At 46.3% G+C, this 48,179-nt stretch carries 46 protein-coding genes and 2 tRNA genes; 22 read left to right on the top strand and 26 right to left on the bottom strand.

Annotated elements, in window-relative coordinates; translation table 11 throughout:
• Positions 1 to 124 precede the first annotated feature (124 nt).
• Both DKW60_RS09355 and DKW60_RS09360 read left to right on the top strand, forming a co-directional pair.
• The gene (locus tag DKW60_RS09355; protein WP_109837394.1) at positions 125 to 592 is read left to right on the top strand and encodes a (2Fe-2S)-binding protein; all 468 of its coding nucleotides are present in this window, start codon (positions 125 to 127) and stop codon (positions 590 to 592) included.
• A complete protein-coding gene (locus tag DKW60_RS09360) occupies positions 589 to 2,784 on the top strand; it encodes a xanthine dehydrogenase family protein molybdopterin-binding subunit (protein ID WP_109837395.1) in 2,196 nt (731 codons plus the stop codon). The genes DKW60_RS09355 and DKW60_RS09360 overlap by 4 nt, the downstream gene beginning before the upstream one ends.
• A gap of 137 nt (positions 2,785 to 2,921) precedes the next feature.
• Here the strand turns inward: DKW60_RS09360 and dinB are convergent, their stop codons facing one another.
• On the bottom strand, positions 2,922 to 3,977 hold the full coding sequence (gene dinB / locus DKW60_RS09365; protein WP_109837396.1) for a DNA polymerase IV: 1,056 nt from the start codon (positions 3,975 to 3,977) through the stop codon (positions 2,922 to 2,924).
• A 188-nt stretch (positions 3,978 to 4,165) separates the two neighbouring features.
• On the opposite strand from dinB, the gene DKW60_RS09370 reads away from it, so the two are divergent.
• Entirely contained in the window at positions 4,166 to 4,834 is a 669-nt protein-coding gene (locus DKW60_RS09370) for a hypothetical protein (RefSeq protein WP_109837397.1), read from the top strand.
• A gap of 34 nt (positions 4,835 to 4,868) precedes the next feature.
• A complete protein-coding gene (locus tag DKW60_RS09375; RefSeq protein WP_109837398.1) occupies positions 4,869 to 6,203 on the top strand; it encodes a FimV/HubP family polar landmark protein in 1,335 nt (444 codons plus the stop codon).
• A 151-nt stretch (positions 6,204 to 6,354) separates the two neighbouring features.
• Here DKW60_RS09375 and DKW60_RS09380 read toward each other — a convergent pair whose 3' ends face one another.
• Positions 6,355 to 8,013, bottom strand: a complete 1,659-nt coding sequence (locus DKW60_RS09380) for an electron transfer flavoprotein-ubiquinone oxidoreductase (RefSeq protein WP_245929664.1) — start codon at positions 8,011 to 8,013, stop codon at positions 6,355 to 6,357.
• Between the two features lie 155 nt (positions 8,014 to 8,168).
• Between DKW60_RS09380 and DKW60_RS09385 the strand changes: the two genes are divergently transcribed.
• The gene (locus DKW60_RS09385; RefSeq protein ID WP_109837434.1) at positions 8,169 to 8,597 is read left to right on the top strand and encodes a PaaI family thioesterase; all 429 of its coding nucleotides are present in this window, start codon (positions 8,169 to 8,171) and stop codon (positions 8,595 to 8,597) included.
• Positions 8,598 to 8,681: 84 nt separating this feature from the next.
• Here DKW60_RS09385 and DKW60_RS09390 read toward each other — a convergent pair whose 3' ends face one another.
• From DKW60_RS09390 to epmB, 10 genes are all read right to left on the bottom strand, one after another.
• Complete coding sequence (locus DKW60_RS09390; RefSeq protein WP_109837399.1) at positions 8,682 to 10,007, bottom strand: uracil-xanthine permease family protein; 1,326 nt, start codon at positions 10,005 to 10,007, stop codon at positions 8,682 to 8,684.
• Between the two features lie 52 nt (positions 10,008 to 10,059).
• Positions 10,060 to 10,557: a 2-oxo-4-hydroxy-4-carboxy-5-ureidoimidazoline decarboxylase gene (uraD, locus tag DKW60_RS09395; RefSeq protein ID WP_109837400.1), complete on the bottom strand. Its 498-nt coding sequence runs from the start codon at positions 10,555 to 10,557 to the stop codon at positions 10,060 to 10,062.
• A 311-nt stretch (positions 10,558 to 10,868) separates the two neighbouring features.
• On the bottom strand, positions 10,869 to 11,369 hold the full coding sequence (locus DKW60_RS09400; RefSeq protein WP_109837401.1) for a hypothetical protein: 501 nt from the start codon (positions 11,367 to 11,369) through the stop codon (positions 10,869 to 10,871).
• A gap of 11 nt (positions 11,370 to 11,380) precedes the next feature.
• Positions 11,381 to 13,486, bottom strand: coding sequence for an LruC domain-containing protein (locus DKW60_RS09405; RefSeq protein WP_109837402.1), 2,106 nt, complete (start codon positions 13,484 to 13,486; stop codon positions 11,381 to 11,383).
• A 94-nt stretch (positions 13,487 to 13,580) separates the two neighbouring features.
• Positions 13,581 to 14,318: a dolichyl-phosphate beta-glucosyltransferase gene (locus tag DKW60_RS09410; RefSeq protein ID WP_109837403.1), complete on the bottom strand. Its 738-nt coding sequence runs from the start codon at positions 14,316 to 14,318 to the stop codon at positions 13,581 to 13,583.
• Positions 14,311 to 14,715 (bottom strand): DMT family transporter, encoded by a 405-nt coding sequence (locus tag DKW60_RS09415; protein WP_109837404.1) that lies wholly within the window; start codon positions 14,713 to 14,715, stop codon positions 14,311 to 14,313. The genes DKW60_RS09410 and DKW60_RS09415 overlap by 8 nt, the downstream gene beginning before the upstream one ends.
• A complete protein-coding gene (locus DKW60_RS09420; protein WP_219988697.1) occupies positions 14,715 to 15,083 on the bottom strand; it encodes an EamA family transporter in 369 nt (122 codons plus the stop codon). The genes DKW60_RS09415 and DKW60_RS09420 overlap by 1 nt, the downstream gene beginning before the upstream one ends.
• Positions 15,076 to 16,629: a phospholipid carrier-dependent glycosyltransferase gene (locus DKW60_RS09425; protein WP_109837405.1), complete on the bottom strand. Its 1,554-nt coding sequence runs from the start codon at positions 16,627 to 16,629 to the stop codon at positions 15,076 to 15,078. Before DKW60_RS09425 ends, DKW60_RS09420 begins: the two co-directional genes overlap by 8 nt.
• Before the next feature lie 70 nt (positions 16,630 to 16,699).
• Entirely contained in the window at positions 16,700 to 17,128 is a 429-nt protein-coding gene (locus tag DKW60_RS09430; RefSeq protein WP_219988698.1) for an acyl-CoA thioesterase, read from the bottom strand.
• Between the two features lie 15 nt (positions 17,129 to 17,143).
• Positions 17,144 to 18,211 (bottom strand): EF-P beta-lysylation protein EpmB, encoded by a 1,068-nt coding sequence (epmB, locus tag DKW60_RS09435; protein WP_245929666.1) that lies wholly within the window; start codon positions 18,209 to 18,211, stop codon positions 17,144 to 17,146.
• A 125-nt stretch (positions 18,212 to 18,336) separates the two neighbouring features.
• Between epmB and DKW60_RS09440 the strand changes: the two genes are divergently transcribed.
• From DKW60_RS09440 to DKW60_RS09455, 4 genes are all read left to right on the top strand, one after another.
• A complete protein-coding gene (locus DKW60_RS09440) occupies positions 18,337 to 19,053 on the top strand; it encodes a hypothetical protein (protein WP_109837406.1) in 717 nt (238 codons plus the stop codon).
• A 76-nt stretch (positions 19,054 to 19,129) separates the two neighbouring features.
• Complete coding sequence (locus DKW60_RS09445; protein ID WP_109837407.1) at positions 19,130 to 19,723, top strand: HupE/UreJ family protein; 594 nt, start codon at positions 19,130 to 19,132, stop codon at positions 19,721 to 19,723.
• Positions 19,720 to 20,325 carry a HupE/UreJ family protein gene (locus DKW60_RS09450; RefSeq protein ID WP_109837408.1) on the top strand — a complete coding sequence of 202 codons (606 nt, stop codon included), beginning with the start codon at positions 19,720 to 19,722 and terminating at the stop codon, positions 20,323 to 20,325. Before DKW60_RS09445 ends, DKW60_RS09450 begins: the two co-directional genes overlap by 4 nt.
• Positions 20,326 to 20,353: 28 nt before the next feature.
• On the top strand, positions 20,354 to 20,968 hold the full coding sequence (locus DKW60_RS09455; RefSeq protein ID WP_109837409.1) for a DUF1007 family protein: 615 nt from the start codon (positions 20,354 to 20,356) through the stop codon (positions 20,966 to 20,968).
• Positions 20,969 to 20,996: 28 nt separating this feature from the next.
• Here DKW60_RS09455 and DKW60_RS09460 read toward each other — a convergent pair whose 3' ends face one another.
• Positions 20,997 to 21,431 carry a hypothetical protein gene (locus tag DKW60_RS09460; protein WP_146203461.1) on the bottom strand — a complete coding sequence of 145 codons (435 nt, stop codon included), beginning with the start codon at positions 21,429 to 21,431 and terminating at the stop codon, positions 20,997 to 20,999.
• 158 nt (positions 21,432 to 21,589) lie between these two features.
• Between DKW60_RS09460 and DKW60_RS09465 the strand changes: the two genes are divergently transcribed.
• Positions 21,590 to 22,198 carry a TRADD-N-associated membrane domain-containing protein gene (locus DKW60_RS09465; protein ID WP_109837411.1) on the top strand — a complete coding sequence of 203 codons (609 nt, stop codon included), beginning with the start codon at positions 21,590 to 21,592 and terminating at the stop codon, positions 22,196 to 22,198.
• A 103-nt stretch (positions 22,199 to 22,301) separates the two neighbouring features.
• On the opposite strand, the gene DKW60_RS09470 is transcribed toward DKW60_RS09465, so the two are convergent.
• Together DKW60_RS09470 and DKW60_RS09475 are read right to left on the bottom strand one after the other, a co-directional pair.
• A complete protein-coding gene (locus DKW60_RS09470; protein ID WP_109837412.1) occupies positions 22,302 to 22,697 on the bottom strand; it encodes a MerR family transcriptional regulator in 396 nt (131 codons plus the stop codon).
• 164 nt (positions 22,698 to 22,861) lie between these two features.
• Positions 22,862 to 24,766 carry a polysaccharide lyase family 7 protein gene (locus DKW60_RS09475; RefSeq protein WP_109837413.1) on the bottom strand — a complete coding sequence of 635 codons (1,905 nt, stop codon included), beginning with the start codon at positions 24,764 to 24,766 and terminating at the stop codon, positions 22,862 to 22,864.
• Positions 24,767 to 25,046: 280 nt separating this feature from the next.
• Here DKW60_RS09475 and DKW60_RS09480 point away from each other — a divergent pair, with 280 nt between their 5' ends.
• Positions 25,047 to 26,432, top strand: coding sequence for a ribonuclease J (locus tag DKW60_RS09480; RefSeq protein WP_109837414.1), 1,386 nt, complete (start codon positions 25,047 to 25,049; stop codon positions 26,430 to 26,432).
• 4 nt (positions 26,433 to 26,436) lie between these two features.
• Here DKW60_RS09480 and DKW60_RS09485 read toward each other — a convergent pair whose 3' ends face one another.
• Positions 26,437 to 28,095, bottom strand: a complete 1,659-nt coding sequence (locus DKW60_RS09485) for a sensor domain-containing diguanylate cyclase (protein WP_109837415.1) — start codon at positions 28,093 to 28,095, stop codon at positions 26,437 to 26,439.
• A 205-nt stretch (positions 28,096 to 28,300) separates the two neighbouring features.
• Between DKW60_RS09485 and DKW60_RS09490 the strand changes: the two genes are divergently transcribed.
• Both DKW60_RS09490 and DKW60_RS09495 read left to right on the top strand, forming a co-directional pair.
• Positions 28,301 to 29,368, top strand: a complete 1,068-nt coding sequence (locus tag DKW60_RS09490) for a c-type cytochrome (RefSeq protein WP_109837416.1) — start codon at positions 28,301 to 28,303, stop codon at positions 29,366 to 29,368.
• An 11-nt stretch (positions 29,369 to 29,379) separates the two neighbouring features.
• Positions 29,380 to 29,844 carry a DUF302 domain-containing protein gene (locus tag DKW60_RS09495; protein ID WP_219988699.1) on the top strand — a complete coding sequence of 155 codons (465 nt, stop codon included), beginning with the start codon at positions 29,380 to 29,382 and terminating at the stop codon, positions 29,842 to 29,844.
• A gap of 2 nt (positions 29,845 to 29,846) precedes the next feature.
• On the opposite strand, the gene DKW60_RS09500 is transcribed toward DKW60_RS09495, so the two are convergent.
• The 3 genes from DKW60_RS09500 to DKW60_RS09510 all read right to left on the bottom strand — a co-directional run bounded on the left by DKW60_RS09500 (position 29,847) and on the right by DKW60_RS09510 (position 32,367).
• A complete protein-coding gene (locus DKW60_RS09500; RefSeq protein WP_109837418.1) occupies positions 29,847 to 30,605 on the bottom strand; it encodes a phytanoyl-CoA dioxygenase family protein in 759 nt (252 codons plus the stop codon).
• A 77-nt stretch (positions 30,606 to 30,682) separates the two neighbouring features.
• On the bottom strand, positions 30,683 to 31,444 hold the full coding sequence (locus DKW60_RS09505) for an ABC transporter permease (protein WP_109837419.1): 762 nt from the start codon (positions 31,442 to 31,444) through the stop codon (positions 30,683 to 30,685).
• Entirely contained in the window at positions 31,441 to 32,367 is a 927-nt protein-coding gene (locus DKW60_RS09510; RefSeq protein WP_109837420.1) for an ABC transporter ATP-binding protein, read from the bottom strand. Before DKW60_RS09510 ends, DKW60_RS09505 begins: the two co-directional genes overlap by 4 nt.
• 237 nt (positions 32,368 to 32,604) lie before the next feature.
• Here DKW60_RS09510 and DKW60_RS09515 point away from each other — a divergent pair, with 237 nt between their 5' ends.
• Both DKW60_RS09515 and DKW60_RS23660 read left to right on the top strand, forming a co-directional pair.
• On the top strand, positions 32,605 to 36,060 hold the full coding sequence (locus tag DKW60_RS09515; protein WP_109837421.1) for an acyl-[ACP]--phospholipid O-acyltransferase: 3,456 nt from the start codon (positions 32,605 to 32,607) through the stop codon (positions 36,058 to 36,060).
• 162 nt (positions 36,061 to 36,222) lie between these two features.
• Positions 36,223 to 36,399 (top strand): hypothetical protein, encoded by a 177-nt coding sequence (locus DKW60_RS23660; protein WP_181389643.1) that lies wholly within the window; start codon positions 36,223 to 36,225, stop codon positions 36,397 to 36,399.
• A gap of 15 nt (positions 36,400 to 36,414) precedes the next feature.
• On the opposite strand, the gene DKW60_RS09520 is transcribed toward DKW60_RS23660, so the two are convergent.
• From DKW60_RS09520 to DKW60_RS09540, 5 genes are all read right to left on the bottom strand, one after another.
• Positions 36,415 to 36,491 (bottom strand) — tRNA-Arg (locus DKW60_RS09520).
• A gap of 34 nt (positions 36,492 to 36,525) precedes the next feature.
• Positions 36,526 to 37,449 (bottom strand): agmatinase, encoded by a 924-nt coding sequence (gene speB / locus DKW60_RS09525; RefSeq protein WP_109837422.1) that lies wholly within the window; start codon positions 37,447 to 37,449, stop codon positions 36,526 to 36,528.
• A gap of 1 nt (position 37,450) precedes the next feature.
• Positions 37,451 to 38,689, bottom strand: a complete 1,239-nt coding sequence (locus DKW60_RS09530; protein WP_109837423.1) for an EAL domain-containing protein — start codon at positions 38,687 to 38,689, stop codon at positions 37,451 to 37,453.
• 158 nt (positions 38,690 to 38,847) lie between these two features.
• The gene (locus DKW60_RS09535) at positions 38,848 to 39,642 is read right to left on the bottom strand and encodes a hypothetical protein (RefSeq protein ID WP_109837424.1); all 795 of its coding nucleotides are present in this window, start codon (positions 39,640 to 39,642) and stop codon (positions 38,848 to 38,850) included.
• 131 nt (positions 39,643 to 39,773) lie between these two features.
• Positions 39,774 to 40,724: a YheT family hydrolase gene (locus tag DKW60_RS09540; RefSeq protein ID WP_109837425.1), complete on the bottom strand. Its 951-nt coding sequence runs from the start codon at positions 40,722 to 40,724 to the stop codon at positions 39,774 to 39,776.
• 102 nt (positions 40,725 to 40,826) lie between these two features.
• Here DKW60_RS09540 and msrB point away from each other — a divergent pair, with 102 nt between their 5' ends.
• Positions 40,827 to 41,270: a peptide-methionine (R)-S-oxide reductase MsrB gene (gene msrB / locus DKW60_RS09545; RefSeq protein WP_109837426.1), complete on the top strand. Its 444-nt coding sequence runs from the start codon at positions 40,827 to 40,829 to the stop codon at positions 41,268 to 41,270.
• An 18-nt stretch (positions 41,271 to 41,288) separates the two neighbouring features.
• Here msrB and DKW60_RS09550 read toward each other — a convergent pair.
• A tRNA-OTHER gene (locus tag DKW60_RS09550) sits at positions 41,289 to 41,359 on the bottom strand.
• A 365-nt stretch (positions 41,360 to 41,724) separates the two neighbouring features.
• Here DKW60_RS09550 and DKW60_RS09555 point away from each other — a divergent pair.
• From DKW60_RS09555 to DKW60_RS09580, 6 genes are all read left to right on the top strand, one after another.
• The gene (locus DKW60_RS09555) at positions 41,725 to 43,500 is read left to right on the top strand and encodes a sensor domain-containing diguanylate cyclase (protein WP_109837427.1); all 1,776 of its coding nucleotides are present in this window, start codon (positions 41,725 to 41,727) and stop codon (positions 43,498 to 43,500) included.
• 126 nt (positions 43,501 to 43,626) lie between these two features.
• The gene (locus DKW60_RS09560) at positions 43,627 to 44,370 is read left to right on the top strand and encodes a helix-turn-helix domain-containing protein (RefSeq protein ID WP_109837428.1); all 744 of its coding nucleotides are present in this window, start codon (positions 43,627 to 43,629) and stop codon (positions 44,368 to 44,370) included.
• A 221-nt stretch (positions 44,371 to 44,591) separates the two neighbouring features.
• Positions 44,592 to 44,864, top strand: coding sequence for a YiaA/YiaB family inner membrane protein (locus DKW60_RS09565; protein ID WP_109837429.1), 273 nt, complete (start codon positions 44,592 to 44,594; stop codon positions 44,862 to 44,864).
• A 9-nt stretch (positions 44,865 to 44,873) separates the two neighbouring features.
• A complete protein-coding gene (locus DKW60_RS09570) occupies positions 44,874 to 45,536 on the top strand; it encodes a PspA/IM30 family protein (protein ID WP_109837430.1) in 663 nt (220 codons plus the stop codon).
• A 125-nt stretch (positions 45,537 to 45,661) separates the two neighbouring features.
• A complete protein-coding gene (locus DKW60_RS09575) occupies positions 45,662 to 46,237 on the top strand; it encodes an NUDIX domain-containing protein (protein WP_109837431.1) in 576 nt (191 codons plus the stop codon).
• Positions 46,238 to 46,421: 184 nt separating this feature from the next.
• Positions 46,422 to 47,741, top strand: coding sequence for a DEAD/DEAH box helicase (locus DKW60_RS09580; RefSeq protein ID WP_109837432.1), 1,320 nt, complete (start codon positions 46,422 to 46,424; stop codon positions 47,739 to 47,741).
• 257 nt (positions 47,742 to 47,998) lie between these two features.
• Here DKW60_RS09580 and DKW60_RS09585 read toward each other — a convergent pair.
• Positions 47,999 to 48,179, bottom strand: a 181-nt coding sequence (locus DKW60_RS09585) for a transposase domain-containing protein (protein WP_146203462.1), incomplete at its 5' end; no start/stop codon positions are given.

The following is a 48,179-nucleotide window of genomic DNA, read 5'->3' on the forward strand; positions in this document are numbered from 1 at the left end:
ATGCGTTCATATCATTCTCCTGAGTAAGCCATTGCTTTGTTGACTGTAACTTGCCATCGGTGAGTTTTAAAGAGTAATCTGTTTACTGTCGAACAAACACGACCTATCTGGAGAAAATAATCTTATGGCTACTACATTAAAAATTAATGGTGAGGTGCGAGAGATCAATGCCGACGCCGATACGCCGCTTCTATGGGTCATTCGTGATGAATTAGACCTGACCGGGACCAAGTTTGGTTGCGGGGTGGCGTCCTGCGGTTCTTGTACCGTGCATATCAACGGTCAACCTCAACGCTCTTGTATTTACCCGATTAGTGCGGTGGGTGACAGCGAAGTCACAACGATCGAGTCACTGGACTCGCCGGAAGCAAAAGCCGTACAGGCAGCCTGGCAGGAACTGGATGTCGTGCAATGCGGCTATTGCCAGTCCGGTCAGATCATGTCTGCTGTGGGTCTGCTCACTCAAAACACCAAACCAACGGATGAAGACATCGATAGCTACATGAATGGTAACGCTTGCCGCTGTGCGACGTATGTGCGGATTCGCGCAGCTATCCATCACGCAGCTGACCTACTGGAGGCTAAAGCATGAGTACTTCAATGAATCGTCGTAGTTTTCTAAAAGGTGTCGGCGCTCTGGGGGCTACATTAGTGGTCGGATTTAATAGCAGTGGCTTGCTGGCTGCGGGTCATAGCGAAGCGGCATCCGTCGCTGCTGACTTAAATCCCTTTGTCAGAATCGATGCTGACGGCACAGTTACTGTCATCGCCAAGCACTTTGAAATGGGTCAAGGCACCTCTACCGGTTTAGCCACGCTAGTTGCGGAAGAGCTGGATGTAGACTGGGATCAGGTCAACGTTGAATTTGCCCCGTCTGATAATGCGAAATACAAAAACCTCGCCTTTGGTGGACAAGGCACCGGAGGCTCCACCGCAATTGCCAACTCCTTTATGCAATATCGCCAAGCCGGAGCAGCTGCGCGGGATATGATTATTCGGGCCGCCGCTGAAGCGTGGGGTGTTGATGCCAGCGATATCTCGTTGAAAGGCGGCATGTTGAGCACGCAGGACCGCGTATCCGGTATTGGCCGTTTTGTTGAAGCAGCCTCTAAATTAACCGCAGCAGAAGAGCCAACACTGAAAGATCCGGCTGACTTCAGCTTGATTGGTAACAACAAACTACACCGCAAAGACAATACTGATAAAACTAATGGCAGCGCCATGTTCTCAATGGATGTCAAAGTCCCGAATATGGTTTATGTCACTATTCTGCGCTCACCGAAATTTGGCGGTAAGCTCAAAAGCTTTGAAGCCGGTGATGTCAAGTCGATCACGGGATTTGTAGATGCTAAAGCCTTACCGAATATGGCGGGTGTTGCGGTGTATGCAGAATCAACGTGGGGAGCGATTAAAGCCCGACGCTCGATTAAAGCGGTATGGGATGACAGTAATGCCGATAGCCGTGGCAGTGAAGAGCGCTTGTCAGAATACCTCGCCAAGCTCGATGCTGATCCAAGCTATGATGTCACCGGTAATGCTGATCTGGCGGACATGGAGGCTAAAGCCAAAGCGTCAGAGAAACAGGTCTCAGCAGACTTTATCTTCCCATTACTCGCGCATGCACCGATGGAGCCATTGAATTGCGTGATCGAGCCAACAGAAAACGGTGGCATTCGGGTGCATGATGGTTGTCAGTTCCCAATGATTACGCACCCGACCATTGCGGCAATTAGCAAACTGCCGATGGAGAAGGTTGAGATCAAAACCTATTACGCAGGTGGCTCATTTGGTCGTCGCGCCAATACTGCCTCGGATTATCATGTCGAAGCCGTGCTTGCTTATCTGGCCCTAGGCGGCAAAAATGCTGTCAAACTGGTGTGGACGCGTGAGGATGATTTAGCCGGTGGATTCTATCGTCCGATGTTTGCCCAGCGTGCATCTATTGGCATAGGCGAAGACGGCAAAGTCAGTGCCTGGGCACAGCGCACGGTTGCTCAGTCCATCTTTAAAGGTGGCCCGATGGAGAAAATGGTAGTTCACGGTGGTGTTGACCATGCCTCTGTGGAAGGCGTCAGCGACACGCCCTACCAACTTCCAATGTCACTGGGGCTGACTGATTTTGAGTCCCCTATTCCGGTTTTGTGGTGGCGCTCGGTGGGTCATAGCCAATCGGCCTACACCATGGAGGTGTTGATGGATATGGCGGCTGAAGCTGCGGGTAAAGACCCTGTCGAATTCCGTTTAGCACACCTAGATGAAAGTGACGAGAGTCAGGGAAGATTGGCTGCTGTGCTAAAGCTAGCGGCGGATAAAGCGGACTGGGGCAAAGCAATGCCAGAAGGTCAGGGACAAGGAATTGCCGTCCATAAGTCATTTAACAGCTATGTGGCTGAGGTCACTGAGGTGTCTACCAATGAAAAAGGTGCCGTCTCCATTAATAAAATCACTTGCGTTGTGGACTGTGGTATCGCAGTAAATCCTGATGTGATCCGCGCACAAATCGAGGGCGGTATTGGATATGGCTTGGGTGCAGTGATGCGCAATGAGGTCACGCTAAAAGATGGTGTGGTTGTACAAGCCAACTTCCCACAATACGAACCGCTTCGCATGACGGATATGCCAGACATTGAGGTCCACATCATGCCTTCAGATAAACCACCGACCGGCGTTGGTGAACCGGGACTACCACCTGCCGGGCCGTCACTGGCTAATGCGATTTATGCGGCGACAGGTAAGCGTGTGACCAAGCTACCGATGAAAGCGAATGGGATTACCTTTGCCTGACATGTAGAGTCAACTTGGCTTGGCTCGGCTCGGCTCGGCTCGGCTCGGCTCGGCTATCAAAGCCTGTGTCATTTTAGCGTTAAGGTATAGAGGTCGTAACGGATAGTTGCGACCTCTTACTTTAGGTAGATTCAAATTTAAAAAGGCAACTCCAGCTGTTCCGGAATTCCTAACGGTGAAAACTGTACACCTAACCCAATCAATCTCACGGGTCTTTTACCACGCTGCCAAGCCTGCTCTATCAAATGCGCAAAGCCCTGCTCTGTTGGTATCGTGCCTGCCATTTGTATGGTGGTTGTTTCAAAGTCATCAAATCGCAGTTTCACAAATAAGGTTCTGGGTCGTAAGCTCATACGTTTTTGAGTACGCACTAAACGTCTTGTAAACTCTTCAAACAGAATCGGGATCTCCAGTAAACACCGCGCCAAATCCGGTAAGTCTTCACTGTAAGTTTCTTCCACGCTTAATGATTTAGGCGTGCGATTAGTCGATACCGGACGCTCGTCTATACCCCGCGCCAATTCATACAAACGTGTACCAAACACACCGAAATGTTCTTTCAAACGCTCCTGTGAAAACGACTGTAAATCCTCACAACGCTCTACCCCCAGATTTGCCAGACGTTGGCCTGTCACCTTACCAACACCAAAGATTTTCGTAACCGGCAACTGCTTTACAAAGTCATCAACGTCCTCTGGTCTTACCACCCATTGACCATTCGGCTTATTCCAGTCGCTAGCCACTTTCGCCAAAAACTTATTGGGCGCAACACCCGCAGAGGCGGTAATTCGCTCCGTTGAAAATATGCGGTGACGGATTTCCTCCGCCATTAACGTGGCACTACCCCGACAATGTTCACTATCACTGACATCCAGAAAGGCCTCATCCAATGACAATGGCTCAACCAAATCAGTGTATTGATAAAATAAGGCCTGAATGCGCGCAGAAACTTCTTTGTACAGTGACATTTGCACTGGAAGCAAAATAAGCTGTGGACACAAACGCAAGGCACGCGCTGTCGGCATGGCAGAATGCACACCGTATTTACGTGCTTCATAGGAACAGGTTGCGATGACACCTCGCGTAACACCTGAGCCTCCTACGGCGATTGGTTTGCCTCTGAGTGATGGGTTTTCGCGCACTTCCACCGCTGCGTAGAAACAGTCCATATCAATATGAATAATTTTTCTCAAAAATCAAACCTTTTCCGCGTTTTCAGTCACCTATACTTTAAGTTAATATACACCCCCTGATAAGTCACAAACAAACGCGCTCTTATCTGTTAAATGATGCCTCAGAGTGATGAAATGCGTGTTTGTTTGTACCTTTAGACCCTTACTCCGTATAATTGAAGCCTGCCGCTTTACACAAGGATGCGAATGTGACGAACTCCCGAAACAAACCAGATGCTACCGCGACAACACAAGATGTGGACACAGCCAAGCTCATGAATGAATGGCGTCGCCTCAATCTCAGCATCAAGGGCCAACCGGATAATTACCAAAAACAGAGCCAGCGAATTTTGTTTGCTCTGGAATCTAAACTCCATCACTTTTTACCAGGAGCGCTTCAGGATCTGTTTATCGCTCTGGGTGAAAAGGGCCGCCCACTTCGCGAACGTATGTACAGCCTTGTACTTCCGCTGCTAGACCAAAATGACCGTGAATACTTTCATGAGTGGCTGGCGCACGATTCTGACAAAACACTCTATTGCCACCGCTTTCCCGGCTCTGTGCTCACCAGCACAACCTGCATTGGCACAGAGAGCGAATCTGATCCTTATGTCGCTAAAGCATCCGGCAGCCTGATTGAAAAGAGCCGTCACGCGATCACCTATGGTCGTGTCGAAACCGCTCAGTCTATGCTGGAAAACGCTTATACCAATACAACGACTAAGCCGGAGAACAGCATGGTTGAAGAGTTACTCAGCCTGTATGCCGCGACTCGCCAAAAGAACAGATTGATCAATTTTGCGGATAGCTTACAGCATCGGAAATTCAAACTCTCAAATCACTGGAAACAAGTTCTGCAATCCGCCAAGGAATGGTAGTATCGCCACCCAGACGGGAAGGAACCCTGATTCAATGAGAAAAATTCACGCACCGGACAATACTCGCATGCCAGTTATTACTAAGCCTCATCATTCTGTTAAACGTATTGGACTTGCCCTGACTTTATGTCTGGCCAGTTCACTAAGCAATTTCGCGCTTGCCGAGAGCCATGTGGAGCGCACGGTTAAAGCGACGGGCACGCTGACTGCTATCGTTAATAAGAACTACATTGATGCGGGCGTATCGCGCAATCAGATCATGGTGGCAATTCTTGCTGCTAATCCGCATGCCTTCAAAGGTGGCAATATCAACTACATGTTAGGAGGTGTTGATCTTCGCCTGCCAACAGTGGAGAGCATTAAGAATATCTCACAGGCAGATGCCAGCAACTTGCTAAGTGAACACTACCGCTACTTCCGCAGAGGTCAGACAGGAAACTTGCCGGCACCGACTTTTATTACCTTAGCTAGTTCGGATCAGGTTGATGCGCTTGTTAAAGAGAAGGAGCAACAGTCTGAAAAGCTGGATACGCTGACGGATGAGCGTAGCAAGCTTAGCGATATGGTTAAGCGCCTGGAGGAAGAGAAAGCGACCAGAGACCGTGAGCTAAAAGCACTGGAAGAACGCATACAAACACTTCAAGCCTCCTCCACCTCACTAGGTAACACTACAGCTGATCTTAAATTAAAGCTGAATAACGGCGAACTCACCGGTGAAGGTGCAAAGCTGTTAGAAAGTCTGCAAGACAGAAACGAAAGCCTGAATGCACAACTACAAAGTGCTCGTAGTGAGATGGCAGAAAGCACGCGCATGGAAATCTCTCTGGAACGTCGCATGAGTGACATTCAGGAAGAAAACGCAGCAATGGCAGAAGCACTGAAGAAGCAAGGGATTTCACCCGTCGAAATTCTGGAAAAAACTCAGCAAGAGGGCGCTAAAGACAGCACTCAAGATGCCGCGCCTGTTACCACTACCACGGACGCTACAACCACTCCTGTCGACAACTCTGCGGCACTTGATTCTGGCATTATGAGCAAGATCAATTGGATTTGGTTGCTGCCTGCTCTGGGTATCTTGTTGCTTGCTGGACTACTGTGGAAACTGCTAAGCAAGCCAAAGAACCGGCGTCAAAAAGCAGCAGCACAGACCCCAACTCCGGCATTCGTTGATTACAACCAAGCGATTGATCCTGCCGCTGAAATTGAGCAAGAGCCACCATTAGAAGTGAGCATCAAGCTTGATGTTGCTCGTGCTTATATCGAAGCCGGTGACCACAACGCAGCACGTGAAATGCTCAACGAAGTCATGGATGAAGGAAATACTCAGCAGCAGTTAGAAGCTCAGGGAATTCTGGAGACGATTGCTTAACTTAAAAAGCATAAAGGTTAGGTACTGAAACACAAGTAGCGCGCTTGTTGAATAGAGAACTAACCTGATTCGATTAGACGTTTGGAAGATAGATAAACAGCCTGTCGCAACCACTGCGGCAGGTTTCCCTACCGCAGCATCGCAATATGACTTACATATTTGGATAGCTCGGTCCGCCACCACCTTCAGGTGTAACCCAAGTAATATTCTGGCTTGGATCTTTAATATCACAGGTTTTGCAGTGTATACAGTTCTGACTATTGATCTGTAACTCTGGCTCACCTTTTTCTTCAATGATCTCGTACACACCCGCTGGACAATAGCGTTGCTCAGGCGCGTCATAGATTGGAAGATTCTTAGCAACCGGAATACTGGGATCAGTTAGTCTGAGGTGACAAGGTTGGTTTTCTTCGTGGAAGGTATTAGTGAGAAATACCGATGACAGCTTGTCAAAGCTCAACTTACCATCAGGCTTGGGATACTCAATCGTACGGCAGTCTGCCGCAGGCTTCATCGCTGCATAATCCGGGGTAGTGTCATGCAGTGTAAACGACATCTTGCCCTTAAATAGCTTCTGATCCAGGTAGTTGAATGCACCACCAATCATCATGCCGTACTTATGCATCGCAGGACCGAAATTACGTGATTCATGCAATTCCTGACCTGCCCATGAATCCAAAAATGCCTGATCAAACTGAGTCAGATTTGCCGAACCAGCACCGTTATCTTTTAGCTGCTCAAATAGTACCTCAGCTGCAACCATGCCAGACTTCATGGCGGTATGGGTGCCTTTGATCTTTGCAAAGTTCAAAGTACCAGCATCACAACCGACCAATAAACCACCTGGCATACTCATCTTTGGCAAGGCATTTAGACCACCTTTTGCAATGGCACGTGCTCCGTAAGAAATGCGGCGGCCGCCCTCCAGTACTTTGGCAAATACCGGGTGGTGCTTCATGCGCTGGAACTCATCAAACGGACTGAGGTGTGGGTTTGTGTAATTCAGATCAACGATCAGGCCGACAACCACTTGGTTATTCTCAAGGTGGTAGAGGAATGAACCACCCGTTGCATCTTCTAATGGCCAACCAGAACCGTGAACCACCAAACCTTCTTCATGGTTCTCCGGCTTAATTTCCCATAATTCTTTCAGGCCGATGCCGTAGTGCTGTGCATCAGAGTCGGCATCCAGATTAAACTTGCTCAGTAGTTCTTTGCCTAACTGACCACGACAGCCTTCGGCAAACACGGTGTACTTGGCATGAAGCTCCATACCCGGCTCATAGCTGTCTTTTTTCTCACCATTCTCATCCAGTCCCATATCAGGCGTTGCAACACCTTTAATACTGCCATCTTCGTGATAGAGGATTTCAGCTGCAGGGAAACCCGGATATATTTCAACTTCTAACGCTTCTGCTTGTTCACCCAGCCAGCGCGAGACATTACCCAGACTAACGATGTAATTGCCTTCATTGTGCATGCTTGGTGGAATCATGAAATTAGCGAGCTTGACTGACTTTCGCTCAGTCGTGAACAAATGTACTTCGTCACGGGTCACCGCAGCGTTCAATGGCGCACCATCGGCTTTCCAGTCTGGTAGCAACTCATCCAGCGCACGCGTCTCCATCACCGCACCAGATAAGATATGCGCACCCACTTCTGAGCCCTTTTCCAGTAAACACACTGAAATTTCCTGATTTTTCTCTATCGCAAGCTGCTTTAAACGAATAGCGGTTGCCAAACCAGCGGGGCCACCACCAACCACCACCACATCATATTCCATACTTTCCCGTTCAGCACTCGTACTCATATCTTACCCTTGTATTTTTTCAACTATGTAAATTATTATGTAGCCTAACCTTTACGTAAAGGTCATGTGACATTGCAATCTATCACTAAGCGATTGTAAATGACAAATCTCCCGACGCGCAAAGTTTATTGATCAAACTATTAATGGGCATTGCCATGTCAAAAATTAGCGTAAAACACTTTAATGAAGCCATCCTCTCCGAGCTACCCTGGGGCAGTGACCTAGGCTTGCGCCTTGATGAAGTGAGTCATGGAAAAGCCGTCATGCGGCTGCCATATGATGATCGCTCCACACGTCCGGGCGGTACGATCTCAGGCCCACACATGATGTTACTGGCCGATGCATGCATGTTTGCGGTTGTGTTAACCATGATCGGCGATGTGCGGCTTGCAGTAACCACCAATCTCAATATCAATTTTCTGAGAAAGCCTAGCCAAAGCGACCTGATTGGTACCGGAAATATTATTAAGCTTGGGAAACGTCTCGCCGTTGTTGAGGTGGATGTGACAGAAGAGTCTACGGGCAAGCGCGTTGCCCATGTGACCGGTACCTACTCTATTCCGCCAGCAGCCGGGGAGTCATAAGGAGTGCATTGCTTCCCTTATTCAGAATCAAAAAAGCCGGCTAAGGTGTTAACCCAACCGGCTGTGTATTCCTGAAAAGACTGTTTAGTCGATTTCTGGTAATACCTTGTTCAGAAGGATAGCGATAAATGCAGCAGGAAGTAATCCTGAAGTCATCAAGACCTGAACCGTCTTAGGTGCATGTTGTAATGCCTCTGGCACCAGCTGAAGACCTAAGCCAATGGATAGTGAAATCGCAAAGATCAGCATGCTACGACGATTCCATTCAACCGCTGATAGCATGTTGACGCCTGCTGCAGCAACCATACCGAACATAACGATAACGCCGCCGCCCAATACTTCAATAGGGATTGTTGAGATAACTGCACCGACTTTTGGCACCAGACCACAAATGATCAGGAATACCGCACCGATCGCCACGACATAACGACTCATGACACCAGTCATTGCAATCAAGCCTACGTTTTGACTGAATGAGGTATTTGGCAATGCACCGAATGCACCAGCAATGGCTGTTCCCAGACCATCGGCATACGTTGCACCGGAAATCTCCTTATCAGTCGCTTCACGGCCTGCACCACCACGGGTAATACCAGAGACATCGCCTACGGTTTCGATGGCAGAGATAACACCCATCAGACAGAAACCAATAATCGCAGCGGCATTGAACTCAATCCCAAAGTGAAGTGGATTTGGCGCCATAAACCAGCTTGCTTTACCAACATTCGCGAAGCTAATTTCTCCCATCACCAAAGCAACCAAATAACCTGCCAGAATACCAAGGATCGCAGCACTCATCGAGAGCATACCCTTAGTGAAAAACTTCAGGGCCAAGGTAACAACAATAACGACTAATGCCATGAACCAGTTACCCAGACTTCCAAATTCTGGCTTACCAATTGCAGGCACACCACCTGCCGCGTACTGAATACCGACTTTGATTAAGGCGAGTCCAATCATCAGAATGATCAAACCTGTCACCAGTGGCGGCAACCAGCTTCGTAGACGACTAATAAACGTACCGAGGAACATGTGGAAAATACCACCAGCCACGACGCCACCCATCAAGCCAGCCATAGCGCCAACACCCTGCCCTGCAACTAAAGGAATCATGACCGGTATAAACGCAAAACTGGTTCCTTGTACGATAGGCAGTTTTGCACCTATCGGGCCAAGTCCAATAGCCTGAATAAGGGTTGCAATACCAGCAAAGAACATGCACATCTGAATCAGGTAGATCATCTGCCCCATATCTGCTGTGCCAAAGCCAAACCCTGCGGCAATGGCTACGATAATTGCCGGGGTCACATTACTGACAAACATTGCCAGAACATGTTGAATGCCTAGTGGAACCGCCTGAGCTATCGGCGGCATGTAATTCGGATCTCGTAAATCTACGGGGGTGCTCATAGGGTAGTCTCTCCTTAATTATAGTCAGCTAACTCGTTGTTTATTAAATCGTTTAACTGTGTTCCTCCTCAAACCACGCTGCCAAACGAAATCCTGCGATTTTGTGCACCTCCTCCAGTGCAGTCTTAAACTCAACATCCCGACTATTTGTCAGACGCTTTTCAAACGCGGCTAAAATTAAATGCCGGTTAGCACCTTTCACAGCCATGATGAAGGGAAAATCAAATCGGGATAGGTAGGATTCGTTGAAGTGTTTAAAGCACTCGAGCTCTTCAGGTGTGCATTGATCCAGACCTGCTCCGGCTTGTTCGCTCGTACTGGCATCTGTAAGCTCACCTTGTAAGGCTGCTTTTCCGGCTAAATCCGGGTGGGCTCTAAGCAAAGCAAGCTGTTGCTCATGGCTGGCCGCATCCACTACGTCACGTAATGATTGCGTTAAAGAGTCAATATCATTTAAACCACTGCTTGCATGATCATAGGCTTGTTCAGCAACCCAGGCAGAATGCTCATAAATCCCACCGAAGTGTTTCACAAACTCATCTCGACTCATCTTATCTCCAAAGTACTTTTTTGCCAGCGTGATACCTAAGTTGCCATATAAATGCTATGGCAATCTTTTAAGGTAAACCAATACTAACTATTAAAAACAATAAAGTGCAAGCGATAATCGAAATCAGCATTTAGTTTAATCCTGCCACACATCACTGCGTTCACCATTAACGAATAACCCCAAGCAATATCTATACCAAGCGATTAATAATTGAGGACGTGACGGCTAGGTGTTGGTGATAACAGATAAAAAAAGGCCAGACAAAAGTCTGGCCGAATGCTTACATGAAACTGTCAATCAACTGCTAGCGATTACCGCCACACAATTGCTTGCGGGCCTGCACCACGTCGGGCCACTTTTGCACCAACTTCCAGCATGAACTCTTTGTAAACAGGTGCAATGTCGGGATCTTTAAACCAAACAACACCAATCACGCTATTTACATCATTGGTTACATCCATTTGTCCCGAGTAGACACCGTCAACCAGTGGCGACTGCACCGTACAACTGTCGTAGTCAATATCGTATGCGCCATCCGATTCTGTGTAGTTAGTACACAAAGACATTAACCCTTCTGACACCCTCGCCTGCTCTACATCAAAGTCGATTGCAATGGCTCGTGAGGTTGCAAAGTCAAAGTCAGCAGAGCTTTTCAAGTCAGCGGTATATTCCAGTGCCGGTGTTGTATCCGGCGTTTCAGCAACCGGTCCACCATCACTAGTGCCTGACGATGAGCCAGTCTCACTGAGTGGGCCGCCGCCACAAGCTGCCAGCAGCACTGCCATTGAAGCTAAAGTTATTAAGTTTTTCATTATTGTTATCCTCAATTTTTGAACAGAATGGATTCACCCGCATTAGAGAATGTGTACCAAGATGGATTCTCCTCGCCTTCACTTCTGACAAAGCTTGGGAATTTAGGATAGGCATGCGTTACATCACGATACTCTTTTGGATATTTCCATTCGTTACCAACTTCCATTGCCCAAGGCAGACCGTTAGTTGTCTGGAAGAAGTGTTTATTATCCGGGTTAGAAGCATCCTGACCCGAGCCATTCATAAATTTATAATTAAATGCTTCAGTCGCGTGATGATTCTTTAGGTGAATCTCGTAGCTACGTCCCGGTGGTGTATCAAAATGATCACCGTGCCAGGCACCTGGTGTTGCAAACAAGAATGGATCAAAGATACCTGAAATATCAGTCTCAATAGGCTCTTTAAACGGGATCGTCAGGTTAAAGCGCATCTGAACATCAGAGCCACAACCTTCTTCCGTGCGGTAGAACGTACAATCTTCACCAGCACTTACATAACTCCAGGTGTTATAAGCCAGAATAAAGATTGCTTCATAACGACCTGCTTCCAGCGGTGAGTAGTTCACAACTTTACGATCATTTATCGTGTAGTTGATTCCATCTTCATCAACCTGATCGCGCAGCACATCCGGTAGGCGAATACCAAAACCATTGTGGTAAGCCGCACCAACCGCCGTTAGCTGACCTGAAATGTTTACTAATGTAGCTTTTTTGTCAGTATAGAAAATTGATGTTTTCAGATTTACGACCAAATCATTCATGTCGTAGTCACCCTCGAAAGGCCAGTTGTCTTCAAACACAACCGTCGAGTAAGACTTGCTTGATGGATAGTAATTAACCGAAGCACCTTCTACGGTGATATTGACGCTATAGTCTTCAACCTCACCATCGCTTACGCCACCTGTTGGCTCCATACCGGCACTTGACGACAAACGGAAACGAGACCATGTAGAGCCTGGCTTAGCGTCAGCAGGCACATCGATATACACAGGTTGCTTGCCAGCGTTGACACTTAAGTCAGTCACAATTTGTTCATCAGCATCAAATGTGCCGTTTTGGTCAAAGTCGACCCAGGCACTCAACACGCCAGCTGCTGATGGCTCAACCATGACAACGGCTCTATCACCTGCCTGAAGGGTAGTCGCAAACTGCACACCGTCTTCATCGTCATTTCTGTCAGACACATCATCCGACAACGGCATTGGTTTACCATCACTTTCACCGTCCACACCGGCACCTAAATATAACGAGGTGTCACTGGTCAGACCATGACGTGCACCATTGTCTTTCAGGTATGTGCCGTAAGACTCCGGAGCATCACCAAAATCAATATCTACATTTGACACATCGATTACCGGTGCTAACGCACAACGAGCGCCATCATTGATACTGGATGATGGCCCTAATGCAAACAACTGCGCCGTATAGTCACCTGCACCAATCGCAATCTTGTACAACTTACCGTCGTTATTACTACTGATGTACAGATTTTCATCAACATCAAAATAAACTGCACCGAATGTGCCCGTCACACCAACATCAGCTAGTTGCTCAGACGTACCATTCTCAACATCAATCTTGTGCAACAGCCCGCTTCTGTCTACAGCGTAGGCATAACCATCGGTGGGGTGGAAAGCGAGATCAAATATCTTAAGTTTTAAAGTGCCGCCATCAACGACGCGAACCATTTTGTGGAAGTTTTCAGAGCTCCCGTCTAATGAAATAGCATACAAACCGTACCTTGAACCCGCTCTGTATACATAGTAGGTATTATTGGTCAGCGACACATCACCTACATAAAAGTTGATTCCTGCAATGTTGTCGACATCTAAGTATTCAACGGTAAAGTCATCGTGGATTCTGACTGGCTTAAACTTTTCATAGCCCCAGCCATAGAGATATTGGTCGTTTGGGTTAAAACCCGTAGCGTTTACCTTGCTTTTGGTTCCCATGTCATCCTGCACCAGGCCATAATCACCCGTTACCAGATTCACACCGTAAGTCTTTGCAACTGCATCTTGAGTCAAAAACGCCCTTGATGGACATTCAGTAAACGCATCAGCCAAAACAGACTGACTAGCGCACAAGAGTAAGCCGCTTAATAATAATCGACGCATTGAAAGCACCTTATTTTTATAATTTATAGAAGCGTTATGTATGACTAAATACTATGCCCCGATTAATACTTATTCAATGCCGTTTATCTGTTTTTTATAGCATACGATGAATCCAACGAATACGCAGAAGATCCAAGAACATCGTGATTGAATCCTTTAATGGATCAACGGTTGAGCCTTCTTTATGCCTCCACTCCACGGCAACCTCTTTGATTTTAAAGCCTGATTTTCTGGCAATGTAGAGATGCTCCACATCGAACCCAAAGCCGTAGATGCGCTGACGCATGGCTATTCTATGTGCAACTTCTCGCCGATATGCCTTAAAACCACATTGAGTATCATTGATTCCGCTGACAGAAATCAGACGAACGGCTGTATTGAACAATAAACTCATCGCATCACGATACCAGGGTTTCTTCTCCACCACAGATGCTTCCATATTGCGTGAACCGATAACAACGTCGTAACCTGCCTCAAATTCTGGTAGCAATTTCTCAATTTCAGAGATTGGTGTGGAAAGGTCTGCATCGGTAAACAGAATGATTTGGCCGGATGCCCGCATCATGCCCCGGGCAATTGAATACCCCTTACCAACATTTTTAAGATTTTCCATCAAGGTGCCTTCATCGTGTTCATTGACCTCCTTGCCATAGATATCAATAAATTTAACGATTTCAGTGGTGAGATCATTACTACCATCATCCACTACAATCATTTCACTGCGATAAGGCTGCTCTGACAGATAGTCCTTGATGGCATAGAGTGAGTCCGCAATTCTGCTCTGCTCATTGAAGGCGGGAATTATGACGGACAAATAAGGCTGCTTACTCATGTTGACGACTATCTCCGGAGTATCGTGTGATAATAATAACCCCAATGATTATTAAACACACACCCAGTGTTTTTTGTGGGCTAACCGCCTCGTTTACTGCTGGCCACCACACAGAGCCTACATAAACCACGACATAGCCAAGACTGAGTAAGGGATAAGCCATGTTTAATGGAAACACCTTCAGTACTTTGATCCATAACAGCACTGCGGCAAAGTAAGCACCTATCCCTGTGGCGATCCATGCCAGTCCGGCTATTGCAGGTAACTCAACACTGGTTCTGAAGTTTTCAAGGGCAAGACTTAATGGCCCCAGAGCCAATAACCCAGCCTTCATCATTAACTGCCCACAGGCACCTGCCAATATTGAAATAATCAGATAGACCGATACTATTCGCATTAGCCAATTCCCATCAGGCAACTGATTCCCAACATAATCAATGCCGCACCGAACCAACGCTGCCATGGAATATGTTCTTTAAATATCCAGCGAGCCAGCACCATCACAATAATGTAACTGAGGCTCAACATTGGATATGCCCGGCTTACCGGCATCGCACTTAGCACAACTAACCACAACAATAACGCTAAACCGAGGCATGCCAGACTAAGTAAGACAAGCAATCCCTGCGATTGTTTCCCGGAAGTAGCCGACTCCGTGGCGCTATTTGCCGCGAACTTCTGCAATATTTGCGCACTACTAGTCAAAATAATGGAAAAAAACAATGCCATATAAACCAGATTTGCACTCAAAGCATTGTCAGTCATCACGCCCTCTCGCCTCATAAACCTGCATTGCTTTGCCTCTACCGAATAAGTCATCCTCCAGCAGTGATAGTCGAGGTGCTTCGGTGCGTCGATACAGACTCATCGTGCCCGTGGTCTTGCGAGTCATTACATCCGACACCTCATACAACTCTGACCAGACAGGCTGATATTTTTTTAATGCCAGCAGTTTGCGCAATTTCACATTCAATGAAGGATGCAACTGATCATTCAGAAAAACGTAGGTGAATTTTGCATCCCAAACCGCTTCAATCACATCCTGAGTTTCGTGCTTGCCATCAAGGTTATTATCCAACCAACCGGACTCTTTGATCTGTACCTGCGGCACCACATCATTCGCTAAATAACGGAATAAATAGGGGTCTTCACTAAGGATGGTTGTTTGGTGATCGAGCTGTCCATCAATCAGTTCAAGGACAGGCGATACATCAGCATAGGCAACTTCCATTTCCTTGAGTTGCTGATAAGAAATGACTGAAAATCCAAGCACCAGCACGCTGGCAATGGATTGTTTGAGATAACGATAGTCTGACTCTTTAAGTACCATACCGATAAGCCAGGCCGCAGCCGGAATCAAAAAATACACGGCATAGACCAAGTGCTTAAACAAGGAAATCATGTTTAAAGCGTTGAGGTGGTAGGCAGCCATTGGCAGTGAAAATAAGCCCAACAACATCAACTGAATCCAGCGCGCATCACGCCAAAATCCTCTGCCACACTCCATGGCTCGCCAGATAACAGCCAGCAACCACATTAACAGCAACATCCACAGATACTTGATTTCACTCCAGATCAGGTACTCAAAGCTACCATTGCTATTGCCATGCACGCCTTTGATTTGAACTTGGTAGAGTTGCTGAAGTGGCTCCCAGTTCATAGCAACGTAAGCAAGTAGTGCCACCCCGACCAGCGCTCCAAAGGTAAAACCAAGCTTAGGCGCACGCAATAAAGCCAAGCCCGCAAGCAGTGGCATATACAAAATCACCACGTATTTACTGGTGATTGCCAGACTCATCAGTACAACCGATAACAAGAGGTAGAGGTAACGACTACGATCGGTTTTTTGACAGGCCAACACCAGCGGTGCAAGTGCCAGAGAGAAGCAGGCAAAACTAATAATGTCGTAGGTTGCAAACCGACTAATAAATAACTGAATAGACTGAAGTGCCAGTAAGCTGGTCGCGATAAAAGCAATTAGACGACTACACCACAGTACATAAGTAAACAGATACATGCCGAGTAGTGACAGTAAGCCAAAAGCGGCTGAGACTATCCGCGCACCAGTCAATCCACCCAATAACTGTTCGCCCAGTCCCAGTAAATACCAATTTAAGTCAGAACCAAATATATAACTATAGGATGGCCAACCTTGACCCGATAGCAGGCGTTGACCCACAAATAAGTAGTCATACTCGTCCATGTGTCCGGCATTAAAGTCGAACAGCAGACGTAAATACGCAGATACTGCTAGCAACAATGCCAGAACAGTGAGAAACAACAACGGCAAGCGCCGTGACAAGCCAGGCATGGCTTTTAAACCCCATTAAAATATTTTTTATTATGGGGCGACCATACAAAAAAGACTCTGACGTCGCAAGCTAATCCCGCTGAAGTGCTTTGATCTTAGAGGCAATCTCCTCCGGAATCTCAACACTTCTGCCAGAGGCAAAATCAAAATACACCATCAGCCCTTCCCCATCAGCAACAATCTTTTGCTGTTGCTCACTATAGACCACGTACTCCATTGACACGCGCTTAGCTTGCAGATCAAAAGTTCGGGTGGCGATGTGCAAGGTGTCAGGATACAGCACGGGTGCTTTAAAGTTGCAGCTGGTTGATGCCAGTACCGGCCCGGACTTGTGCTGCTTCATATAATCCAGCGAGCCGATCTCCTGTAAATAAGCTAAACGTACATCCTCAAAATACCGGAAGTACACTTTATTATTCACATGCTGAAATGCATCCATGTCTCCCCAGTGAACATCCTGAGTGATGACGACGGGGTATTTCTCTTGCCAGTTATTCATTAATTAGTCGCTCATTTATTCCATTCGGGATTTGCTGCGCTCATTCGCCTGTTCACGCACAAATTTCGGGACCAGATAGCCAGCAACGCGAGCGCTCAATGCCTCACGAAGTTGCTGAGCCTCCTCTTCCGGCACATCAAAATGAGCAGCACCTTGCACTTTATCCAATAAGTGCATGTAGTAAGGTAGGACTCGGCATTCAAATAAACGCTGGCTTAAATGCTCAAGCACTTCAACGTTATCATTAATTCCCCTGAGCAATACACTTTGATTCAGCAAGGTTACACCGACATTCGCTAAATCATTCAGCGCAGATTCGACCTCTGCATCGATTTCCTGCGCATGATTACAATGAATCACCATGACTATTTGCAAACGACTCTGCTGCATCCAGCGCAGGCAATGCTCATCAATTCGCTGCGGAATCATAATCGGCAAGCGGCTGTGTAATCGCAGCGTCTTAACATGAGGAATCGAGGCTATGTCATCGCATCGTTGAGATAGGACTTTGTCATTCATTGTGAGCGGGTCTCCACCGCTAAGAATCACCTCAGTAATGCTGTTATCAGCAGCAATATACTGCAATATCTCCTGCCAATGCTGCGCTGAAATCTGATGCTCCTGATAAGGGAAGTGACGCCTGAAGCAATATCTGCAATGAATGGCACAACTACCGTTGAGTACTAATAACACACGCCCATGATACTTGTGCAACAAGCCCTGTACAGGTGTAAATTCGGCTTCCTCTAAAGGATCTGACACATAGCCAACCGTCTCATGTAGTTCTGCCGCCTGTGGCAAGGCCTGCAGTAATAAAGGATCTTGTAAATCACCACTGACGACCCTCGAAAAATACGGCCTTGGAATACGCAGTGGAAACTGACCACAATCCGCTTTTAGCGTGTCACGATCATTTCCCTTGAGATTCAGCAGATCACACAACTCTTCAGGGTCACGTAATAGATTGGAGAGTACCTGTTTCCACTCAGGTGTCGCAGTGGATGTCAGATGGGAATTAATTGGAATGATATTGGTCATAGCCACACGCACAGCTGATAAGTGCCTGTATTTTGCATGATTCATCCACAAATATCTAGCACCCAACCTTTGCTGTTTTTGTGGCCTGAAACATGAGGATATCTTGCATCGATTGTTGAGCAATGGCACTATGAATTTATAATTATTATACAAAAAGAGATCATTCACGCATGCCTACACGTTGGCGACGTTACCTGCTACCACTCACTCTACTGTCAATACTTCTTCCTGTTACTGCTCACGCTACAACACCTCAGTGGGATCATAAGTGGCGCTGTGGAAAAGAAATTCAGATAAAAAAAAGTCATATCCAATACCTGAAGCGCAAAAAACTGATTCAGGCGTACCGGTTGAATGGCAAAGCACTGCCACTGCTTATGTCGGAAGATTATGCCGGCTCAGGATTAATACTTTATACCCGGCTAAATCATCGCTGGCGGGCTTACCCAATTGCCAATGCCAGTATTTCAATGGGTGTTTACAGTACCGCCTCGCATTTTCGCATCGCCATTTTTGGGATGAGCCGCTACCACCGCCTGAGCATGGTCAATATCAAGAATCAATTGCGTCATGTCAGCTGCAATATCTTGCCATTACCCAATGAGATTAAATCAGAAGATACACAGTTTCTTAGCATTCAAGACTTCAATGTACTTCCCAGTGGCACAGGACAACTTTTAGGGGCTTCCTATGACTTCAATAAGGCTGAGAGCAGCAAGTTGCGTTGGTTCCGCTATCACACTCACAACTGGGGATATCGTTGGGATAAACCAGGGCCGATTCGGGCACCTAAAAAAGGGACAAAACTAAAAGGTTCTTTTTACCGGACACAGATGTTCCCGGCCCCTGACTGGCTTACCAACAGCCTCTTCAAACAAGCCCGCTGACGCTGGTCGGCTGTAGGGGCGCGTGATAGACTCGCGCTTAATCTTTATGAGCTACAGCTTAATCAGGAGTGAAAGCATGGAACGTATGATGAGAAATACGGGCTGGATAATCGCACTATTGTTGCTCAGCGCAACAAGTGTATTTGCACACAGTGGTGAAGGCGTGACAGGTGGCTTTATCAGCGGAGCACTTCACCCGCTTGCAGGACTAGACCATGTTACAGCCATGGTCGCTGTCGGTATTTTAGGTGCCTTTTTAGGTCGCCCAGCCATTTGGGTGCTGCCCGTTGTTTTCCCATTGGTAATGGCATTGGGTGGCATTATGGGAATTATGGGTATCCCGGTCCCGGCGATTGAAACAGGTATCGCAGTATCATCCGTTGTACTTGGATTAATGATCCTTCTGGCACTCAAGCCACCGCTGTGGATCGCAGCCCTGATTGTCGCAGCCTTCGCTGTTTTTCACGGCCATGCGCACGGAACAGAACTCCCTAATGCCGCTAATGCACTGTCATACAGCGTTGGTTTTGTCATCGCAACGGGCCTGCTTCACCTCGCTGGTATTCTTATCGGTGAACTTATTCGCTGGCCTGCTGGTCTGATTATCGCACGTGGTATTGGTGGACTAATTGCCTTAGCCGGTGTCGGTTTTTTAACAGGTACGTTATGACAAAACAGATGATGGCCAGACTTACTTTAGTCTTATGCTGCCTACTTCCGGTAGTCAGTTTTGCTGCCGGAACAAACTTTTTTATACAAGGTTTGTCTCACCCGTTAATGGTGCCGGCACACCTCATTGTGACTTTCTCATTAGGCCTGTTATTGGGCCAACAGGGATGGAAGCATATGGGTATTGTTCTACCATTCTTTATCCTCGTGATTGGTGCATCGTTAGTTATGACGCGTCACTACAATCCAAGCTGGAATAGTGAAGCGATCTTATTGCCCTTAGCAGCTATCACAGGCGTTTTAGTGATTTTAAAACTACAACTCCATTGGATAATCACCGTAGTACTGGCAGCAGCGGCAGCCGTCGTCATTGGTCTGGACTCAGCAGTTCCGATGATTCCCGGTCTGCAAGCTCGTAAGATCTACGCCAGCCTCGCAGGTAGCGGTCTGACTGTATTTGGCCTACTGCTGGTGATCAGCGTGATTGCCTGGAGTTTGCGCAACTTACTTCAGGGCATCGTGTTGCGCGTACTCGGTGCCTGGGCAACAGCCGGTGCAGTATTGGTGTTAACACTGTTATTGGCCAACACAACCGCGGCATAACGTAATAATAATTGAAGGACAGATTTTAATGAGACTTACCCGCTTATCGCAGAAACTACTTTTAGTTGCTTCAGCGATGTTACTGACCGCGACTAACAGCTTTGCTGCAGGCTCAGCATTTCATTATAAACTTGACCTAACGGCTCGCCTTGTAACCACTGAATCAGCAGAGTTGACCGCTGTTCAAATGAGTTGGCTCTATGATGAAGGCTTGTCGCAAACACTCATGGATGGTGAAGACTTATCAGACGAGAACCGAGCAGCTACACTGCAAAAACGCGCTAGTGATATTCTGAGTGGTTTGAAGGGTATGGATTACTTCACTACTTTAAAACTTGACGGTACTGAGTTGGCCTTGAGAGAAGTGACACAATACAACCTGAACTTAGTTGAAGGTGCACGTCTGCAAATGAATTTAACCTTACCACTTGAGACATCGACTGCCATGCAGGGACACCAACTGGAGATCATTATTTCTGATGAAACCGCGGTTGGACTTGCAACCTTCGTAGATCCCAGCCACCTAAAACTTGATGAGCCTCTAAAGAGCAGCTGTAAGGCACCTACGATGACTCAATCACAAATGGGCATGATTGATTCGCACGTTGTCATGTCAGAAACAATGACACTGGATTGTCGGTAACAAACAGCAACTCACGTCCTACAGAATATCACTCATAGACAGCCTTACCCGCGACAATGGGTGAGGCTTTCCAGAGCTTACTTTGCATTTCATCGTTACAATAACTCCACTTCGCCTCCCAGCGTGACGGAAAGTCTCTGTCGATAAAGGTGATATGAAAACGCCCCCAATAATGTGATGTCTCACCGTTTTGCGTCGGTCTTACAGTTGTACAGCGCTTTTCTGACTTATTCTGAACCCAATACCCTTCGTAAGTCCCACGGTTGGAATAGATACCCGCTAACCCTGCGAGATTGATCAAACCGACGTAGTGCTCACTGCGATAGCTCCAAATCGCGGTAGGACCAATATCTGTTTCGTAAATAACCCGCCCAAAGTTACTATCCCAGACCTCATCAGCAACCACCGACTGACTGAAAACAACAGTACACATGAGGACTATTAGTATTATTCTCTCTTTCATAAGAACACCACACCTCCGACACATTACTTCTTAGTATAGTTTATAAGCATGTTTTTATTTGCTATCAATTATTCATTTTCGTCTTATTTTTATTAGAAGTTTTACTAAACTATTGAATTCGCTTAGGCTGATAATAACCGCAACAGAGGGAGTTGACTATGGATGAGACCACATCATCAGTGAAAGCCGACAAAGCAGGCATTCTTCGTAAGCTATTTGATGTCAATGTAAAGCAAGAACCGATCTTTTATGAAGCGGCTGAAAAAGCCATGGATCGCCTCAGCAATATCCAAACGGATGATGTACGCGGAACTGCCGCTTCACAAATAGAGCTACTCTCGCGTTTTTATGATTTATCATTATCGCAGGCGCAACGGAGTTTTCGCTGGGCTTTAATTGCGGGAATTGTTGGTTTTATATTTATGTTAGGCGCAATTGTCAGCATTTGGACCAACAATCAGGACTTTACTATGGTGACTTTAGCCAGTGGTGTGGTGATCGAGTTCATCGCGACAATCAACTTCTACCTCTACAATAAAACGATTACGCAACTCACCTTATTTCAGGGACGGCTGGAAATAACACAGCGTTTCCTTCTGGCAAATAGCTTGTGCGAAAGCTTGGGTGATGAATTGCGCGATACGACCAGAGCAGCCTTGATCAACAAGCTTTCCTCTACGCATTCAGCAGAGCCAGCCGAACCTATTGAACCTCACTTACTAGCCCGCAGAAGAGGCCATAGACACACGGAGGGTGGTGAGCATTGAACTGACTTAGCGATGACATCTTGAACTAATGCAGCTACAAAAAAACAGGCTACCAACACTAAGGTAATCTATTCGCGCGTTAAACACCTTTCTTCAGAACAGGTTACTCTTTAGCGTCTAACTCAGTCAGTGTTTCACGGGCACGTTCACAGACACTTTCTATATCAACAACCGCGAGCTCCAGCTCTTCACGCTGCAACTTTAATGTCTCCAGACGTTGCTCCATGATGTCCAGCAAATACAGGATTTGTTTTTTCTCACCATCAATCGGTTTGGAGTCATAGAGATCAAACATATCTTTGACTTCTGCTAGTGTAAAACCAATGCGCTTACCCCGCAAAGTCAGCCGCAAACGCACTCTGTCTTTTTCATGATATATGCGACGGCTACCATCTCGCTCAGGCGCCAATAGACCGGATTCTTCATACAAACGAATCGCACGAGTCGTGACATCGAACTCTTTGGCCAGCTCGGAGATGGTGTATGTTTTATTGCTCATTAATGTCCCTTGTGATTCGCCATTCGCGCTCCATGCTAATGAGGATTCAAGGCTTGCGCAAGTCACTGTAACAACAGATATAAATAACGGCATTCACAAAAACAAACTGGCAGCCAACCAAGGTGACTTGGTGACTGCCGGTTTGATACCTAATGACTACCTGCTTAAGGCAGTACTTCAATCTTCACATTAGAGAAGTCGATACCGTTATCTGGTGTATCTTTCTTCTTAGAAGATCCAAACGTCTTACTGTTCACATGGAATGCCAACATACCAAGACTCGTCACATACAAACCAACACGGAACGCAGAACCTCGCTTAGTACCCAAGGTTTTAGGCGTTGTGAAAGTGAATGTCGCTTTTAAGGTTTGGCCATCGCTCAATGCCTGAGATGGGAATGTCGCTCGTAAACCACGACCTGAACCACCCGACACCAAGCCAAGCCTGCCTGTTGAGAACTCTAAGGCGCTGCTATTGGTTGTGGTAACCCAGTTTGCATCCAGAGCATCCGCGCCATTGTCGCGTCCACCATCCGCAAAGCTATCATCAACAACCACACCGGGCATAGCCAGAGCAATCACCTCTTTCTCTATCAATTTGATCGGCGCTGCACCTGCAGGTGCTTCTGGTGGAGGATTATGTGAGTAGGCTAACTTATAGAAAATAACCTTATCAAAGTCAGTCTCAGGCGTTGGGCTGGTGTTATTCCCTGAGTAAGCACCCGCCTTAAAGAACATGAACTCATTCTCAACACTAAAACCACTACCACTCATATCGTATGGCTCAGCAACAACCTCGCTACCATCATCACGTATAATTTTCAGGTGAAGCATTGGAATAATTTTGTCGCCGTCTTTCTTGCCCTTTACTTCAATCTCATAGCTGAAGCGCTCATCTAAAGCGATACCATCTTCAGGATTCTTAGCTCGATCAGAGCGAGATCCAATGACTTCTACCCACTTTTCTTTCCCCACTTCCGGGTCATGTGCGAAGTAAATCGAACCGTATTTGTTCTGTGGCAACTTGCGATAGTAAAGACGGATCGGCTCATCATTTTTCGCGTGAATCTGACCAATCGTCACACGACCTACCTGATAAACTTTACCCAAACGCGTCACCTGATTGACTGACAAGGTTGCTTTCAGTACACCATCAACTCCGGCTGAGGCTGCTTGAGCAGACAATGGTGCTGATGAGAATACCCAGTTGTTTTTATTGGGAATACCACCTTCCAAACGAGTTTCTATGCTGTAGTCACCACCGCGTAACATACCGCGCAACTCGGTGCGTGTGTATTTGGTATTCTTTGATGTTTTTGCGCCAGCCGGCGTCGAACGGAACACCATGCCACCCGTTGCAGGATCAGTATAGAAATAGCGAGGATCAGTCCAGCCTTCAGCGAGTTCTTTTTCATACACACTATCTGCTTTGCCATCACCATCATCATCCGCAGGAGTAGTGATATACCAACCTAACAGATCAAAGTTTTTTCCGGGTGGACGGTCTTTATGAAGGTTAAACACACCAGTGCCTTTGCGATCAGTGACAACGGCCTTTTCAGGTTTCTTTACCGGAGTACCACAACCATAAGCAACTAGCTCGACCATACTATTCCTGTCGTTACTTTCGTTACCGTTACTGGTTAGTTTGATAAATTGTGCTTTGGTATCGTCAAAGTCATAAGGTTCTAACTCTAACGTTGTACCACTGGATTTCTGTTTCGGTAATATCTCAGTGTAAGCCTTGCCGTCTGCCGAAGCCTCTACCCAGAACTCTGACCAACGGCTATCACCTTTGTGCCAGGCAATACTGATAGATTTCAGTGTTTGCACCGCACCCAAATCCAATACCACTGACTTGGGGTCGCCGGTTGATTGGTTGGACCAGCGTGAATCAGGGTCAAGGTTGCTATCAATAATATTTTCCGGGCCATGAGTCTCCTCATACAAGCCATCATCAGTAGCTGAGATAATTGTCAGCGGTGCATTACCATCACAAGCAGTATTTGCGTAAACAGAACCTGCGCACAACATCAGGGCAAGTGATGTGGCAGTCGTAATATGATTCATTCCTCTCCTCCGAAAATCATTTACAGGGCGATAAGCCGCAGCCAGCTAATACACTAGAATTTATAATAATATGTTAGAGGATTCGTTAAAATTAGTTTTTGGGTACTAAGTAAATGATTTCCGCAGGTAAACCGGTGATAGTCCTACTTAAGGTGCAACTGAAGCAACAATCTGGTTGCTCGTTATTTTACATACAATCTAACTTTCCAACATTTAATTCTCAAAAACAAAGCCGACTGCGCTACCATTGACCACCCTATTCATTGACTCGTGAGCCACCATGACCCCTGACGCATCTGATTTTTGGTTTTTACCGCTTGGCGGAACCGGTGAAATCGGAATGAATATGAATCTCTACGGTCATGATGGGCAATGGTTAATGGTGGATTGCGGAATCACATTTGCCAAACCTACGGAAGAAGAAAAAGCATTAGGTCTGCCACCTTCAGCGCCACCGGTTCAAATGGCAGACCCAGAGTTTATTGCCTCGCGCAAGGAACAACTGGTTGGTTTAGTCATCACACATGCTCATGAAGATCATATCGGCGCTGTGCCCTATCTCTGGGAGCAATTACGATGCCCCGTCTACACAACAAAATTTACTGCTGAAATTCTCGACCGTAAACTCAAAGACGTTGGCATCAATAAAAAAGTCCCGGTACATATTATTGACCCCACCGTACGACATGATATTGGGGTATTCAATCTACAGTGGGTCACGCTGACTCACTCGATTCCGGAGCCTTATGCACTGCTTATTCGCACACCAGTAGCAAAAGTCTTTCATACGGCTGACTGGAAACTAGACCCGCAGCCGGTCATTGGTGAACCCTTTGATGAGAATGAATATCGCAAGATTGGTGATCAGGAAATTGACGCCATGATCTGTGACTCCACAACCGCCAATGTAAAGGGACACTCGATCTCAGAAGCTGATTTGGTCACGGGCTTAACAGATATTATTAGCAAGGCAAAAGGTCGCGTCGTTGTAACGTGCTTTGGCAGTAATCTGGCACGCTTAAAAACCCTGTACGATATCGCTGGAACCTGTGATCGTCATATTGCGTTACTGGGGCGCTCTATGGTCAATATGGCGGATGCTGCTAAAAAGTCTGGTATCTGGCCTAATCAAAAGAACATCGTAGACTCCTCATATCTTTGCTATTTGCCGAAACACTCTGTACTGGCGATCGCGACCGGCAGTCAAGGCGAACCACGCACCGCGCTATACAGGCTGAGCCATGACAACTTTTTTGATATGGCTTTAGAACCGGGTGACACCGTGATCTTCAGCTCCAGAGCCATCCCCGGTAATGAGCAAGATATAGATGACTTAATCGAACGACTGGAGTCTATGCAAATTAATGTGGTGACTTATGCCAACAGTGAATTACCCATTCACGCTTCCGGCCATCCGGCAGTGGATGAGCTCAAGCTGATGTACCAATGGATTCATCCGGATATGTCCATTCCGGTTCATGGTGAGCCTCAACACCTGAGCGCCCATGGCAAGCTGGCAAAAGCCATTGGTGTACCGCGACAACAGATTGGTAAGAATGGCGATATCTACTACATAGCGCCATACCGGGGCATTCGCCGCGCTGCCGTTGAAACAGGCAGGCTGGGGCTAAAAAACCGCAAGTTAGTGCGCATGGATAACTGGTAAACACTTAAGCCGCCGATGTTGTCTCAGCGCTAGACAGATCAGAGTAGGTACACACCTGATCACGACCCTGTCGTTTTGCCTGATATAAAGCCTTATCCGCTGCCGCCAGGGCATCCCGGAAGTAATCATCACCCTGAGCAATACACTCAACGCCAATACTCACAGTCACGCTGATATTGCCACTGCTAGTCATGACAGGAGACTGGCTGACCACGCGTCTTAAGCGCTCACACACAGCATGCGCACTCGCCAGATCAGCACCGATCATTAGTAGTGCAAACTCCTCTCCACCATAACGCGTCAATATGTCCGATTTCTTCAACACATTGAGCATACGCTGGCTCACAACCACTAGCACCTCATCACCAATAGGATGGCCAAAGGTATCGTTAATGGTTTTAAAGCGATCTATATCAATCATAGCAACAGACACTGGCTGCCCTTTTGCATGCTCCTCTTTGACCATCTCATCGCCAAACTGATCCAGTGCACGGCGGTTATAAAGTCCGGTCAGTGGATTACGAAGGACAGACTCTTGCAACTCATCAACAGGTTTTAGGAATCGCAAGGCCAGCAAAAAGGCAATCAAGGTAATCACCAGCGAACTGATGACTGCGGCCAAAATCTGCCAACGCTGCGCACTGCGGATCATTTCAATAAAGTCACTCTCAGGAGCCGTGACGACAACCGTCCATTCCAGTCCGAGTTTGTTGTAGGAATGAAAAACCGCGTGATAGGTTTCACCCTCAAACTCCAATGTCACTGTCCTTACATCATCTGATACGAAACTTTTTCCTTCAGCTTCCAGAGCCGCGATAGACTTCTTCGACAACTCATCATCAATGTCTGCCAGACTGATCATCATGTGTTTTTCAGGGTTAGCCGGATCTGGCTTCATAATAGTGTCAAAGTCAGTATGCGCCACCATCTCTTTATTGCGGGTTGCGATCAGCGCAGTGCTATTGTAGCTTAATTCATTTTTACTCAAAAAGTGAGATAGGTTACTGATTTCAATATCTAAGCCCATCACACCAATCGGCTCTTTGGCTGCATTTAATACCGGACTGGAAACACTGATACCGGGGCGCTGGGAAGTGAAGTAAACATAGGGTGCAGTCCAGCGATAACTGGAATCACTAACGACCTTAAACCAAGGTCTGGTTCGCGGGTCGAAGTCGGTGGGAGTATCTACCCTATCCCTTTCTATAAATGCGGCGGTTCGGTAGACCAGTTGAGTCTTTCGAACACCCTTATCTTTGACGACATACTTAGTCACATAAGGTGATAGTTCATCGGCTTCGCCGTGTCTGGTAAACAGAAAACCACCATTTATCCAGCCAAAATACATCCCAGAAAAGTTCGCATTTACGCTGACTTGCTGAAAGAAATACCGCTCCATGGTTTCTCCGGACGTCACCGGCAACACACCAGCCTCCATCAAGCCACGAGCATTTTTAATCAGATGCTCTGCCGGTTGAAGCAAGTTCTCGACACTCTGAACAGACTCAGTGGCCACCGCCTTCATCAACCCCCTAACGTGTTTGAGATACGCTTCTTCGCCCCATAAGTGGCTGATTAACATCATTAAACCGACTGTAACAATTTGTAGGCACAATAACGCAATAAATGTGATTTTAGCAATTGGCCACTTGTTCTTATCCATGTGTTAGTTATCAAGATGAAAGGCTGGCGGTTGAAACGTTGCTTAGTCAACAAATCATCACATGATATGTCTATTTTTTAAGCAAGTAATTACTGTATAGGATACACAAATCTTTCACTAAAATATGCGACTTTGATGCAAATCAAGCTGCTTTTTGTATTTATGGCTTAAAGTCCAATCAATATCTGCAAAGTTGTCTGGATCAATGCACTCTCTGTCATACAAAAAAACTCTTAATTACCTGATTTGGCTAAGCCTCACTCTTCTGCCTGTACTGGCATCATCTTCTTTATATGCTCAAGAAAATGGTGCAGCACTGTACAAACAACATTGTTCTGCTTGCCATAGCAATACCGGCGAAGGCGGCATTGGCTTACCATTGGCGACACCTTCTGTGATTGAATCACTGCCTGACTCCTACATCAAAAAGACAATTATTCAGGGTCGTCCGGGACGCATTATGCCTGCCTTTGATCAACTGTCAGCTGATGAAGTCGACGCTATCGTAGGTCATATGCGTTTATGGGGAGAACAAAAAGTCAGTAACGATACAACACCGATTAAAGGGAATGCTTTAAAAGGTAAAGCGACTTACCAACAGCATTGTGCCAGCTGCCATGGTCAGAACCTTGAAGGAAATACACTAGGAACAGGGGTTACTTTTTCACGAGACAGATCATTGCCCGTGATGCCACCTGCGCTGAATAATGCAGGTTTTTTAGATGCCGCCAGTGACGCCATGTTGAAATATAGTATTTCACATGGCCGTATCGGAACGCCTATGCCTGCGTTTGCCGACACTCTGACTGAGCCACAAATTAACGATGTTGTTAGCTACATTCGGGCCGCTCATCAACAGCAAGCCAAGCCTCCGGTGGATGAAGATGCCTTGAGCCTGATGTATGACTCGCCATTAGATTTTGATGAAACCGTGGACGCCGTGCGCAGTACAATCAGCGCCTACAATTTCAGAACGTTTCCCGACCGCTACATCGAGCAAGGACTTACCGACGAATTCTCCAGCAATAAGAAACAAGTCATTATTCGTTTCTGCAATTTCAAAAAACTCTACGATGCCATCCGCATAGAGCCACGCATCGGCACCATTCTGCCTTGCAAGATCACCATCTTTGAAACTGAAGACGGCGAAGTAAAGCTGGTAACAGTCAACATCAAACGCTATGGCAGCTTGTTTAATAACGCTCAACTGGACAAGGCACTAGAAGCCATTAGCGAAGCTTATGAAGAAATCCTCGATGAGGTAACCTTGTAATGACAATAGCAATGAATAAATTACTGATCACATTCCTTTACACGCTGGCGACCGCGATATGCGTTGTCAGCAATACAGCAGTGGCCACTGAGGATATTCTGACCGCCCGCACCTCATCAGACTTTGAAAGCACTTTAGAAAAGTCCAAACTGGTCTTAGAAGAACACAACTTTACTGTAGCGCATGTGCAGCGTTGTGATGGTGGCTTACGACAAATGGGTTACCATACGGATAATTATAAAATTATCTTCTTTGGCCGTTTAGAAGAAGTCAGAGAAGTAACTAGGGCTCATCCTGAACTAATGCCTTTTCTCCCGCTGAAACTGGCTGTTTTTGCTGAGAAGGACGAAACCCTGCTATCCATCGTCAATCCGACATCCATCCTGGCCATGATGCCAGCACTTGAGAAAGAGCTACAGCCTCTGTTCAGTAAATGGGAAAAGGAACTGAGACAAGTACTGGCAGAGTTTCAGTAGGCCTAGATAATACGAATAGCCGGTAAGCGATCCGACTTGGTTTGACTCACCGGCACAGTCTCTTCTCCATGATAAGTAAACACCAAAGAACACTTTATCTCATCTGTCTTACAGCGGTCAGCCGCGTGGAAAATGAAAGGACTAAACAGCAGTACATCCCCAGCATTTAACTCAACATAGATCGCTTTGGCTAACTGTGCCTGATTGCCCTCGTAATCCAGTTTCAGGAACTGTAAATCATCTAATCCCTGATCATCAACATGCCACAGGTGTGACCCCGGAATCACTTTCATCCCACCGTTTTGTGCATGCTCCGGGCCTAGCGCAGTCCACGCATTGATCAGGCGATTATCAGAATAATGCCAGTAACGCGTGTCACGATGCCACAAGGTGTCGCTGCTATATTTAGGATGTTTGGTCATCACCGTATTGTGATGATTGGGCGTCAGCCATAGCTCCTGAGAACCTAATAACTGTTGGATGTTTTGAGCGATGTACTCATTATGTGCCCATTTCCTGAAGATCTCATCACGCTCATAAGCCATCAAGATACGGCGTGCGGTATTACCACCGGGAGCATCCTTACTTTCCGGCGCACCGGGGTAGTTAACGGATGACTCTAACTCCAGCGGCTCTTCTCGTGACGCCAGACTCTCAAACGTTTTCTCACGCATTACCTCAATCGTTGCTTTGTCAGCGACAGCAGGTAGCACTATATAGCCTTGCTCATTAAAGGTTTGAACTTGATCTTGGGTCAGCATAGGGATCGCCTCGGGGTTGTCGGACTAACACCATAAACCCCGATTATGAACCTGCTTTTAAGTGAATCAAGCTATATTTATTGCTTCAAGCGATAACCAGTTTTGAACATCCACCAAACCACTCCAAGGCATAAGCTGAGGAACACCGTAATCATCAATAAACTGGTGACAACAGGTACATCGCTCACACCAAAAAAGCTCCAGCGGAACCCGCTAATCAAGTACAGCACGGGGTTAAACAGTGTGATCTTCTGCCAGATCGGGGAGAGCATACTCACCGAATAAAAGCTGCCTCCCAGAAACACCAAAGGCGTAATCACTAACAAGGGGATCAACTGCAATTTTTCAAAATTGGTCGCCCATAAACCGATGATAAACCCAAATAAACTAAAGGATATACAGGTCAGAATTAAGAAAGCCACCATCCAAACCGGATGCTTAACTTCCAAATCAACAAAAAATCCGGCAGTGAATAAAATGATTAATCCAATGATCAGCGACTTAGTTGCAGCAGCACCCACATAACCAATCAGAATTTCAAAAAACGAAATTGGTGCTGACATAACCTCATAAATCGTCCCGGTAAATTTGGGAAAAAATATCCCGAATGAGGCGTTAGAAATACTTTGTGTCAGCAATGACAACATGATCAAACCAGGTACGATAAACGAACCATAAGGCACACCTTCCACTTCCTGAATTCGCGACCCTATCGCGCTACCAAATACGACGAAATACAAGCAGGTGGAAAGCACCGGTGAGGCGATGGTTTGCAGTAAGGTATTCCATGCACGCAACATTTCGTTAAAGTAGATTACTTTTATTGCCTGAAAATTCATGCCTCGTCCTCCACTAATTTAACAAAAATATCTTCCAATGAACTCTGGGTCGTTTTTAAATCTTTAAGGGACAAACCAGCTTCATTCACCTGTTGTAGCAAACTGGTGATACCAGTGTGTTCCGCACGCGTGTCATAGGTGTAAGTCAGTGCCTGACCATCCTCAGATAACTGCAGCTGGTATTTGGCCAGACTATCCGGCACTGCAGAAATCGAATCTTTAAGCTCAATCGTCATCTGCTTCTCACCCATCTTATGCATCAGGGTATCTTTGTCCTCAATGAGTAACAGTTCACCTTTTGCAATCACACCCACACGGTCTGCAATTTCCTCTGCTTCCTCAATATAGTGAGTGGTCAGAATAATCGTCACACCCGACTCACGCAGCTTGTTAACGATCTTCCACATGTCCTTACGCAACTCAACATCCACACCGGCGGTCGGCTCATCTAAGAAGAGAATCTTTGGTTCATGGGACAAAGCCTTGGCAATCAGCACACGTCGCTTCATACCACCAGATAACGTCATCAATTCACTGTCTTTCTTATCCCACAAACTGAGGTCTTTAAGCAGTTGTTCGATATAGGCATGATCAGGCTTTTTCCCGAATAAGCCACGGCTAAAATTAACCGTATCCCACACCAAATCGAATGCACCCAACGATAACTCTTGCGGCACTAAACCAATGTCTTTGCGTGTCAGACGATAGTCTTTGATAATATCGTTACCATCTACCGTGACCGTGCCCTCTGTCGGCGACACCAAGCCACAAATAATTGAAATCATGGTCGTTTTACCCGCACCATTTGGCCCCAGTAAAGCGAGAATCTCACCTCTTTCAATTTCTAAATTCACGGATTTAAGCGCTTGATGCCCAGAGTCATAGGTCTTACTCAAGTCTTTTATCGAAATAATTACAGACATATTTTAGCCATTTTTTTAAGGGACCAGAACGTAGATCCGGTCGATGGATACTATTCTGTCTCACTTAATAGCTCAATAGTTTTTCCGGAGGCTAGCCGCTCAAGCCTGCACAAGCATCACATATCACGACTATTCGCCCCGTAAAATGCAACTCAGACATAAATAGTTGAGATAATCGTAACTGTTGCGCACTATGGTTATAGGCACAATAAATTATAGAGATAACACAGGAATAACATGGGAAAGTTACTAAAAATTGCCGGAGCTCTGCCTTTTCTAATGGCGGTTTTTCTCAACACCGTCGTCGATCTTGGCCATAAAATTGTTATCCAAAACACCATCTTCAAGGTTTATGATGGCAGCGAACAGGTATATCTTACCGCCATCGTCAATGGCCTGATCCTGCTTCCGTTTATTCTTATGTTCAGCACCGCTGGCTATATTGCGGACAAGTTTCCGAAGAGTACCGTCATGCGACTCGCGGCATGGGCAGCGGTTGCATTAACCATCGGCATTACGATTTGTTATGCGATGGGTTGGTTCTGGACTGCCTTTGCCATGACGTTCTTACTCGCGGTGCAATCTGCTATCTACTCTCCCGCTAAGTATGGCTATATCAAATCACTGTTTGGAAAAGAGCATCTGGCAGAAGGAAACGGAATTGTTCAGGCAATTTCTATCATCGGTATTTTAGCCGGCACGCTACTGTTTTCCATCCTATTTGAAATGTGGTTTCCAACAAGCTCGTTGGACAAAGGCGCCATTCTTAGCACACTGGTACCCGTAGGCTTTATTCTAATCGCCAGCAGTGTGCTTGAGCTGGTGATGATGTATCGCCTGCCTCAACTGGAACCAATACAAGCAGATCAGCAGTTTGACTTTAAAGCACTACGTAGCGGATCAATGACAGCCGCCAACCTAAAACCCGTGTTGGCTAATAAAGTAATCTTCCTGTCTATTATCGGCTTGGCCGTATTTTGGTCGATTGGCCAAGTCATGCTGGCAGCCTTCCCTGCTTTTGCCAAAGCGCAAACCGGTGAAACCAACACGATTGTTATTCAAGCAGTGTTAGCTGCATCAGGATTAGGCATCGCACTCGGCTCCTTAATAGCCGGACGTTTTTCAAAGAACTATATCGAAACCGGTTTAGTACCGGTCGGTGCAGCGGGTATTGCGATCGGCCTGTTTATCCTACCGACACTCAGTAGCCAATGGCTAATGGGGCTGGATTTCTTCTTTATCGGTGTGATGGGCGGTATGTTTATCGTCCCGCTAAATGCTCTGATTCAATATCATGCGGAGGAAAACAACCTCGGGCGTGTTTTAGCCGCGAATAATCTGATTCAAAACATCGCGATGCTTAGCTTCCTGTTGATTACCGTCGCGTTTGCGATCGCCGGAATTGGCAGTACACAGCTACTACTATTAATCGCAGTAGTGGCTGTTATCGGCTTTGGGTATACGGTTTACCAACTCCCACAAAGCTTAGTGCGCTTTATTCTGTCCTACCTGATGAATCTGAAATATAAGGTCAATGTAGAAGGCATGAAGAATATCCCTGCCAGTGGTGGCGTGCTCATGCTAGGCAACCATATCAGCTGGATTGACTGGGCAATTGTGCAATTAGCCTCACCTCGTCCGGTTCGCTTCGTCATGTTACGGGCGATCTATGAGCGTTGGTATCTGACCTGGTTCTTTAAATTATTTGGTTCCATTCCGATTGAATCCGGCCCGCGCAGTGCTAAGGCCTTAGAAACAGTTGCCGAACTTCTCAACCAAGGTGAAGTGGTTTGCTTATTTCCGGAAGGCACTATCACCCGCACGGGGCACCTCAGCATTTTCAGGCAGGGCTATCAAAAAGCGGCTGCAATGTGTCACGATGATGTTGTTATTGTGCCGTTTTATTTACGTGGCCTGTGGGGCAGCCAGTTTTCACGCTCCTCAGACAGACTCAAAAACACACCGAAACAAGGCAGAAAGCGCGAGCTACTAGTGAGCTTTGGCAACGTGTTGCATAAAGACACAGATAGCAAAGTACTCAAGCAACGTATTTTTGACCTCTCCATCATCGCCTGGAAAAGCTATAGCAACACCTTGCCAACTTTAGCAGACGCATGGATTGATAGTGCCAAACACGTCGATGGTGAAATGGCACTAGCAGACAGTATTAGCAAACCACTGTCCGCCAGAAACACGCTGGCAGCATCTATCGCATTTTCTCGTCGCATCAAAAAGTGTAGTCCGGAGCAAAATATCGGATTACTACTACCGACCAGTAGCGGTGGAGTGATTGCTAATATGGCGGGATTACTCGCAGGAAAAACACTGGTTAACCTCAACTACACAGCCAGTCGCGAGGCATTTTCATCGGCACTAAAGCAAGCAAACATCACAACCGTTTACAGCTCCTCATTATTCTTAAATAAGCTAAAAAAGCGCGGTATTGATTTATCAGCAGCACTGGCAGATGCGAAAGTAATCCACCTGGAAACACTGAGAAAAGAGATCTCAACGCTGGAAATGATAAGCACATTAACCATCATCAAACTGCTTCCGGCATCTGCTCTGAAAACACTCTACAGCAGCAACCACGACAACCAAACAACCGCAGCCATTCTATTTTCCAGCGGCAGTGAGGGCGCACCAAAAGGTGTTGAGTTAACTCACCGAAATATCATGGCAAACCTTAAGCAAGTGGGCGAAATATTAAATGCAGACAGCGATGATGTGGTCATGGCATCTCTGCCATTATTCCACGCCTTTGGTTTAACCGTGACGCAGTTCCTCCCGTTGATAGAGGGCTTGCCGATGGTGTGTCACGCTGACCCAACCGATGGCGAGGGAGTCGGTAAGGCCGTCGCAAAATACCGTGCAACCATATTATTTGGCACCTCGACTTTCTTCCGTTTATATACCCGTGATAAGAAGGTGAAACCGCTGATGTTTGACAATTTACGCATCGTGGTCTCGGGTGCTGAAAAACTAAACCAGCAAGTGCGTGAAGCCTTCAAGATGAAATACTCAAAGGACATCTATGAAGGCTACGGCACCACAGAGACAACGCCAGTAGCCAGTGTAAACTTACCGGATGTTTTAGACACCACTTACTGGTACACGCAGATCGGCGGCAAGCAAGGCACTGTCGGCATGCCGCTACCCGGAGCAAGCTTCAAAATCGTTGACCCCGTTAGCTTTGAAGAGCTTCCCAATGGCGAAGACGGCATGATTTTGATTGGTGGCCCTCAGATCATGAAAGGCTATTTAAATGATCCGGAAAGAACCCAAAAAGTTATCCGCAAGATAGACGATATTAGGTGGTATGTGAGTGGTGATAAGGGCCACCTGGATGAAGATGGCTTCTTAGTCATCGTTGATCGCTATTCTCGATTTGCAAAACTCGGCGGTGAAATGATTAGCCTGAGTGAGGTGGAGGCAGCGGTGCGAATGAGTTTAGAAATGCCAGATATAGACTTGATAGCGACCAACATACCCGATGATAAAAAAGGTGAAAAAGTCGTATTGCTGACCGATCAGGATTTAGATCTACGCACCATCAGAGAAGCAATGCTTGAAGCTGAAATTAATCCGCTATTGATTCCCGCAAAGGTTTTACAAGTCGAGACTTTACCGACGCTAGGGGCTGGCAAGACAGATTTTGCAGGGGCTAAAGTATTGGCAAGTCAGTCAGCTTAACACCAACCACGCCAGCAGACATCGCCATGAAGTCACGACGATTTGGGTGATCTATGATGTTTTCCATGTCTGTACCTATCATTTTGTATTATTCTCTTTAACAACGGGCAACAGCAGATTTTAGTTGCAACAATAGGTATTTAGCAGATCAGAGGGACGAGAATGACTGACAAGGCGGCGATTTTAGTATTGATATTGGCTTCTGGTTTAGCAGCATGCTCAAACCCGAATAAGGACTGCCTAAAGGCGGATGCGTTCGGTCACTGCAAACAATGGAAGGATCAACCGAATACTTGTGAAAAGCCTGATTTCTTGGGGTTTTGTCCCGGCAATAAGTAAAAGCCTGAGAGGAAATGGCGCACCCGATGCGATTCGAACGCATGACCTTCGCCTTCGGAGGGCGACACTCTATCCAGCTGAGCTACGGGTGCTTGTGGCGCGATTATACAGTAATCCAAAGAAAAATCAGGCACTATCTTCGCTTTGTGAGGCGATTAAATACAACATTTCCAGACCCAATGTGGCGGCGGCCAGCGACGTGATTTCAGCATGATCATAAGCCGGAGAAACCTCAACCACATCCATACCAACAATATTTAAACCTTGCAGGCCTCTGATAATTTTCAATACTTTATCCGTCGTCAGTCCACCCACTACAGGTGTTCCGGTGCCGGGCGCAAAGGCCGGATCTAAACAATCAATATCAAAGGTTAGATAAACCGGTGTTGTCTCATCGCCTACTCTGGACTTAATACGCTCAACAATCTGATCCGCATGGAGGTCATTTGCTTGCGCGGCATTAACAACCTCAAAAGGATGCCCTTTAACCGTATATTCTGTGCGAATGCCTATCTGTATCGACTTTTCAGAGTCAATCAACCCTTCTCTAGGGGCATGATAAAACATGCTGCCGTGATCAAACGCTGCACCTTCCTCAGAATAGGTATCGGTATGTGCATCAAAATGAATCATCGCCAACTTGCCATGCTGAGCGGCATGAGCTCGCAATAACGGTAATGCAACGAAATGATCTCCACCAAAACAAAGCACTTTTTTACCTGCTTGCAGCAGAGCACCTACATGTGACTCAACCTCATCTAACAATGACTGCTGGTTACCTGTCAGTAACTCCAAATCACCATAGTCGGCGACACGAATGCGCTCAAAAGCCGCAAAATTCCATGGCCAGCGCTTTTCTTCCCAGCGTAAATTTGCGCTCGCCTGGCGAATGGCTGAGGGGCCACTGCGTGTGCCTGCCCGGCCTGTGGTTGCAAGGTCATAAGGAATTCCCAAGACGAATATATCGGCATCATCGAGGTTGCGGCTCAGAGACAACCCCATATAACTAAAGATATTACAAAAAGCTGAATCGCTCGCTATGAATGACATATTAGGTCCGATGGGCATCTACTGTTGGGGTGTATAATATAACCTGTTCTACCGGCATGGGATAGCCAACATAATAGCCCTGAATACTATCAACACCAATCCTTAATAACTCCAGATATTCTTCCTGCGTTTCCACGCCTTCCGCGATCACTTTGGTGTTAGTTTCTCGGGCAAAAGCGATCAACGCACTCGCCAGCGCACTGCGGGCAGGATCTTTAGCCAGACCTTTTATCAGGCTGATATCGAGCTTAATGATTTCAGCGCGTAACTCCAAAACATGCTGAAAGCTGGCATACCCTGCACCGGCATCATCAACGGCAACCCGCACACCTTTTTTCCTCAACGGGGAGAGTGCCTCGCGGAACAACTGATAATCGGGGACTTTGGCATGCTCAGTCACTTCCAGAACAATACGGTGAGCAATCTCATCACTAAAAATATTCGTTAGAATGCCTGACAAAATAATCTCAGCTGACACATTTAAGGACAAATAAGCCGACTCATCGATCAGATGAATGCTTTCGAGTCCTTGCTTAATGGCTAACAACTCCAGCTGTTGATCCAAGTCCACCAGTTTTGCTTGATCAAACCAAATATCCGGCGTTTGATAAGGCTGTGTATCAAACCTTGCCAGTGACTCGTAGCCGACGACTTTTTTTTGCTGTAGGTCGTAAATGGGTTGATAGCTGATGTTTAGCTTTTCCGGCTTCATGACCTCCAGAATCCGACGCTGCGCATTCAGATAGCTTTGCCTCTTTTTAATTTGCTCCCTGATCTCAGTACCGGCCATATCAGCAAACATAGACATCACAGCCAGATCACTCTCACTAAGATGCCCCCCGTCTTTATGACCGATGCAACTAAACACACCGTAAGTAGCGCCATCAGCATCCCGTAAAGGAGCGGCAATATAAGACACGATATTGAGCTTATGGGTTAAAGTTAACTTTCTGGCGACAGGGTCCAGTGATGTATCGCGAATAATCGAGGGCAGAACGCCCCCTGCGAACAGATGGCAATAACTCTCATGCCTGGGGATACAAGCGCCGGGCAGACTTGTCGCATGTTCTGAGTCACCTTCTACAAAGCGCACAATATTGTGTTCATCAACAAAATCAGTAATGAATGCAATATCCATGCATAAATGAGCACGTATAGCAGCAATCGTCTGTTGCATTTTTTCAGGGACTAAATCGCCTAGGTGGTACCCCTGATTTTCATGCAACACTGCAACCATCATCTCTCCTTTGTTATTAGTTTCGTATCTAAAAAATCAGCCCTGATACTTCGGTGAAGCTTACCGTTTATTTGACTTATCAACAAACAATACACCCGCAATGAATTGATGACTCACTCCGCAACAAACATCGCTCCTATATTGGGTAACGAACTTGTTTGTTATTTTTTGTTCTGCACCAATTCTTCAAATTTATAATTCTGAAAGCGTGATGAAAGTACTTTTAATGACTCATATGAAAAAAACAATAACACAAGTGAAACAATGAACATGCAGAACCACAATAGTGACTCTACAGTCAGTAAGATATTTAATTGTTCTCTCAAGTCAATTTCTCGCCCCACCAAAGACTCATTGTATTTGCTATAAAAAGAAATCCCTAACAATAACAAGCCGGCCAAAAAAGCACCAGTAATGAGCCCAAGGTCTTTTACCAGCGCTTTATACTTCTGATTACTCTCAGTCTTTGTAAATGCTTGCTGATGTAGTTTTATGGGTTTGCCCTTGACTAATTTTGCAGACACCTCCGGTGGATTTAGCTGCTTGCTGTGTCCTCCCGTTAAAACCTCAAAAGTAATGTGGTTATTAGGTTTTATAGGCTCTATTCCAACAGTGACCGCATGGTCATCCAATTCAAAGGCTGGTTCACTAGCGCTACCAGAGTAAGTGAGATGATGGGAAACAACCTGTAAACTATCAAACGCAATAACCAACTCATTTTCAAAATCTGCAGCTTTCAAATCCTCTTTTCCGCTATTAAACAGTGTAATTTGATAACGAATAAAATCTGAAATGGGTTCCCCCAGATACAGCATTTCAACACCGGGCTTTTGCTTACCCTCAATTAATTCACTTGAATAAATGATGGTCAGCTCTTTAGTCAGGCGGTTTTTATAATAGGCATAAGCACCGAATAAAAAACCGGCAATTCCTATGATTATTGATATTAATTCCAAGCTATAGAACCTCTTTGAGCAAGTCAGACTGGGGGATTTTGAAACTTAACAATAGCTTAACATCATCTTAAAACCTGCCAACAAGACTTACAAGGTATAGTTTTTCGGTCATTTCTGACAACAAGTACGGATTAAGCTGTTCTAATGAAGCTCAAGGCTCTGGCTTCAGACCACATCACATTCCCCATACCAAACTTAAAGAAGCCAACATGCCCACCGTATTTTGGTACCTCTAATGACACGGTTTGGCTCGCCGCAACCTCATCATAGGGGTAACACTCTTTTGAAAGAAAGGGATCATTCGCTGCATTCACAATCAGAGTTGGTCGCTTGATATCTTTAATAAAGTAACGCGAACTACACTGCTCATAATAATCATCTGAATCTTTGAAACCGTGTAATGGGCCAGTGAACTGATCATCAAAGTCCGGCAGTGTGCGTAGCTCATTCAAGCGTGAAAGATCAAACCCCTGGCGACTTAATAATGCGTGCTTATCAACCACCTTCTGGCGAAGCGATTTAACAAAGGTTTGGGTATATATTCGGTTGAACCCTGTCGCTAATTGATGGCTCGCCGTCTTAAGATAGCAAGGTGTTGAGAACACACAGATGGATTGAATTCGCGGATCAAGCCCCTCTGCTTTCTCCCCTGCATACTTCAGGGTGAGATTACCCCCTAAGCTGAAACCAATCAGCGACACAGAGTCATAATCATTATTTTTTAGGGCATGAGCGACGACCACGTCCAAGTCATCACTGGCACCGGAATGGTAATAGCGCGCGGTACGGTTCATCTCACCTGAGCAACTGCGGTAGTTCCAGGCCAACACATCAAAGCCATTTTGCTTAAACAGGTCGGCCATGCCCTGAACATATTGTGCGCGTGAACTCGACTCCAACCCGTGGGAGATGATCAGTAATTTCTTCTGACCACGCTTGACCCAATCCAAATCTAAAAAATCACCATCAGGAGTATCAATGCGTTGCCGCTGATAGTCCTGCTGTTTGACCGGACGTAATAAGTAAGGCAATAGCGTTTCTATATGACCATTGCCTAAATTAGTGGGCATACCCTGCGACATAATGGATTCCTGAATAAATAAGCACAGCATTAGAGTACTTATCTTTCAATAATTCAATCTATGCTAGGATTCAATCCTATTAAACAGTCAATGGAGCGCATAATGCTAAAGTGGGATGACATTCTGAATTTCGCAAAAACGGGTAATCCAGACCCTGATAATACCGTTAGCAAAACTGATGACGAGTGGCGAGCACAGCTTTCGGAAGACGCTTATTTGGTGACCCGAAAGGCAGGTACTGAGCGTCCTTTCAGTTCCGATATGTGCAGTCTGTTTGAGCCGGGTTTATATGGTTGCACCTGTTGCGATACATTGCTGTTCGATGCTAACGAGAAGTTTGAGTCGGGCACTGGTTGGCCGTCATTTACACAACCTGCTAAGGCGAATGCCATCTCCTATCATGTCGACACCAGCCTTGCCAGCACGCGGGTTGAAACACTTTGCAATACATGCAACGCCCATCTTGGCCACGTATTCCCTGATGGACCGCCACCAAGTGGATTGCGCTATTGCATGAATGCGGTAGCATTAAAGAAGCTGGACTAATCACGTTATATTAAATTGTTGGTGAGGCAGGGCTCGAACCTGCAACGCTCTGATCAATACCAGACGCCTGCCACATCAGCTACACACCAACTTAGGTTTAAACAAATTTCAGGCATAAAAAAAGCCGCAACTAAGTGCGGCTTTATCTCGGAATCTGTTTAGTTAGATTACGCGCACGCACACGGGGATCGACGAATCTGGTCCGCTCATCCACTGTGTTTTATATATGCATAAAGTAATCATGTCTTTTAGACTAGCTTTTAAGCACCTCTGAAGTCAATTAAAATTTCCCAGTGCAAACCCGGCATTGCTCCGTTTTCACCTAAATTACCTCTACATTCAGAAAACAGCAATAATGAGCCTTAATTTAATATAAGAGGATCTAATTCTTATTAGTGCTTGATCTTATGGCATAATCAATACAGATAGTCTCAGAAACAAAAAAAATACTACAATGAGAGATAAGACGCTTTTTAATTATTTTGGGCGATCAATCAAACGCTTAGTCATGGCTAGCTTTGTATTCGTGTTACTCCTGCCCATCATGTTTTTCCTGCACAGCCTATTCCAAAACTCCTGGCATCAGGTTGAGCAGAAAATGCTGGAAAAACATCAACTGATTTCAGAAGCACTGGTTGAGCCGTTAACATTGTTCGTGACCACACGCCAGCAGTCACTGCAAACGATTGGTCAGGAACTCACCAAGCTGTCGAATGAAGTGGCCGTGGTATTGGGGAAGGAAGACAAACGAGCGCGTATCCAATACATCCTCGACACTCATCAAAAATCGTTTGGAAACTTTGTTGCACTCTCCTATTCCTCAACGCCTCATTCTGAGCTCAGCTGCATCTCCACCGCCCCTCCCAAGCAGCCCGGCTCAAACAAACCTGACTACTCACATCTTAAACTCACCGGGCTTCCTGCAGCGGCCAATGGTATCGAGGGACAAGACGCAATGTCTCCCGTTTTCGCGAGCAGTATCAGTGGTAAACCGGTGGTGTTAATACAGCACAAAATCCTCAATCAACACAGCATTGTCGATGGCATGCTTTACGCAGAAATATCACTGGAGCATATTGCGAGCATTTGCTCCAAAATCGACTTCGGAGGGCGCGGCCATTGCGCGGTGGTCGACAATATAGGTCAGGTTGTTGCGCACCCTAGCCCGGATTGGGTGGATGAGGTTAAAGACTTATCGAAACTATCGATTGTACAAAAAATGCTGGCTGGCCAATCCGGTACCGCGGAATTCTATTCACCGGCCTTAAAAACAGACATGGTCGCAGGGTTTAGCGCCATTCCTAAACTTGGCTGGGGCGTAATGATCCCTCAATCCAAAGCCGAACTAACGGAAATGCTGGACCACTTTCGCCTAAATACCCTAATTTGGTTAGCGTTTGGCGTACTGGTCGCACTGCTTATGGCCGGTTTTCTGACTCGTAAAATTACGCGACCTATTAACCGTTTGATCAGACGAACCAATCTATCCGCCCATAGCAATAACACGATGAGCATAGGTCGTGCTCCTGATGACACACCAAGTGAAATCAAACAATTATGGAGTTCTTTCTCAAACCTGTTGACCGGCTTACAGCAGTCCAACAGAGAAATAAAAAGACTCAACCTGTCGCTACAGGAAGAAATAGAAATCGCCACCACCGAGCTGCGCCAGGCCAATAAAGATCTCTACAAAACCAGCACACAGGACTACCTCACATCACTCTCTAACAGACGTCACTTCACAGATCATCTGGAAGCAATCCTTGAAGTTAACACAGGTCACCGCGTTGGCATTATCATTATTGATATGGATAATTTTAAACAGGTTAATGATCTGTATGGCCATGAAACGGGAGATATTGCTATTAAACATCTGGCCACTATCCTGAAAGACTGTGTGCGAAACGTTGACCTTGCCGCGCGATTGGGCGGTGATGAGTTTGTCGTTTATATCAATGACGCCACTGATCAGGAAGTAACGGCTATCGCAGAAAAAATTCGTCAGTCCGTTCAGGAAAGCCCCTTGCACCTATCTGGATTATCGCTATCACTTACCCTTTCAATTGGCACGGTCAATCAAACCAATGAAGGCGGACTATCATTACAAACACTCCTGAGCCAAGCCGACAAGGCTATGTATCGGGCTAAAACCTCCGGGCGAAATAAAATCGTCTCGCATCCTGATAAGGAGACATCGCCGGAAAAACCGAAACAGCCTCAGACAGCCTAGATGACCGGTTTATCGATTTATACTCGTAAGATCAGGACAGCACTATGCGTCCGGCAGCTCGTGAGCAAAGCTCGCTATATTCAAGCTATAATGTTGATTACACTACCCTAAACACGACCACTCACCATGTCACAAACTGCTCCGCTTATCCAAACGCTAAAACGCCTCTTGAAACACAATGGCAAGACTTATGTCGATGTCGCGAACTGCCTGTCATTATCAGAGGCTAGTGTGAAGCGACTGTTTTCTGAGAAGAATATTTCCTTGCAGCGTCTGGATGCGATTTGCCTGATGCTGGAGATTGAGATCTCAGACCTGGTCAGAGAAATGCAAGCCGAACACAGCAAAGCCATTAGCGAACTCACCTATGCGCAAGAAAAGGAAATTGCTGACAATCTTGATCTGTTAATGATCACGGTTTATGTGCTCAACCACTGGAGTCTTCAGGACATTGTATCGCGTTATGACTTCACAGAAGCGCAATGCATCAATCACTTAGCGCATTTGGATCGGCTTAGAATTATCGAGCTATTACCGGGCAACAAGATAAAGCTATTGGTGGCGGCTAACTTCAAATGGCTGGATGACGGCCCGATTATGAAGTTATTTTGCGCCAAGATCGAAACCGAGTTCTTCCGCACCCGATTCACACGTGAAACCGAAAAACTCGTCGTGCTCAATGGCATGCTCAGTGACGCCAGCAATGCATTGTTTCAACGCAAGATGCAGCAGTTAGCGAAAGACTTCGACACTCTGAGTAAAGACGATGCCAACTTACCGATTGGGCAACGCAAAGGTTATACCCTGCTAATGGGTATGCGTGACTGGAACTATGAGCGACTGTTTGGTGATCCACGTAAGATAAAGTAAGCCCGCTGTACAAACGTTTCCGGTTCCTCCTCAAAGCGACTCCGCTTGTTATATTTTCGTCATTAGTGATCACATCAAATCATATTGGTATCACTATATAATACCTAAAGACGCGTAATATTCATTTTTTATCATCATCGTTGCCCAAGGCAGTACCACTCTCTTAATCTTCATTCATCGAAACACAACAGCATAAACACACAAGATGAGAGGAAGACCCCATGAACGAAGTAACACTACAACCTAATTCGACTAGCTGGTTATTATTCGTAAGACTGACATTTGGTATCTCAATCGCCGCAATGGCCGCCTTTATTTTCTTCATGGAAGGCAGCCTGTTAATGAGAGGCTACTTAGCCCTTAACTCACTATTCCTGATCAGCTCCACAATCATGATGTCAAAAACCATGCGTGACGAGCACGAAGCTCAAAGCCTGATTCACAAAATCAGCGAGGCAAAGACCAACAAAATTCTTAAAGAATACACGGAGTAAGTGGCAGTCATGATGCAATTAATACAAAAAATATCCACTGCCATGCGAGGTGGTACGAGAGAAGTGCTGGAAGATGTGGTTGACGCAAATTCACTGCGTATATTGTCTCAGGAGATTTACGAATGTGAAACCAGTCTGAGGGAATCCAAAGAACATCTGGCCAATGTGGTTGCTCAAAAGCTCAGTTTGAAACGCAAACTGGACGCTCTGAAGGACAAGGTTGAGAGCAAAGAAGCCGCTATTAAACAGCAACTGGCGCAGAAAAATGGCACTGTCGCCATGCAGCTTGCCAATGATCTGGCAGATCTGGAAACCGTTCTGAAGCAACAGCAGTCACAGTATGATCAGCTGCAATCCTACGAACAAAACTTGTTACAAGTCCTGAAAAACACGGCCCATACACTTGGCCACTACCGTTCAGAACTGGGCATGGCAAGGGCAACACAGGAGGCACAGAAGTCGATGGGCAAGTTATCAGGACATCGTAATGTCCATAGCGATAACTTCTCCAAACTGCAGGACTCTCTGGATAGAATTCGCAGTCGGCAGGATGGTTTTAATGACAAAATGCAGGCCATGCAAGAAGTTGAAGCCCATCTCAATGGCGAGGCAACACCTCAACAACAAAAGAAGCAGAAGGTAAAAGACATTCTGGCACGCTACAAAAGCTGAGGGAGACACGGGGAGGCACTGTAAGGTGCACTCCCCCTTTCCTACTACTCCTTTTTCCTATCACGCCCTCTCTTATTTATCGTAATTCACTTTTCAAGCTCACACTGTCGTGACACTATGCAGCGATGCAATACAAAATCATCAGCAAACACACACCCTTCAAGAAATTCTTTCAGATCGATATTTACGAACTGCGCCATGAGTTATTCGCCGGCGGCTGGTCTGATGTAATGACCAGAGAAATATTTGAACGCGGTCAAGCCGTTGCTGTCCTACTGCACGATCCTTCAACAGATCAGTTATTACTCATCGAACAATTCAGACCGGGCGCAATCAACGATCCTGATGGGCCGTGGATGTTAGAGATTGTTGCGGGCATGGTAGAACCTGGTGAAACACCACAGGACGTGGCACGTCGTGAAGCATTGGAAGAAGCGGATTGTTCCGTGGGTGAGATGGAATTCATTATGGATTTCTACCCCAGTGCAGGCGGCTCCACAGAGATGATCAGCCTGTACTATGCAGCGGTTGATTTGTCTCACGTCAAAACAGGCATTCACGGGCTGGAATCTGAAAATGAAGACATCCGAACTTCAATTGTTCCGACGCAAACGGTCATGCAGTGGTTACGACAAGGTAAAATAAAAGCATCACTCGCCATCATTGCCCTGCAGTGGTTGGCGCTGAAACAGCAAAAATGATATTCTAGCGGTAGAATTGCAAATTAATTATACAAAGTAAAATAGTGCAATCAGCGGCTTAAGCATCAGTTTTTTTGACCATCCACCACATAAACCATTGATAGCGCTTCAGTTAGAGATACTGTAAGCTTCAGCACCCGTCTTTTAGGCGGCATACACAATTACGTAGTAAAAGAGAAAAACTATGAGCTTTGACTCACTGGGCCTATCGGCCCCAATCCTTGACGCAGTTAAAGAGCAAGGATACGACACACCCTCTCCCATTCAGGCACAAGCAATACCACTCGTATTGAAAGGTCGGGATGTGATGGCGGCCGCTCAGACCGGCACAGGAAAAACAGCAGGCTTTACCCTGCCATTATTAGAGAATTTGGCCGATGGGCCACGCGCGAAACCGAATCAGGTTCGCGCATTAGTACTGACTCCTACCCGCGAATTAGCGGCGCAGGTGCACGACAGTATTGTTACATACGGCAAGAATTTGCCATTACGCTCTGCCGTTGTATTCGGTGGTGTAAAGATCAACCCACAGATGATGAAGTTGCGCAAAGGCGTCGACATTCTGGTGGCCACTCCCGGTCGTCTGTTGGATCTTTATAACCAAAATGCGGTTCGATTCAACCAGGTTGAAGTACTGATTCTGGATGAAGCGGATCGCATGTTGGATATGGGCTTCATTCACGATATTCGTAAAATATTATCGTATATGCCTGCAAAACGTCAGAACCTGATGTTTTCTGCGACCTTCTCTCCGGAGATTCGCACACTGGCAAAAAGCATTGTTAACGACCCGGCTGAGATTTCAGTCACGCCACGTAACACCACAGCAGCGACGGTTGAACAATATATCTGCCCGGTTGATAAGAAGAAAAAGTCCGGCCTGTTGGCTGAACTGATTAAAGAGAATCAATGGCATCAGGTATTGGTATTCTCGCGCACTAAACACGGTGCCAACCGCTTAGCGAAACAATTGGATGATGCAGGCATTCCGGCAACGGCGATTCATGGCAACAAAAGCCAAGGCGCACGGACTAAGGCATTAGCGAACTTCAAACGTGGCGCGGTTCAGGTACTAGTTGCGACCGACATTGCAGCTCGCGGTATCGACATTAGCGATCTGCCATACGTGGTGAACTTTGACCTGCCAAATGTACCGGAAGATTATGTGCATCGTATTGGCCGTACCGGCCGTGCAGGTGCCAACGGTTTGGCGGTGTCGCTGGTAGCTGCGGATGAAATCACCTTGCTGCGTGATATCGAAAAGCTGATTAACAAAGAACTGGATCGTAAATTGATCGACGGTTTCGAGCCGGTTCATGATTTGCCACCGTCAATGTTTGGTATGAAGCAACCTCGCGTTAAAAAGCCACAACCTCAGGGTCGTGGTGGCGGGCGTGGTCGCTCAAATAACTCTGGTAAAGGTGGCAATGGCGGTAATGGCGATAGCAAAGGTAAGCGCCCGCCAAGACGTCGTAAGCCAAAGCCTAAAAATACCAGTGCTTAGTTTGTAAGCGCTTCATTTGGAGAGTGGTGCTTGATTCTCATATCAAGTATCACTCTCCCCTGATTTATTCCAGCCAAAGTAATACCCCTTCCTACAGCCATCTACCACTTCTTGCACTTTACCATCCAAGACTACTTGTATGGCATGCACTCTTCTGAGCACTTAAATTTCCCGCCATATCTGATCCCAAATATTAGTGTTTCAGTTTAGAAAGCTACTTTTAAGTAAGTGTCAATCCAACCACCTACTCGGCTAAATTACTCACCTTTGCTAATATTCCAGGGCAATAACGCGTCATAGTCTTCAATTCGCTGGGCGTTAGGCAGTGCTTCAAACAATCTCTTCAGATAATCGTAAGGATTGAGTCCGTTAGCTTTCGCTGTCTCAACCAGACTGTACAGGTTGGCACTGGCTTTGGCCCCAGATTGACTGTTGGCA

Origin of the sequence: Leucothrix pacifica, assembly GCF_003172875.1 — a bacterium.
Taxonomy (GTDB): domain Bacteria; phylum Pseudomonadota; class Gammaproteobacteria; order Thiotrichales; family Thiotrichaceae; genus Leucothrix; species Leucothrix pacifica.

Excerpts from the sequence above, each read along its gene's own strand:
- DKW60_RS09420 (WP_219988697.1), bottom strand. The coding sequence starts at position 15,083 with ATGACTGACAATGCTTTGAGTGCAAATCTGGTTTATATGGCATTGTTT.
- DKW60_RS23660 (WP_181389643.1), top strand. The coding sequence starts at position 36,223 with ATGACTGACAAGGCGGCGATTTTAGTATTGATATTGGCTTCTGGTTTA.
- DKW60_RS09385 (WP_109837434.1), top strand. The coding sequence starts at position 8,169 with ATGTCAAAAATTAGCGTAAAACACTTTAATGAAGCCATCCTCTCCGAG.
- DKW60_RS09495 (WP_219988699.1), top strand. The coding sequence starts at position 29,380 with ATGAATAAATTACTGATCACATTCCTTTACACGCTGGCGACCGCGATA.
- DKW60_RS09400 (WP_109837401.1), bottom strand. The coding sequence starts at position 11,369 with ATGAAAAACTTAATAACTTTAGCTTCAATGGCAGTGCTGCTGGCAGCT.
- DKW60_RS09500 (WP_109837418.1), bottom strand. The coding sequence starts at position 30,605 with ATGCTGACCCAAGATCAAGTTCAAACCTTTAATGAGCAAGGCTATATA.
- epmB (WP_245929666.1), bottom strand. The coding sequence starts at position 18,211 with ATGAATCATGCAAAATACAGGCACTTATCAGCTGTGCGTGTGGCTATG.
- DKW60_RS09465 (WP_109837411.1), top strand. The coding sequence starts at position 21,590 with ATGGATGAGACCACATCATCAGTGAAAGCCGACAAAGCAGGCATTCTT.
- uraD (WP_109837400.1), bottom strand. The coding sequence starts at position 10,557 with ATGAGTCGAGATGAGTTTGTGAAACACTTCGGTGGGATTTATGAGCAT.
- DKW60_RS09575 (WP_109837431.1), top strand. The coding sequence starts at position 45,662 with ATGCAATACAAAATCATCAGCAAACACACACCCTTCAAGAAATTCTTT.
- DKW60_RS09485 (WP_109837415.1), bottom strand. The coding sequence starts at position 28,095 with ATGGATAAGAACAAGTGGCCAATTGCTAAAATCACATTTATTGCGTTA.
- DKW60_RS09380 (WP_245929664.1), bottom strand. The coding sequence starts at position 8,013 with ATGAGTACGAGTGCTGAACGGGAAAGTATGGAATATGATGTGGTGGTG.
- DKW60_RS09450 (WP_109837408.1), top strand. The coding sequence starts at position 19,720 with ATGACAAAACAGATGATGGCCAGACTTACTTTAGTCTTATGCTGCCTA.
- DKW60_RS09445 (WP_109837407.1), top strand. The coding sequence starts at position 19,130 with ATGGAACGTATGATGAGAAATACGGGCTGGATAATCGCACTATTGTTG.
- DKW60_RS09530 (WP_109837423.1), bottom strand. The coding sequence starts at position 38,689 with ATGATGGTTGCAGTGTTGCATGAAAATCAGGGGTACCACCTAGGCGAT.
- DKW60_RS09390 (WP_109837399.1), bottom strand. The coding sequence starts at position 10,007 with ATGAGCACCCCCGTAGATTTACGAGATCCGAATTACATGCCGCCGATA.
- DKW60_RS09375 (WP_109837398.1), top strand. The coding sequence starts at position 4,869 with ATGAGAAAAATTCACGCACCGGACAATACTCGCATGCCAGTTATTACT.
- DKW60_RS09405 (WP_109837402.1), bottom strand. The coding sequence starts at position 13,486 with ATGCGTCGATTATTATTAAGCGGCTTACTCTTGTGCGCTAGTCAGTCT.
- DKW60_RS09455 (WP_109837409.1), top strand. The coding sequence starts at position 20,354 with ATGAGACTTACCCGCTTATCGCAGAAACTACTTTTAGTTGCTTCAGCG.
- DKW60_RS09475 (WP_109837413.1), bottom strand. The coding sequence starts at position 24,766 with ATGAATCATATTACGACTGCCACATCACTTGCCCTGATGTTGTGCGCA.
- speB (WP_109837422.1), bottom strand. The coding sequence starts at position 37,449 with ATGTCATTCATAGCGAGCGATTCAGCTTTTTGTAATATCTTTAGTTAT.
- DKW60_RS09460 (WP_146203461.1), bottom strand. The coding sequence starts at position 21,431 with ATGAAAGAGAGAATAATACTAATAGTCCTCATGTGTACTGTTGTTTTC.
- DKW60_RS09440 (WP_109837406.1), top strand. The coding sequence starts at position 18,337 with ATGCCTACACGTTGGCGACGTTACCTGCTACCACTCACTCTACTGTCA.
- DKW60_RS09415 (WP_109837404.1), bottom strand. The coding sequence starts at position 14,715 with ATGCGAATAGTATCGGTCTATCTGATTATTTCAATATTGGCAGGTGCC.
- DKW60_RS09470 (WP_109837412.1), bottom strand. The coding sequence starts at position 22,697 with ATGAGCAATAAAACATACACCATCTCCGAGCTGGCCAAAGAGTTCGAT.
- DKW60_RS09490 (WP_109837416.1), top strand. The coding sequence starts at position 28,301 with ATGCACTCTCTGTCATACAAAAAAACTCTTAATTACCTGATTTGGCTA.
- DKW60_RS09570 (WP_109837430.1), top strand. The coding sequence starts at position 44,874 with ATGATGCAATTAATACAAAAAATATCCACTGCCATGCGAGGTGGTACG.
- DKW60_RS09565 (WP_109837429.1), top strand. The coding sequence starts at position 44,592 with ATGAACGAAGTAACACTACAACCTAATTCGACTAGCTGGTTATTATTC.
- DKW60_RS09355 (WP_109837394.1), top strand. The coding sequence starts at position 125 with ATGGCTACTACATTAAAAATTAATGGTGAGGTGCGAGAGATCAATGCC.
- DKW60_RS09430 (WP_219988698.1), bottom strand. The coding sequence starts at position 17,128 with ATGAATAACTGGCAAGAGAAATACCCCGTCGTCATCACTCAGGATGTT.
- msrB (WP_109837426.1), top strand. The coding sequence starts at position 40,827 with ATGCTAAAGTGGGATGACATTCTGAATTTCGCAAAAACGGGTAATCCA.
- DKW60_RS09480 (WP_109837414.1), top strand. The coding sequence starts at position 25,047 with ATGACCCCTGACGCATCTGATTTTTGGTTTTTACCGCTTGGCGGAACC.
- DKW60_RS09580 (WP_109837432.1), top strand. The coding sequence starts at position 46,422 with ATGAGCTTTGACTCACTGGGCCTATCGGCCCCAATCCTTGACGCAGTT.
- DKW60_RS09410 (WP_109837403.1), bottom strand. The coding sequence starts at position 14,318 with ATGAGTAAGCAGCCTTATTTGTCCGTCATAATTCCCGCCTTCAATGAG.
- DKW60_RS09515 (WP_109837421.1), top strand. The coding sequence starts at position 32,605 with ATGGGAAAGTTACTAAAAATTGCCGGAGCTCTGCCTTTTCTAATGGCG.
- DKW60_RS09360 (WP_109837395.1), top strand. The coding sequence starts at position 589 with ATGAGTACTTCAATGAATCGTCGTAGTTTTCTAAAAGGTGTCGGCGCT.
- DKW60_RS09510 (WP_109837420.1), bottom strand. The coding sequence starts at position 32,367 with ATGTCTGTAATTATTTCGATAAAAGACTTGAGTAAGACCTATGACTCT.
- DKW60_RS09560 (WP_109837428.1), top strand. The coding sequence starts at position 43,627 with ATGTCACAAACTGCTCCGCTTATCCAAACGCTAAAACGCCTCTTGAAA.
- DKW60_RS09555 (WP_109837427.1), top strand. The coding sequence starts at position 41,725 with ATGAGAGATAAGACGCTTTTTAATTATTTTGGGCGATCAATCAAACGC.
- DKW60_RS09425 (WP_109837405.1), bottom strand. The coding sequence starts at position 16,629 with ATGCCTGGCTTGTCACGGCGCTTGCCGTTGTTGTTTCTCACTGTTCTG.
- DKW60_RS09505 (WP_109837419.1), bottom strand. The coding sequence starts at position 31,444 with ATGAATTTTCAGGCAATAAAAGTAATCTACTTTAACGAAATGTTGCGT.
- DKW60_RS09540 (WP_109837425.1), bottom strand. The coding sequence starts at position 40,724 with ATGTCGCAGGGTATGCCCACTAATTTAGGCAATGGTCATATAGAAACG.